This is a genomic window from Acinetobacter sp. YH12241 (assembly GCF_013417535.1).
Classification (GTDB): domain Bacteria; phylum Pseudomonadota; class Gammaproteobacteria; order Pseudomonadales; family Moraxellaceae; genus Acinetobacter.
On sequence record NZ_VPDQ01000017.1, the window covers coordinates 1 to 55,875 of the forward strand.

A 55,875-nucleotide genomic window follows, 5' to 3' on the forward strand; every position below is an offset into this window, starting at 1 on the left:
TAGCTCATGAAATACGGTATTCTGATGTGACAAAACCTGAATCCTGGTCGTTAAAGTGTTTGTTTGCACTCATATTTTAACTGTTAGGACTCAGGTTTTTTTATTTAAAGCAAACTATGGGACAGCAATGGGGAACTTCCTCCTTTTTCAAAGGAGGGTTGGGGGAAGATTTAATAAAAATTAAGCCACATTCCCTTCCAAGAAATCCTGCGCAAAGCGCTGTAATACCCCACCCGCTTCATACACAGAAACCTCTTCTTCAGTATCCAGACGGCAAGTCACCGGCACTTCAATGGTCTGTTTTTTGCCATCTTCAGTCACACGCTCAATCACCAGAGTCAAAGTCGAACGTGGCGCAATATTACCGATCACGCTATATAGCTCAGTACCATCCAGCTTCAAAGTTTTACGATCTGTACCCGGCTTAAACTCAAGTGGAAGTACACCCATACCGACCAGATTCGTACGGTGAATACGTTCAAAGCCTTCAGCCACAATCGCTTCTACACCTGCCAGACGCACACCTTTCGCAGCCCAGTCACGGCTTGAACCTTGACCATAATCTTTACCTGCAACAATGATGAGCGGCTGCTTACGGTTCATGTAGGTTTCAATCGCTTCCCACATACGCATCACTTCACCTTCCGGCTCGACACGTGCTTTAGAACCTTGCTTAATGGTACCGTCGGAACGCACCACCATTTCGTTATACAGCTTCGGATTCGCCAAGGTTGCACGCTGTGCAGTCAGGTGATCACCACGGTGCGTTGCGTAAGAGTTAAAGTCTTCCTCAGGCAAGCCCATTTTCGCCAGATATTGACCTGCTGCCGAATCCAACACAATCGCATTCGATGGAGATAAATGATCGGTAGTAATGTTATCGCCAAGGATGGCTAACGGACGCATATTTGCCAGAGTACGCGGTGCAGCCAATGCCCCTTCCCAGTATGGCGGACGGCGGATATAAGTACTTTGCGGACGCCAGTCATACAGCGGACTTGCTGCCTGCTCACGCTCACCCAGATCGAACATCGGAATATACACTTTCTTGAACTGTTCCGGCTTCACGGACTCTTTCACCAAAGCATCAATTTCTTCATCCGATGGCCAGATGTCTTTCAGGTAAATCGGATTGCCATCTTTGTCTGTGCCTAGTGCATCTTTCTCAATGTCAAAACGAATGGTACCGGCAATCGCATAAGCCACGACAAGCGGTGGAGATGCCAGGAAAGCCTGTTTTGCATAAGGATGAATACGGCCATCAAAGTTACGGTTACCCGACAAGACTGCTGTCGCATACAGATCACGGTCGATAATTTCCTGCTGAATCTTCGGATCAAGCGCACCAGACATGCCGTTACAGGTGGTACATGCATAGGCCACGATACCAAAGCCCAGTTTCTCCAGATCTTTTAGTACGCCTGCTTCTTCCAAATACAACGCCGCTGCTTTAGAACCCGGAGCAAAAGATGATTTCACCCACGGTTTACGCACTAAACCAAGTTCATTAGCCTTACGTGCCAACAAGCCTGCTGCCACGGTATTACGTGGGTTAGACGTATTGGTACACGAAGTAATTGCCGCGATGATGATTGCACCATCTGGCATTAAACCATCCGTACGGTTTTCTACCACACCCGCAATGCCTTTTTCTTTCAGGTCAGATGTTGATACACGCGCATGTGGATTGGATGGACCAGCGATGTTACGGGTGACAGTCGATAGGTCAAAACGCAATACACGTGGATATTCTGCCTGAGTCATTTCTGATGACCACAGACCAATCTCTTTCGCATAGGTTTCAACCAGTTTGACCTGTTCAGATTCACGACCAGTCAGCGTCAGATAATCAATGGTGTTCTGATCAATATAGAACATGGCTGCAGTTGCACCATATTCCGGGGTCATATTGGAAATCGTGGCACGATCACCGACTGACATGCTGTCTGCGCCTTCACCGAAGAATTCCAGATAAGCACCAACCACACGTTCTTTACGCAGGAATTCGGTTAGAGCTAAAACAATATCCGTTGCGGTAATGCCCGGCTGACGCTGTCCTACCAGTTCGACACCGATAATGTCTGGCAAACGCATCCATGATGCACGGCCCAGCATCACGTTCTCAGCTTCTAATCCACCAACACCGACTGAAATCACGCCTAGCGCATCCGTATGTGGAGTATGCGAGTCAGTCCCCACACAGGTATCCGGGAATGCCACGCCATCACGGTTCTGAATGACTGGTGACATTTTTTCCAGATTGATCTGGTGCATGATGCCGTTACCCGCAGGAATTACATCGACATTTTCAAACGCAGTTTTAGTCCATTCAATAAAATGGAAACGGTCTTCATTGCGGCGGTCTTCTACCGCACGGTTTTTCTCAAATGCATCTGGGTCAAAGCCGCCATATTCGACTGCCAGCGAGTGATCGACAATCAGCTGGGTCGGCACCACTGGATTGACTTTAGACGGATCACCGCCTTGATCGGCAATCGCATCACGCAGACCGGCAAGATCGACCAGTGCTGTTTGCCCTAAGATGTCATGACACACTACACGCGCCGGATACCAAGGAAAATCGTGTTCCTGTTTACGCTCAATCAACTGGCGTAAAGACTGTTCTAAAATCGCAGGGTCACAACGGCGTACCAGCTGCTCGGCCAGCACTTTAGATGTATAAGGAAGTTTGGCATATGCGCCTGGCTGAATATCTTCTACGGCTTGACGCACGTCATAATATTCCAGCTGGGTACCTTGCAACGGTTTCCGGTAGTTATTGTTCATAGCTTGCCTGCCCTCTTTCATTACTCTTTTTATTCATCAAAATATCTTGATGACTTGTTTTTTAATAAAGGCATTGTACGCTGTCGAAAGTCCATTTCCCAAATCTTATAATTTTCAAAAGCTTAAATACTAAAAATGGTATTTTTACCAAAATTACTGACCCATACTTTAGAATTTTGACTCTAAATTGCATTTTTTCTGAAAAATAGGCCTAAATCTGTCTCATTCTTTAGTATGAGATGTTGATAACAGCATAAAAAATAATCAATTTCTTGGAATGAGTTTAAGGATAAATTTCATATGAAATCAAAGCTTAGAATTTTTTAATTTTAGAAATAGCTCATTTAATAAAAAACTGAATCTATATTTTTTTATTTCAGTGTTAAGCATAACTCTTAACCGAAAATGGTAAATTTCATTGCAGATATGGCTCGATGAGTGTAGGCGAAAAAATCATTTTTCAGGTTAGACATACCCCGAAATAAGTTACATTCTCAATTCCATATATTTTTTAAGACTTTCTTACAATTTTAGAAATACGTTAAATATTTATAGGACAATGATTCATAAACATGAGCTTATAAAACGCATCCCTATCTAAAATACTTTACACACGTCATTTTAGCTTACCGTCTGTCGCCCTCCTCCTAATTTGGTGATAACAGTCTGTATCTCAACTTTGTAAATCTACCCTCGAATTACTTCACAACAACAACACTCATCACAAAAGCACATAAGGGTGATTACAATGATACAACTCGCCATTCTTGGTATCGTTGCTGCAGTGATCGCTGTACTGGCAGCAAGCTGGAATGGAGGTAAAAATCCCTCCAATCCTAAACCGCCAACTCCCAACAACCCTAACCCACCTACCACTCCCAATAATCCCAACAATCCACAACCTTCTCCAACAGCACCCGATACTTTGATTAGCAATCCGCCCCTATTGCAAAAAAATTCCAAGGGCACCCATGAACTGATCGTCGCTTATAAAACCGGCAAGATTTACAATCCGAGAAATAGTACCTGGGATCAACTGTTCGTCAGAGGTTATCTCACTAATGCCAGCTTGTTTAACAAGAAAAAAGCTGGAGAGTCTGTTGAAGACCTTTTAATTGGTCCGCAGATCCGGGTCAAACAAGGTGAAACCCTGAAAATTAACCTCAATAACCAGCTTCCACCTGAACAGAAATCCACCTGCCCAGACAAAGTGGATAATGTGAATGATCCACATTGCTTTAATACCACCAACCTGCATACTCATGGCTTCTGGGTAAGCCCTCAAGGCAATAGTGATAACGTTTTCCTTAAATTTAAACCTCAGGAAAAATTTGACTATCAGTACAAAATGGAGCCGAATCATCCGGCAGGAACCTACTGGTATCACGCTCATCTGCATGGCTCAACGGCTATTCAGGTATCGAGTGGTATGGCAGGCCCATTAATTGTAGAAGGCTCAAGAACACCAAAAGTAAAAAATGGCAAAGTCACTGAAACAGGCGATATAGACATTTTATGGAAAGAAAAAAATAGCTATCCAAATGAAAACATCCTATTGTTCCAGCAAATTCAATATCGATGCTCTAACCCTGACCCGGATGTAAAATTCGATATTCCCAACAATTGCGAAGGTAAAGGCTTAGGATTACTTGAAGATTATACAGATATCGCTAATCCTGGCTCTTGGGCCGGCCAGAACTTTTATACGTCTATCAATGGTAAAGTTTTAGGGGAGATCAAAGTTAAACAGAATGCTTTTAATCGCTGGCGCATGATTCATGGTGGTGTACGCGACACCATTGGTTTGATTATTAAAGAACTGCCAAACTCCAGTAAATTTAGCGCCGCAGACACCCTTAAAGCCTGTCTGGCATATCAGGAAGCAGATCCAAAAGAGTTTAATGAGAGTTTAAAAAGCTTACCTGTTTATACGATTGCTCAAGATGGTTTGACCATGACTCAGGTACAGCGCAGAACACTGTCTGTGTTCCAGCCTGGTTATCGTCATGATGCAATGGTTACCTTCCCAACCACCAATAAATACTGTATTTATGACTCCAAATTAAATATTGAGGATGAAGTGAATGCACCGATCCCAACGGGTCAAATTACTCCTCAACTAGCTCCAAACCACCCTTTCAATGCCCAACTACTGGGATGGGTCAATGTACAGGCAAGCAAAACAAAAGCGCAGACTCCTGCCCAGTTCCTGCAAGAGCGCGCGAAAAAAATTGGTTTAAGCAAAGAGATTCAGACTCAGTTATCCAAACTTGATCTTACTGCCTTTACCGATCATCCATCCCTAATGACTCCTGCAATTGACAAGCTGGTCGCTTCCAGACCAAAACAGTACAGTAAATTTGAACTGGCTTTCGCAAATGGTCTTAAATTTGGCTTCCGCCATAAAGAAAATGGTGACTTACTCAGTTTTGGAGATGCATTTGATGGCGAAGGATCAGTCGGTCGGACACATGCCAAAGATCCGGATCGTGAATATGTACGTCAGTTACAAATTGGACAAACGGATGAATGGGAACTGACAACCGAAGCTTTTGGTGGCCACCCTTTCCATATTCATGTTAATCCATTCCAGATTGTTAAAATCTTAAAAACTGTCACTGGTCCTAATGGCGAATCTAAAGAAGTTGATGTGAGTGAATTAGCGCCTGATGATAATGATACAGATGATGTGCAATATCGTGGTATGAAAGGACAATTCAAGGATACCCTGTTTATCAAGGCGAACTATAAATTTATTCTTCGAAGTCATTACAAGAAATTTGAAGGTGATTTTGTACAGCACTGTCATATCCTCGATCATGAAGATCAGGGCATGATGGAAACAGTAAGGGTCTGTGGGGGCAAATTCCCTTGTGATTCACCTCTGCCAACCTCGTCTCATCATCACTAATTAGACACTCCTGAAAAGGCCAACGATCCCGATTGTTGGCTTTTTTGTTTGCCTCTATTAAATGCTTGCTGCACAATAGCTTGATTGATTTTTAGTATTCAAACTGAGGCTGATCATGGCAACATCTCCTGCTTTTACCTTATTTACGCTGAATGGAGTAGATGCGCAAAAATTCCTTCAGGGTCAAGTTACTTTAAATGTCGAAACTCTGGCTGAAAACCTGACTCGCTATACAGCGATCTGTAGCTTGAAAGGACGTATCCAGTTCGGCATCTGGCTGAAAAAAATTAATCCGGAAAGCTTTGAAATTGTCAGCCCTGAAAATCAGGCAGCAGAACTGGCCAGCCACATTAAAAAGTTTGGTGCATTTTCAAAAATGAAACTGGAACAGGTTGGCCCGGTTTATCCAGTTATTAATGATATCCAGACTGATTTTGTTGAAACTGAAACGGATATTACCCTTTGGCAACAGCAAGCCATTGCTTCAGGTCAGGCTTGGATTCAAGCGGCTACTGCGACCCTGTTCCAGCCACAGGAATTGCGTCTGCATCAACGTGAAGGCATTCACTATGACAAAGGCTGTTATCTGGGTCAGGAAGTGATTGCACGCTTATGGTTTAAAGCCAAGCCAAAACACTGGCTGCATTTGATTCAAGGTACAGGCGAAGCACCTGCTGTTGCGACCAAGCTGCACAATGACGTCGAAGTGGTCAATAGCATTGGTACAGATGAGGGTTATCAGGCTTTGGTAGTTGCCAAACCTGAAGCATTGGCTGAGCTGGATGTACAAGTTCTGGAATTGCCTGAAGCTTTAAGTGGTGATGTGGCACGTCCACAATAATAACCTGTTATCTTGATGCAAAAGCCAGAATTCAATTCTGGCTTTTTTATTTTTATTAGGCTAAACAATTAAATAGACAAAGATTGACTGAATAAAACACACCTTAAACCGAGCACGCTTTTATTGATTCATCTCCTATATGATTCTCAAATAATTTGTAATTAGTCACATATTCAGTATTTACAAAGCCTGAAATCGTCTTATGATGTAGATGAAAACGACAAAAATCGCACCATGGAATTAGGTGTTAGAAAAATTAAGGTTATCGGAACAATGAAAAAATTAGTACTTGCTGCAATTCTTGCAGTGTCCAGCCAATTTGCCCTAGCAAACACTTCAAATGCCCCAGTTGACCCTCAATTTGCCAAAATTGAAGAGATGGTGAATGCCAAGAATTTCAAGGGTGCCTACGATGCTTTAAGCAAACTGGCCAGCCAGGGAAATGCACAGGCTATCTATAACTTAGGCTATTTAACGCAAACTGGCCAAGGCACTGCCAAGGACGAAAAAAAGGCTATTCAGCTATATGAACAGGCCGCCAGCAAAGGTTATCCAGTGGCCAACTATGTACTGGGCAAGAATTATACCGGTGGTACTTTAGGCCTTAAGCAGGATTTGGGCAAAGCCAAGCAATACCTTGAACGCGCATCGGCAGCCAATTTCGATGAAGCAACCGTAGATCTAGCTATACTTTTATTTGCTGAAGGTACAACAGCTTCTGACCAGCAGGCCTTGAAAAAATTACAGCCTCTGATTAGTAAGGGTAATATGCCGGCCATTCATGCCAAAGCCTTATATGACATCAGCAACGGCTTTAAAACCAAGAATGAAAAGCCGATCCAGCAAGGCTTGAGCAGTATTCAGGATCTGGCGAAAAAAGGCTATATCCCCGCCCTGATGGCGATTGGCAATATGTTTGCCAACGGTAGTATTGTTGCGCAAAACCTGCCTGAAGCGAAAAAGATCTTTGCGGCCCTGGCACAGGAAAATATTCCTAAGGCCAGAGAATCTCTAGCAGCAGTGGATAAAATGATTGCTGAACAGAAAAAAGCACCTGCCAAAAAAAGTTGATCAGACTTAATCAAAATAAAAAAGCTCCTATTGGAGCTTTTTTATGGGCTATAGATTTATAAGCCAGCTTGTTTAACTCCACCACAAAGTAATAAGTCCACTCGCAACCACGAAACCTGCGATAGTACTCATCAATAAAGGGGTTAAGGTTCGCTCATTAAGGCCGTATGCTTGTCCTAACATACCGAAAATCGTTGGCATAGGCAGTGCTGCAATCAAAGTCCCAGCATAGATCATTTCCTGACTCAGCTGAGTCAGTCGACTAAGACCTAGATACATCAGGATCGGCATCAGGATATTGCTGGAAAATACCAAATAGAAACTTTGCAGATTCACATATTTCAGGCTCATGCCCACGATTCCGCCACCAATCGCAAACAGCGCCAAAGGTGAGGCAGTCTGTCCAATCATGGCAAAGACCTGGTCCAGATAAATTGGCAGGCGAATTTCAAAAATCGCACAGGCCATACCCAGCATCACCCCCATAAATAAAGGGTTCTTGAACAGCATGAGAATGGTACTTTTCACAAGACTACCCAGATTGGCTTGATGTTGGGTACCGAGTGCAGCCAGGATCAAGACCATCGGTATCAGAATCATGCTTTCAATAATGACCACCAATGAGGTATAGGTCATTGCATGCTGTCCCACCAATAAAGTGAGTACTGCTGTACCGATCAATCCGGTATTGGACATTGCTGCCCCTAAGGACAGAACAGCACTATGCGAGGAGGTATTCCGGAACTGACGGTGCATCAGCCAGAAGCTGAAACCATAAAGTAATAAAGTGACAGAGGTATAGACCGCAAAGTATTCAAAATACCAGATTTCATGCAGATCTTTAGAGGCTAAAAACTGGAAGAACAGTAACGGTAAGGCCACTTTGATGACAAAGGCCCCTACCATTTCGACCTGTTCTTTTTTTAGAATTTGACATTTCACACTCAGGTAACCTAGTGCCAATAATAAAAATATGGGCACAATTACCGCAATAATCATATGAAATGTCCTGTTGTTTGAGATGCGTTATTATAAGCCTTTCTAAGAAAAAATGGCCTTAAAACGATTCAAACAACTGATTTAAGCCATGCGGTGCAGAACGTAAATATTGTGGAGAAATGGCTATTTTCTCATCCAGCGTTACTGCGGCATGCCAAGGCCAGCGTGGATCATAAAGCAAGGCACGTGCAATCGCGATCGCATCAGCCTGTTTATACTCCAGTATGCCTTCTGCCTGCTGTGCATCGGTAATCAAACCCACAGCAATGACTGGAATATTCACGTCCTTTTTAATCGCTTCAGCAAAAGGGACCTGATAATTCGGATGTACATCAATTTTCTGATCTACATGTAAACCTGCACTCGAAACATGAATATAGACTGCACCTAGCTTCTCTAGTGCTTTGGATAGTTCGACTGAAGATTCTACATCCCAACTTTCTACACTATCCATCCAGTCCGTTGCTGAGATACGAACACCAATTGGAAAACCTTCTGGTACGGCGGCTTTTATTGCTTCAAATACTTCAAGCGTCAGACGAATACGGTTTTCAAATGAACCGCCATATTGATCCTGACGATGATTCGATAACGGTGACATGAACTGATGCAATAGATAACCATGTGCTGCATGTAGTTCAATCAATTCAAAGCCTGCTTCAACCGCTCGCTTGGCACTGGCTGCAAAATCCTGAATCACTTGCTGGATTTCATCAACACTTAAAGACTTGGATGGATGTTCATGAGCCTGGAAAGGAATATCACTGGCAGAGACAGTTTGCCAGCCGAGTGAATGATCTGGGGCGAACTGCCCTTTGCCACCCCAAGGTTTATCTGTAGAGGCTTTACGGCCTGCATGTGCAAGCTGTATTGCAAAAGGCATAGGAGAAATTGACTTGACCTTTTGCAGTAAGGTTTTGATCTGGCTGGCCTGCTGGTCATTCCAAAGCCCTAAATCGGCATAACTGATGCGACCTTCAGGTTGTACAGCGGTGGCTTCCACAATGCAAAGACCTGCACTGGATAAGGCATAATTGGCCCATTGTTGTTCATGCCAGTAAGTGATTTCACCTTGCTCGGTTGCAGAGTACTGACACATCGGGGCAATCACAATTTTATTTTTAAGTTGCAATGATCCAAACTGAACCGGCTGAAATAGTAGTGACACGCGGTATTCCCTCTTTTTGTGAAGTGGCTTTTCAGAACTTTTTACCAAAAAATAAAAAACAGGCTCTGATGAGCCTGTTTATTTATAACGTGATTAAATTCTTTTTAGAAGATCACTCGTGTAGTCAAACCTAACACCAATGCATTATCCACTTGATTGCTAGACCCCGGATTTATAACGTATTGCAGGTTTGGACGTAGCATCAGCCATTTTGTTGCGTTATAGCTGTAGTTGAGTTCGATATTGTATTCGGCACTCGCATCATAAATTGGACGTGAATCTGCAAAGCGGTCATTTACATGTACACGATTAACCGCTAAACCCAATATATCATTCGGCTGGCTATCCACCAGACCAATATATTTCAGACCCAACTGTTGTGAATTATCTACTTTATTGGTATCACGATCATGCCAGGTAAAGTTAGCGAATGAGTGTAAACCCTGACGGTCATTACCCGTTGAAGTCAATTGCTGCTCTACAGCTAACCAGCCCGCAAAGGTGCGGTTTTTTCCTTCACCTGTCGCAACATCTTTCTGGTTGGCAACATCATCAGCAGTGTTATACATACCGCCTACACGATAGCTGCCAGGCAAACCATTTACCAATGATTTTGGTGTCCAGATTACTTCTGCAGGAATGGTCACACCATCAGCATTGTCGGTATCCAGACTCCAGCCCTGACCTTCGGCTTTGGCATTACCATTATCTGGATTAAATTCATAAACACCGACTTGTACAGCAACTTCAGGATTTAACTGCTGTTTTACACGTGCACCCCATTGTGCGACTGGGGTATTCATCCAGATATTGCCCTGCCATTTACCCATCTGCGCAGCACAAAATGCTGTACTGGCAAAATCACAGGCCATCACATTAAAGTCCATACCGAGACCCAGACGACCAGCTTTAATGCTCAGTCCTTGATCCTTATAGTTCTTTTCAATTGAAAGTTCGGTTAAACGGCTGTCCTGGTTACCACGGCCAAATGTCCCTTGAACATTGGCCCATTGAGCTGCATCACCTTGTAAATCACGTACCGATGTACTTTGACCCTGACGCGCAGTCGCCACTGCACGAACAGTTACGCCATCCCAGCCAGCCAGTTTTTCCATGTCTAACTGTGTACCCAACCATAACTGTGCAGAAGTTAGAGGATCAGCCCCTTCATTACGTCCGCCATCAGCCAGATACGCTGTATCTGTCAGTAAGTTTGCTTCAAACTTGACACCTTGTTGAGCAAGTTCAGTACGTTTTCCATTCCAGTCACCTAATAGGTACTGTCCTTGAGGATCAAATGCAGATTCAGCCTGAGCAGAGGTCATGGCTGCCATCAATGGCAATAAAGCTAGACTTAACTTTTTCATATAAAACCTAAACATATGGAGAGAGTAAAGGCAGCCTGATGCATGCCCTGTATGACTTGATACAGAACGTTACATAACTTTTCACTTAAAAACGCAGCATTTTTTTTATTATTGGTAAAACTTTAAGTTATAAGAAAAGATGTTTTATATAACAATAAATTCTATAGAATTTATATTTTTCAGTAAGTTAAATACTAAAAATCAAACAATATACTTCCTATTTTTATTATTTGGATCTGAAACCATCTCAATATTAAAGTTTATTTTTTAACCAATTGTTAAAATATTTTTGAATGTCCTGCTTATAACTTCTATTCAAACAGGACTTGCATTCAGACTTAAAACGCCCAATATTAGCCTCATGATATTAGCTGCTAAGTGTTATGCCTGAATTACCCGAAGTTGAAACCACCAAAACCAGCCTCCTTCCCCTTCTTAATCAGCAAGTGCTAAAAGTTGAAGTGCGTCAGCCTAGTTTACGTTGGCCGATTCCTGATGATCTCGCGCGTCTGCAAGGACAGCGCCTGATTCAGCTTACGCGTCGTTCCAAATATATTCTGGCGCAATTTGAACAGGATACGATGCTCTGGCATCTGGGTATGTCAGGCAGCTTTCGCTTGTGTGAAGCCAATGAAAAATTGCGCAAGCATGATCATCTGATTATCCAGTTTGAAGAGATCCAGCTGCGTTACCATGATCCGCGCCGTTTCGGCTGTATTCTCTGGTTAGACGCTCAATCACAAAGCAAACTGATTGATACGCTTGGGCCGGAGCCATTAAGCGATGCTTTTAATGCCGAATATCTATTTGAAAAACTAAAAAATAAAAACGTTGGCACCAAAGTTGCAATTATGGATAACCATTTCGTGGTCGGCGTAGGCAATATCTATGCAACTGAAAGCCTGTTCAATATGGGTATTCATCCAGCCCAGCCAGTCTCAAGTTTGAGTTTCGAACAGATTGAAAAACTGGTGGTTGAGATCAAGCGTATTTTAAAACAGGCGATTGACTTAGGTGGTTCTACCTTACGCGACTACACCAATGCTATGGGAGAAAATGGTTATTTCCAACAGACGCTGTTGGCTTATGGCCGTGCAGGAGAAATGTGCGTGAACTGCGAAACGACACTGGAAAATATCAAGCTCGGCCAGCGCGCATCCGTCTATTGTCCTGAATGCCAGCCGCTAAAAAAGGTAAAGCTTTCACCTAAGCGTGTGGCTGCTGTACGAGGTAAGAAATCATGAAGACTGCGATTGTCCGTCATATTCTGGTGAAGGATAAAGATACGGCTGAACAGCTTAAGAAGAAGATTCTGGCAGGTGCAGATTTTTCTAAGATTGCCAAACAATATTCGACCTGTAACTCTGCCAAACGTGGTGGTGAACTCGGTGAAGTGAAAAAAGGCCAACTTGTTCCAGTGATTGATAAACTGGTCTTTACTGCTGCAGAACATGTTCTACATGGCCCAATCAAAAGTCAGTTCGGTTTTCATTTGGTCGAAATTAAGTTTCGGATGGATTTTTAATTTTATAAATCCCTCCCAACCTCCCTTTAAGAAAGGGAGGAGTCCCCCTTTGAAAAAGGGGGATTTAGGGGGATTAAAAAAACGGCACACTCAGCGCCGTTTTTTATTTATCCCTAAAGCTTAAGCTTCCGGACGTTTTTTTAGCTCATCACGAATTTCACGTAACAATGCAATATCTTCCGGAGTCGCTTCAGGTTCAGGCGCTGCTTCTTCTGCTTTATCACGGCGCAGTTTGTTCATCAGTTTCACCAACCAGAATACAACCCATGCCAATAACAGGAAGTTAATGAGAATGGTCAAGAAATTACCATAAGCAAAGACATTCAGACCGGCTGCCTGTGCTTCAGCCAGATTGGTCACATTATTTGGATTATCGCCTAACACGACAAACCAGTTAGAGTAATCAACATCACCACCCAAGATCCAGCTCACGACAGGCATGATAATGTCTTTCACCATAGAATCGATAATTTTACCGAAAGCACCGCCAATGATCACACCCACTGCGAGATCCATGACATTGCCTTTTACCGCAAATTCTTTAAATTCTTGAATAATGCTCATAAAGTCACCAGTATTTTTATACAATTTTGTGATGGATTATACATTAGTTAGGGATTTCTATTTAAAACTAATTTATTAAGTGTATGTAATTTCTACCCAATAAAAAAGCCGCTGAACTGATTCAGCGGCTTTTTTCGTATCAGTGACCGGTCTTATTTAGAACGGTTACGTTTACGTTCGTTTTCAGTCAGGTAACGTTTACGGATACGGATTGACTTAGGTGTTACTTCAACTAGCTCGTCATCTTCAATGAATTCAAGCGCTTGTTCTAGCGTGTATTCAAGGTTTGGAACAAGAGTCAATGCTTCATCAGTACCAGACGCACGTACGTTAGTTAACTGTTTCGCTTTAGTTGGGTTAACCACCATGTCGTCAGAACGTGAGTTGATACCTACGATCATACCTTCATAAACTTCTAACTGTGGTTTAGCAAACAGACGACCACGGTCTTGAAGTGTGAACAGTGCATAGCCCAGGCAAGTACCTTGAACCATAGAAATCAGTACACCGTTTTGACGTTTCGCAACAGTACCTTGTTTAGCAGGACCGTAGTGCGAGAAGCTTGAAGTCATGATACCAGTACCAGAAGTCATGGTCATGAATTCAGAACGGAAACCGATCAAGCCACGTGAAGGAACAGTTGCTTCAATACGGATACGGCCTTTACCGTCAACTTCCATATTGGTCATTTCGCCTTTACGGTGACCCATTTGTTCCATTACAGAACCTTGGTGCTGTTCTTCAACGTCAAACGTTACGTTTTCGTACGGTTCTTGCATTTGACCGTCGATTTCTTTCATGATCACTTGCGGACGTGATACACCAAGCTCGAAGCCTTCACGACGCATGTTTTCGATCAGTACAGAAAGGTGAAGCTCACCACGACCAGATACTTTGAAACGGTCAGGACTGTCAGTATCTTCAACACGAAGTGCTACGTTGTGGATCAATTCGCGGTCAAGACGCTCACGGATATTACGTGAAGTTACGAATTTACCTTCTTTACCAGCGAACGGAGAGTTGTTCACCTGGAAAGTCATAGACACTGTAGGTTCATCTACAGAAAGTGCTGGAAGCGCTTCAACATTTTTAGGATCACAGATTGTATCTGAAATGTTCAGTGCATCGATACCAGTTACACAAACGATATCACCTGCAGAAGCTTCTTCAATGTCAACACGTTCTAGACCATGGTAACCCATGATTTTCAGGATACGGCCGTTACGGGTTTTGCCTTCTTTGTCGATCACAGTCACAGGAGTGTTTAATTTCACTGAACCGCGCTGGATACGACCAACACCGATTACACCTACGAAGCTGTTATAGTCCAAAGATGAAATTTGCATCTGGAATGGACCATCAACGTCAACTGCTGGTGGCTCAACGATGTCTACGATTGTTTGGAACAATGGAGTCATGTCGTCAGCAAGTTCTTCTGGAGAAGGACCAGCAACACCACGAAGACCAGAAGCATAAACTACTGGGAAGTCTAACTGTTCGTCAGTACCGCCAAGGTTGTCGAACAGGTCGAATACTTGGTCGATTACCCAGTCTGGACGCGCACTTGGTTTATCAACTTTATTGATAATTACGATTGGTTTCAAACCACGCGCGAACGCTTTTTGCGTTACGAAACGGGTTTGTGGCATAGGACCTTCTTGTGAATCTACAAGAAGCAGTACGCAGTCAACCATCGACATTACACGTTCAACTTCACCACCAAAGTCGGCGTGTCCCGGGGTGTCCACGATGTTAATACGGTATTCTGTATCTGTACGTTTATCTAACCACTTGATTGCAGTGTTTTTTGCAAGAATGGTAATACCACGTTCAGATTCTAACGCGTTCGAATCCATGACACGCTCGATCTCACCCGCGCGATCACCGAGAGCACCTGATTGTTGCAAAAGTTTGTCTACAAGAGTGGTTTTACCATGGTCGACGTGCGCGATAATGGCAATGTTACGGAGAGTTTTAATATCTGACATGTAAATTCGATACGTTTTAAATTTGAGGGCAAATTATACAGAAAAATACAAACTTTTGACAGTGACTGTTTGTAGAGAGCGTCAATTTTTTTTCCAATTACTTTTGTAATGACGTGTAACTCGATTAGAATAGCGCCACCCAGCCTTAATTTGCATTGACACATGTCTGATTTTAATCAATCTCCTCTTTCTAAAGATCAACTTGACCTTGTCTACGGCCTTGAAGATCGTCCTAAACCGTTTATCGCATTTTTAGCCGCATTCCAGCATTTATTGGCCATTATTGTCCCAATTGTAACGCCAGGTTTACTGATCTGTCTCGCATTGGGTGTGTCTAAAGAAGACACCAACATGATCTTGTCCATGTCTTTGGTGATCTCTGGTATCGCAACTTTCTTACAATCCAAGAAAGTGGGTCCCTTTGGCGCAGGCTTGCTGATTGTTCAGGGTACAAGTTTTAACTTTATTGGCCCAATCATCGGGATCGGTTCAGCGATGGTCGCTGCAGGCACACCGGTAGAAGCGGTGATGGCTTCGATCTTTGGTGTAGTGATTGCAGGTTCATTTATTGAAATGGGCGTGTCACGCATTTTGCCATGGGTGAAGAAACTCATTACTCCACTAGTAACGGGTATTGTAGTTCTATTGATTGGTTTAACCTTGATTAAAGAAGGTCTGATCAGCATGGGTGGTGGTTATCAAGCCATGGGTGACAAAACTTTCGCCAATGCAGATAACCTGATCATGTCATGTACCGTTCTGGCATTAATTATTTTACTGAACCGTGTGCGTATTACCTGGGTAAAAAGCTCAGCAATTCTGATTGCACTGGTTGTGGGTTATATCCTTGCCGGCTTTATGGGTCATCTCAACTTTGATGGTTTAAAAGATGCACCTCTGGTTCAGATTCCTACCCCAATGCATTTTGGTTTAAGCTTCTCATGGAGCTTATTCATTCCAATGGCATTCATTTACCTGGTGACTTCACTAGAAGCCATTGGTGATATTACCGCAACATCAAAATTATCGAATCAGCCAGTGGATGGTCAAACCTGGATGAATCGCATTAAAGGTGGTGTGTTAGTGAATGGTGCTAACTCTCTGCTTGCAGGCTTATTTAATACCTTCCCAAGTTCAGTTTTCGCACAAAATAATGGTGTGATTCAATTGACTGGTGTAGCTAGCCGTTATGTTGGGATATGGATCGCAGCACTCCTTGTGATTCTAGGTCTACTGCCTGCTGTTGCAGGTGTGATCCAAGCCGTTCCTCAAGCTGTGCTTGGTGGCGCAGTGATGGTGATGTTCGGTGCAGTCGCTGCATCTGGGATTAATATCCTGTCTGGTATTCACTTAGACCGTCGTGCCCTGCTGATCATTGCAATTTCGCTTGCACTTGGCTTAGGCGTTGCACAGGTACCTCAGATTCTGGAACATCTTCCTGAATTATTCCGTAACATCTTTAGTTCCGGTGTTGCGACAGGCGGTATTGCAGCCCTCATATTGAATATTGTACTTCCTGAAGTAAAGAAGTAATTTCATGTCCAAAAAACACTGTCTGAGTTGGACTCGGACAGTGTTTTTTCTATTGGAGAGAGATCTATGGATCCTAAAAGCGAAGTTTTATTAAGACAATATGATTATTTGTCTGGTCGCGTATTGCTGGTAAATGCCCCGACCGATGAGCTTCTTGCTGAATGTGGTGAATCTATCCAGCCCTTTGTTTGGACATGGAATTATAATGATTTTCAATATTTCCAGTCACAGCAGGCCCAGATTCATTTCGGCGCAGAATTTCCTGATCAGGAATTTGATCAGGCAGTTATTTTCGTACCTAAATCAAAAGAATTATTGAATTATCTGATTCACAATATTGCAGCCCGATTAAAACAAGGCAGCAGTGTCTTTCTGGTCGGTGAAAAGAAAGGTGGCGTAGAGCGTGCGGCAAAGCAGCTACAGGCTTATGGTAAACTCATCAAGCTCGATAGCGCACGACATTGCCAATTGTGGCAATTGACTCTAGACTGCACGGTCGAAGCAAAAGCGTTGGCAGATTGGGCACAGACCTATACAGTTGCGACACCAAAAGGTGATTTGCAGATTTGTGCACTTCCAGGTGTATTCAGTCAGGATCATCTGGATGTAGGAACAGCGGTGTTCTTACCCTATTTATCTCAGGTGACCTCAGGCAAGATTGCCGACTTTGGCTGTGGCGCAGGTGTGATCAGTGCTTATTTAGCCAAACTGAATCCTGAGAACCGTATTTTTGCTCTGGACGTAGATGCCTTTGCCTTGGCTTCTACCCAAATGACATTTGAGAAAAATCAGCTCAGTCCTCAGCAGCTGGAAATTAAAGCTGTATCAGGTATTGAAGATGCACCGCTTTTTTTACATGCCATTGTCAGCAATCCCCCTTTCCATCAGGGAATCCAGACCGACTATGCGGCTAGCGAAACTTTATGCAAGACTTCGCGTCGTCATCTCAAGTCTGGCGGTGAATTATGGATTGTGGCAAACCGTTTCTTAAATTATCCAATTTTAATTGAACAAAGTTTTGGCCAATGTACAGTCAAAACTGATCAACAAGGTTTTAAAGTGCTCTTCGCCAGCACTCAAAAAAATGCTAAGGAATCATGATGAGCGAAACTCAGAACAGCGTGCAGCTGCAGCGTAAGCTTGGTGCTCGTCATCTCAATATGATCGCGATTGGCGGGTCTATCGGTACAGGTTTATTCCTGGCCTCAGGTGCGACTATTGCCAGCGCAGGCCCGGGTGGTGCACTTCTCGCCTATGCCCTGATTGGCGTAATGATTTATTTCTTGATGACCAGTCTGGGAGAACTTGCGACTCATAATCCGACCTCGGGCGCATTCTTTACCTACGGTACCAAATATGTCGAAGGTGGTTTCGGTTTCGCTTTAGGCTGGAACTACTGGTACAACTGGGCGATTACCGTTGCCTTTGAACTGGTTGCCGTACAGTTCATTATGAAATTCTGGTTCCCTGATATTCCGGGCTTTTACTGGAGTGCGATCTTCCTCGCTGTGATCTTTGGGATTAACGCTCTCACAGTAAAAGGTTTTGGTGAATCAGAATTCTTCTTCTCATTAGTGAAAGTTCTGGCAATTATTGCCTTTATCATCATCGGGATCTGGATGATTGTCAAGATCATGCTCACACCGGGTGTTTCGGCATTTGCAAACTGGAGCGTAGGTGAAGCGCCTTTTGTAGGCGGTTTCCAGGCCTTGATTGGTGTTGCCATGATTGCCGGATTCTCGTTCCAGGGTACCGAGATGGTTGGTGTAGCGGCTGGTGAATCTAAAGATCCGCAAAAAACCATTCCAGTCGCGATCAAGCAAATCTTCTGGCGAATCCTGCTGTTCTATATCGTATGTATTTTCATTATCGGTACATTGGTTGCTTATAATGATCCGCGTCTCTTACAGGCAGCTGCAACTGAAGATATTGCCCTTTCTCCATTTACTCTATTATATGAGAAAGCAGGTTTTGCTTTTGCAGCGAGCATGATGAATGCGGTAATTCTGACTGCGATTCTGTCTGCAGGTAACTCAGGCATGTATTCTTCGACCCGTATGCTGTTTGATATGGCGCGTAAAGGCAGTGCGCCTAAGCTGTTTGCCCATCTGGATCCACGCGGTGTACCGATGAATGCCCTGTATGCGACCACGGCGATTGCGGCACTATGCTTCTTGACTACATTCTTTGGCGAGCAGGAAGTCTTTAACTGGTTGCTGAATATGTCAGGTATGTGTGGCTTCATTGTCTGGCTCGGAATTGCGATCTCACATTACCGCTTCCGTAAAGGTTATCTGGCTCAAGGCTATCAACTTGAAGGTCTAGCCTATAGAGCTAAATTCTTCCCGTTCGCGCCTTGGTTTGCCTTCGTCCTTTGTTCAATTGTTGTTCTAGGTCAAAATTATCAAGCTGTCCTAGATGGTGAGTGGTTGGCTGTCCTTTCTACTTATATCGGTATTTTATTATTCCTGGTGATCTGGCTAGGTTATAAGTGGAAATATAAAACCAAACTGGTTTCCTATCAGGAGATGGATGTTCGACCGATGAATATTGAAAAACACTAAGTTCTCACCTTTATTAAAAAAGCAGCTCAAGTAGCTGCTTTTTTATATTCTGAAATCAGCTATGACGCATGACAAAATTACGGTCATCAATCACGATGACTTGCTGACAAATACCTTTTACTCGACGCTGCTGTTCGAAAACTTCTTTAGACATAGCATTAAAACTATCAAAGAAACTGATTTCTTTTTCATTGATTTCATAAATTAATGAATGGTTCCCTACCCCTTCCAGCGTATCGTAGAACACGATTACAAAACGGCCTTTATCTACTGATTTTTGAATATCTGTATAAGAAAGTGGATATTCATGAACAGACACTTTGAGTTCTTGTGCTTTTTGATAAAACTGGATTTCAAGCGGCTGTTTATCGGGATCAGTTTCTGTAAAAAATTCAACATCAAGCCCTAGTGTTTTAAGTGCAACAGCGAGTGCAATACTTGAAGCTCCCATCTCATCATTATACTGTGTCAATTGCACCAGATCAGGAATATGCAGATCTATTCCATAATGATGAAAAACCATCCAGATCGCATAAATACCACTATTAGCTTCCAGACTTTGTAAGTCTTGAGGAAGTTCTATGCTCATGCTTTAACTCAAAATCAGTTTCGAGCAGCAAGTGTATGCAAAAAACAGCCATAAAAAAAGCGACTCTTTGAGTCGCTTTTTTTAATCACTGTTCAATAACGAATTATTGAGCAGCTGGTTGTTCAGCTAGAACAGTACGGCTACCAGTGATTGTCGCGAATACACGACGGTTCATAGCACGACCTTCTTTAGTGTTGTTGTCAGCAATCGGTTGATCCCAAGCGAAACCTTGAGTAGACAAACGAGATGCATCTACGTTGTATTCGTTAACAAGTGCAGATTTAACAGAGTTAGCACGAGCTAGAGATAAACGTTCGTTCAATGCACGTGGACCAGTGCTGTCTGTGTGACCTTCGATACGAGCAGTTGCGTTTGGATATTCAACTAGCTTCTCAGCAACTTTCGCGATTTCTGGTTTGTATTGGTCTTTGATGTTTGATTTATTCGTATCAAAGAACACGCGAAGTTCCATGTTCAGGTCTTCAGTCAACTCTTGTGGAGCTGGAGCTACTGGAGCTACTGGCTCAACTGGAGCAACTTCTACAACGTCAGCAGCTGGTTTCAAACGGCCACCTAGAACTACGTTAAGACCAGCAAGTGCTGTATAGTTCCAGAATTTTTCGTCAAAGTGGTAAGTACCACGAGCTTCAGTACGTAGCGCTAAAGCATCGTTGATGTGCCAGAATGCACCGATACCAGCATTACCTAGTGTACCTTCTTCTTCATCACCACGAGTACCGCGATCTACACCATCAAATTCATATTTGTAGTGACCAGCACCTAACAATGCATATGGCTTGATTTTGCTGTCATAGTTGCCAGTGAACACATCAGAAGTTGCATAGAAGTTACCTGCGATGTTCTGGCCTTTGTATTCTGCACCAGGAGCTGCATAATCTACATCGCCTTTAACCTGGCTATATTCAGCTTCGAAACCTAACCATGGAGTTAATTCAACACCAATCGCAGCACCAACGAATAAATCGTCTTGCATTTCACCTTGAGATGGAATTAATAACTCACCGTCATTACCGCCATTGTTGTGTTGGGTGTCTTGCCAAGTATAACCTAACATTAATGGAGTAACAGTTACGCCTGCGTTTGCAGCAGCAAAAGGAGCAGCTACAAGCATTGCTAAAGCAATACGACTCATTTTCATGGATTTATCCTCCAGAGATAACAATTGTTGTTCAAGCTCAAGCCTTCTAATAGGCCATTCTGAGATAGGCTTTTTTTACCCCAGTGTTATTTTTAAGCTATTCACTGCGCATCATACAAACACTTTATTATTTTTCCAAGTGCTTGATTAATCTAATCAAGTAAATTATTGACAAAATTACTTACAATTTCCGTTGTAATTCAGTAATTTTTTACTCAATTTTTTGTTGTGAATCGCCTATTGTCATTGCCAATTTATTTTTAAGCGCCTTTTTGAATTTTGAGTAAGGCATTTCTTACTCGCTCAATTAAGCATAAAAAACGCACAATTAATAGCATGTTTCAAATAAAAATAATATATAAATCAGGTAACTCTATGTATAAAAAGATAACAAGAGCGTTCACTATTGTTGAGTTAATTATCTGTATTGCCCTTATCGCAATTGTGGTCACAATTGCCTTGCCTTACTTTCATGATTATTTATCCAAGCAGGAAGCCAAAAATATTCCGATGAAACTTACAGCAACCAATCGTTATGCACGCAGCCAGGCAGCTGTGTTTCACCAGAATATTGTGATTTGTCCCAGTCAAGATTCATTAACCTGCCAAGCAAACCAATGGAATAAAAATTTGCTGGTATTTATTGATAAAAACCGTAATCGTCAAGTCGACAATGACGAACAAATTTTACACATTGAACAACTTAATCTTAAATACGGTAACTTGAGTTGGCGAGGTGCTTTAAGTATGCCGAACGTAACTTATCAAGCCCAGACGGCTTTACCAATTGGATCGAATGGCAGCTTTTATTATTGTTCTACTCACCTTGCATCTCAGCAACGTATTGTCTTGAATAAAATGGGACATATCCGAATCGAACATCTGGCCTCCTGTTAATAAAACCCTAGAGTCTATGATTTATCCAGATTAGGACTTTAATCCTGTACTTTTTTCAATATACTGCTTAGGTTCGAGAAAAAATGATCAAAACTTATAGGGAGATATAACAATGACTGACATCGTAATTGTCAATGGCGCACGTACAGCAATGGGCGGCTTTCAAGGCAGCTTGGCTAGCGTTACTGCACCTGAACTAGGTGCTGTCACCATCAAAGAAGCGATTGCTCGTTCAGGCTTGCAGCCAACCGATATTGAAGAAGTCATTATGGGTTGTGTACTCCCGGCAGGTTTAAAACAAGGTCCTGCTCGTCAAGCGATGCGTAAAGCGGGTCTGCCTGATTCTACAGGTGCCGTCACCATCAACAAATTATGTGGTTCAGGCATGAAAGCAGTTATGCAAGCGGCAGATATGATTAAGGCAGGTTCTGCAACTTATGTGGTTGCAGGTGGGATGGAATCCATGACCAATGCGCCATATGTATTGCCAAAAGCGCGTGGCGGTTTCCGTATGGGTCATGGTGAAATCAAGGACCATATGTTCCTGGATGGCCTGGAAGATGCCGAAACTGGTCGCCTGATGGGCTCATTTGCTCAAGATATGGCGAATACAAAAGGCTATACCCGTGAACAGATGGATGAGTTTGCGATCCGTTCACTGAAACGTGCTCAAACTGCAGTCAATGAAGGTTACTTCGCTGATGAAATCGTGCCAGTCACTGTTTCCACCCGTAAAGGTGATGTCGTAGTTGATAAGGACGAACAACCTTTCAATGCCAATATTGATAAGATTCCAACTCTTCGTCCTGCTTTTGCAAAAGACGGGACAATTACGGCAGCAAATGCCAGCTCAATTTCAGATGGTGCCTCTGCCCTTGTGCTGACTTCAAGCGACAATGCAGCAGCTAAAGGTTTAGCGCCTTTGGCTAAAATCATTGCTTATGCTTCAAACTCCCAGCATCCATCTGAATTCACGATTGCGCCAGTGGGTGCGATTCAGAAAGTTCTGGATAAAACTGGCTGGAAAGCTGAGGAAGTTGACCTTTGGGAAATCAATGAAGCGTTTGCTATGGTCACCATGTGCCCAATGGATGAGTTCAAGCTTGATCCTGAAAAAGTCAACATCAATGGTGGTGCATGTGCGCTCGGTCACCCGGTTGGTTCTACAGGTTCACGTATTATCCTGACCTTGATTCATGCATTGAAACGTACAGGCGGTAAACGTGGTATCGCTGCGCTATGTATTGGCGGTGGTGAAGCAACTGCGGTCGCAATCGAACTGATCTAATTCTTTTATAATCAATTCGTAGAGAGGGCTTTTATAGCCCTCTTTTTATTTTATAAATATTTCATTTTTTTATTATCTATCCATAAAGTAAATTCTTTTAATTACATTTTCATAAAGCTTCTTTATCAATCAGATTCAATTCAGGGCGTAAATTAAAGGGATTCAGAATAAGAAAAGGAATCCTGCATGCGACTTAATCACTATCTCAATTTCCAGGGTGAAACCGAAGCTGCCTTTACCTTTTATCGTTCGGTATTTGGTGGCGAATTTTCCAGTCTAACCCGTTATGGAGATACGCCTGGACAGCAAGGAATTGATTTATCAGATGAAGAAAAAAATCTGATTTTGCATATCTCACTTCCAATTAATGAATACACAGAGCTCATGGGCTCTGATATCAATGACAAACTCTGTACTGAAAATACACCAGCATTTAGTAAGGGTACTAATCACTATATTGCGATTATTTTAAGTGCCAATGAACAGGATGAAGCCAAACGACTCTATGAAGCTTTATCGGTGAATGGTCAAATCGAAATGCCTTTAGAAAAAACCTTTTGGGGTGCGCTTTATAGTGCCTTTACGGATCAATTCGGAGTGCAATGGATGATTAACTGCCTACTTGAAGAACGTGCACCCTAAGATTTAAATACAAAAAAGCCTCCAGATGGAGGCTTTTTTAGTTGAAGGTGAATTAAGCCCCAGTTTGATAATTCGGCGTCGGTACTGCTGTAGAAGCTTGGTAAGGATTGGTAAAATCACCCAAACCTGCAGCTGCTTCCTGAATATCTTTACCTTCTTTAATGACAAAAGTATCGAAACCAGAACGCTTCATGTAGTTCAAGACATCTTTGAACACATCACCAGTCGCACGCAGCTCACCCTGGAAACCTTGACGGCGAAGCAATGCAGCAAATGAATAACCACGGCCATCATTAAAACCTGCAAACTCAATAAAAATCGCATCAAGTTGCTCAAGCGGAAATTCATTGGTTTCAGGTGAAGCATCAACCGTTAAGTACAATGCTTTTTTACCAGAAATATTGGCAATCTGGTCTAACTGCTCTACAGTCAGAACTACATCACCCTGTGGCAATATACCATCTTCACCAATTAGCTGGTAAGTGTTATCTGCAATTGTGCCATCTTTAGAGAGCACTTGTAGTGCGGTATTAAGCATATGCGCGCTCCTTGAATGGTTGAATGCCGACACGACGATAAGTATCGATAAACTCTTCACCATCCTGACGCAAGTCAAGATAAGTATTCAGAATTTCTTCTACGATATCCGGCACCACTTCTGCAGCAAATGATGGCCCAAGAATGTCACCAATAGAGGCATCATGATCCGCATTACCACCTAAAGTGATCTGATAGAATTCAGCGCCTTTTTTATCTACACCCAGTATTCCGATGTTACCTACATGGTGATGACCACAGGCATTCATACAACCTGAAATGTTCAGGTCCAGTTTACCCAAGTTGTAAATGGTATCCAGATCATCAAAACGGCGTGAAATCGCTTCAGAAATTGGAATGGATTTCGCATTCGCTAGTGAGCAGAAGTCACCACCTGGGCAGCAGATAATGTCAGTCAAGAAACCGATATGCGCACGTGCCAGGTTATGCTGATCCAGCGTCTGCCACAATTCGAACAGGTCTTTTTGTGGTACATCTACCAGCGCAATATTTTGCTCATGAGTCGTACGCAGTTCACCGAAGGTGTACTTGTCTGCAAGATCTGCAATCAGGTTCATTTCCTCAGTGGTCACATCACCCGGTGCAATGCCTGCACGTTTCAGTGAAATCGTGACAATACGATAACCTTTCACTTTATGTGCATTGGTATTGATGTTGAACCATTGCTTAAACTTCGGATACTGAGCAAACAGCTCTGTGAAGTCTTCATCTGCATAATCTTGGTAATCAAATGGAGTAAAGTTTTCATCCATTCTCGCCAGCGTTTCAGCATCAATCTTCAACGTTTTAACAGTATGTGCAAATTCGGCTTCAACTTTCTCAGCAAAGACTTCAGGCGTCAGAGCTTTTACCAAGATTTTGATACGCGCCTTATATTTGTTGTCGCGACGGCCGTGCAGGTTATAGACACGTAGTACTGCTTCAAGATAAGCAATCAGGTCTTCACGTGGTAGGAAGTCACGAATAAAACTACCAATTACTGGCGTACGGCCCAAGCCACCACCGACTTTAATTTTATAACCGATTTCTCCAGCTTCATTTTTTACGATATAGACACCGATATCGTGGAATGAAGTTGCTGCACGGTCAATCTCTTCCAGCGCAGATACCGCAATCTTGAACTTACGTGGCAGGAAAGCAAATTCCGGGTGGAAAGTTGACCATTGACGGATCAATTCACAGGTCGGACGTGGATCTGCAATTTCACCTGCCACCACACCTGCATACTGGTCAGTGGTAGTATTACGGATACAGTTCCCTGAAGTCTGGATCGCATGCATTTGCACGGTTGCCAGTTCAGCCAGCATATCAGGCACGTTTTCTAGTGCAGGCCAGTTAAACTGGATATTCTGACGGGTTGAAACGTGTGCATAGCCACGATCATACTCTTTCGCCAGATCAGCCACTTTACGAAGTTGTTTAGAATTCATCAGGCCATAAGGTACCGCAATACGCAACATAGGCGCATAACGTTGTACATAAAGACCATTTTGAAGGCGGAGCGGACGGTATTCATCTTCCGTCAATTTGCCCGCTAAATAACGTTCCGTCTGGTCACGGAACTGTGCAACACGTTCATTAATCAGTTGCTGATCGAAATCAGTATATAAATACATGGCGTACAGCTAGTAGTTTCTATTATATCGTCGGCAAGGATAACGACATTGAATCTATCAATAAAATGCTTTTTATACATATTTCATAGCGATTTTATTGATAAGCCTAGCAAACTTTCAATGATATAAAGCTTTAGATCAGCTTCTTCTGATTTTTAACGTGAATGATTTATTTTTTAAATCTTTAGCAGTTTTTTTCATAAACCAAAATGAGAAAGTCGCTCAATTACCACTCTTTGGTTTCGCCTAAAGCCTGACCAATAAATTGATATCGCATAGTTGATCTTGAAAACTTGATCGGGCAAGCCAGTTGAGCTTCGGTTTGCTCCCGCTGATCAGCTTTAACTGGCACCTGCACCACCCATTCGCGTTGCTGCGCCAGCTCAGAATGCAGGGCTTCATCAAGCTTCAATACAGGTTCGACACAGAAATCTGCCTGAGAAAATAAGGCTTGCCAGTGAGATAGAGGTTGGACAATGATTTTATCGCGAATCGCCTGTTTCACTAAAGCATGATCTTCAGGTGCAAAAGAAGCACCTTTTTCCAGAAGAATCGGCAAATCCAGCAATTGTGCCAGACCTTGCATGAATTGAGGCTCCAGACTGCCTATTGATAGATAGCGATTATCCTGAGTTTGATAATAGTCATAAAAGGTACCACCATTTAAGTAACCTGATTCTATCTGCTGATGCTGATTACCCGCCAGACTAGCAGAAGCTGCCATATTATTTAATGTCGCCGCGCAATCGGTCATGGAAATATCAATATATTGTCCCTGACCACTGCTCTGCCGCTCAATCACCGCTGCCAGAATGGCAACCAGTGCATGCATAGAACCGCCCGCGACATCAGCAATCTGGATTCCCATTGCCGGTGGGCCGCTTTCAATCCGGCCACTATGTCCAGCAATCCCAGATAAAGCCAAATAGTTAATGTCATGCCCTGCCCGATCTTTATATAGACCCGTTTGGCCATAACCGGTAATCGAGCAATAAATTAAGCGTGGGTTGAGCGCACTGAGCGTTGGATAATCCAGACCAAGCCGTTGCATCACACCTGGACGAAATTGTTCTACAATAATGTCATAATCTGCAATTCGGGATTTAATCTGTTCAATATGTTCGGGATTCTTTAAATCCAGTGCGACAGAATGTTTGTTTCGGTTCAGATAATTATGCATTGTGGCCTGTCCATGTGCAAAAGGTGGCATTAAACGCACCAGATCAGGACGTGTGGGTGATTCAATATGCACAACTTCTGCACCCATGTCTGCAAGATATAATGTGGCAAATGGACCGGGCAATAATGTAGAAAAATCTAATATTTTCAAACCTTTTAATGCATATGACATTGGAGTTATTACTCTATTTATATCGCTTTTTGTCTCATCATAAGAACATAAATGCCCAAAAACAATGTCATGTTCAGCCATTTACCTTGATAGTTTCGGCAATTTAACATGTAAGAAAATGGTAATTGGATTCTTGTAAATTGCCATTGATTTTTTATTTTTTGTCATTTAGGTCAAATATTAGTGAACATTAAAGAGACTGAAGGATTAAACATGAGTCGTGATACGATCAGTATCCATTTCGTCAATGCAGCCTTATACGGCGTTAAGCGCCTGGGCATGGATGTCGATACTTTATTGTCTCACGTTGGGATTGAAGCCGAGCTTCTGCATCAGCCCAAGGCCCGTATTTCGCCTGAACAATATACCCGTTTTATCAAGATGCTCTGGATGGTGACCCAGGACGAACATGTCGGTTTTGACAAACAGCCGCGTCGTCTGGGCACTTTCGCGATTATGTGCCAGTTGATCATCCATGCCAAAACACTGGGCGATGCACTCGAGCTTTCTTCTCAATTCTACAAACTCTTTGGTGATGATTGGTCTGTAACCCTGGAACGTGACAAGCATGAAGCGCGCCTCGTTCCCCTGATCCCAAATTCGATGGATCCGGAACACTTTATTACTGAAAGTATGTTGATGATCTGGCATGGTCTGGCATCGTGGTTAATTGAACGTCGTCTGCCGCTGGAACGTGTACATTTCAGCTACCCTCGCCCTGCGCATGCAGATGAATACGATGCGCTGTTCTTTGCACCTGTGATGCAGTTCGATATGCCGCGTACTGAAATTACCTTTGCAGCAGATTATCTGGATTTGCCAATTCGCCAGAATGAAGAAACTCTGGAAGAATTCCTGAAAGCAGCACCTGCTCAACTTCTAGTTAAATTTAAAAATACCAACTCGCTGACTTCGCGGATCCGGGATGTATTGAAGAGCCAGATCGGTGAAGAAATGCCGACCTTAAACGATGTTGCATCGATGCTCTATCTATCCCCACAAACCCTGCGTCGCCGTCTTGCTGCCGAAGGCAAGAGCTATCAGGGCGTGAAAGATGCGCTACGTCGCGATGCTGCGATTCACCTGTTATTGAATCCGGATTTAACGTTGGAAGACGTGGCACAACAGGTGGGCTTTAGTGAAACCAGCACTTTCCACCGTGCTTTCAAAAAATGGACAGGGGTAACACCAGGCCTATACCGTCAGTTACACGGTTACCATTAAAAACCTTGCTCTAAAAATGTATACTTGAAAAGTATCGTTTATTAAGCGCTACAAGCCCCTAGCCCAAGCTCCAGACTTGGGCTTTTTTATGCCCGCTTTTTAATCCATCAAGACTGACCAAATTGTTCAAATGATCTGGTCCGTTCTCGTCATTGCACTTCAAGATTTAATCATTACACTCGAAGCATTAGAACAATTTCAGTAAAGCAAGAAAAGGATATTGTATGAGCGAGGCCTATATTATTGATGCCATTCGCACGCCACGCGGAAAGGGAAAAAAAGACGGATCATTACATGAAGTTAAACCAATTAGTTTACTGACTACGCTCTTAAATGAACTGAAAGAACGCCATAACCTGGATACATCTCAGGTGGATGATATTGTGCTGGGCTGTGTGACTCCAATCGGTGATCAGGGTGCAGACATTGCCAAAACTGCTGCAATTGCCGCAGGCTGGGACAATGATGTGGCTGGCGTTCAGATCAACCGTTTCTGTGCTTCGGGTCTGGAAGCTGTAAATCTGGCAGCACAAAAAGTTCGTTCAGGCTGGGAAGATCTGGTCGTTGCGGGTGGTGTTGAATCCATGTCTCGCGTTCCGATGGGTTCTGATGGCGGCCCGTGGGCATTAGATCCTGAAACCAATATGGCTTGCGATTTTATTCCACAAGGCATAGGGGCTGACCTGATCGCGACCATTGATGGTTATAGTCGTGCAGATGTAGATCAATTCGCCGAGCAATCACAAAAGAAAGCGGCAGCAGCCCAAGCGAATGGTTATTTTGATAAATCTATTATTCCAGTGAAAGATAAAGCTGGCGTCGTGATTCTAGACAAAGATGAATTCATTAAACCGACAACAACTGCAGAAGGCTTAAGTGCATTAAAGCCAAGTTTTGCAACGATGGGCCAGATAGGCTTTGATGCCATCGCTCTACAGAAATATCCGGAAGTAGGCTCTGTAAACCATGTACACCATGCGGGTAATTCTTCAGGCATTGTGGATGGTGCAGCAGTCGTATTACTTGCCTCCGAACAGGCAGTGCAACAGCAAAATCTCAAGCCACGCGCCAAAGTACTGGCAACGGCACTGGTTGGTGCCGATCCAACCATTATGCTGACCGGCCCTGCCCCGGCTGCACGTAAGGCTTTAGCCAAAGCTGGACTCACCATTGATGACATCGATCTGTTTGAAGTCAATGAAGCTTTCGCTGCTGTGATGATGCGCTTTATCAATGAAATGAAAGTTGATCCTGCCAAAGTCAATGTTAATGGTGGTGCCATTGCCATGGGACATCCACTCGGTGCGACCGGCGCCATGATTCTAGGCACTTTACTGGATGAACTGGAACGTCAAGGTAAGAAACGTGGACTGGCTACCCTGTGTGTGGGTGGTGGTATGGGCATCGCAACCATTATTGAGTTGGTATAAGGAGATCAGCATGAGCGCAATTCAATATCAAAAAACTGAAGATCACATTGTCATTCTGACCTTTGATTCTCCGAACCAGTCCGCCAATACCATGAATGCCGACTTTCGCGCGACTCTGGAAGAAGTCGTTGCCCAGTTACAAGCAGATGAACAGATCGCCGGGATTATTTTCCGATCAGCAAAAAAAACATTCTTTGCTGGCGGTGATCTAGATGAGTTAATTCAGGCGACGCCTGAACATGCCACCGAATTCTTCAATATGATTGAAGACATGAAAGCCAAACTGCGTTATATCGAAACGCGTGGTATTCCAGTAGTGGCAGCTTTAAATGGTACAGCCTTAGGCGGTGGTTGGGAAATTGCTTTATGTGCCCATCATCGTATTGCGCTGAATGATGCCAAAACCAAGTTTGGTTTACCTGAAGTCACTTTAGGCTTGCTGCCAGGCGGTGGCGGTATTGTCCGCATGGTTCGTCTGCTAGGCCTGCAAAATGCCTTACCTTTGCTGATGGAAGGCAAACAGTTCGGTGTAGAGAAAGCCAAGTCTTTGGGACTGGTGCATGACACAGCCGACTCACTGGATGAGTTACTAGATAAATCTATAGCCTGGATTAAACAACATCCGCAATCTCAACAGCCTTTCGATGTAAAAGGCTACAAAATTCCGGGAGGCTCTCCTTCTTCGCCTGCCGTTGCACAGATGCTGGCCATTGCTCCTGCGATGTTGCGTGATAAAACCAAGGGTTGTTATCCAGCACCAGAATCTATTCTCTCCGCTGCGGTTGAAGGTGCTCAGGTTGATGTCGATACTGCGCTAAGAATTGAGTCGCGTTATTTCACCTATCTCGCTACCGGCCAGATTTCCAAGAACATGATCGGTACATTCTGGCATGGCATGAATGCCATCAAGTCGGGTGCCAGCCGTCCTAAAGACTTTACGCCATGGAAAGCCACTAAAGTAGGTATTTTGGGTGCAGGCATGATGGGTGCTGGTATTGCCTATGTCACTGCCAGTAAAGGCATTCAGGTGGTGCTGAAGGATATTTCGTTCGAAGCTGCGGAAAAAGGCAAAGCGTATAGCCAGAAATTACTGGATAAAAAAGTGGCTCAAGGCCGCTTAACAGCCGAAAAACGTGACCAGATTTTAGCTCTGATCCATGCTACTGCGAGCATGGCAGATTTAGCAGGTTGTGACCTGATTATTGAAGCAGTATTTGAAAATCAGGAACTCAAAGCCAAAGTTACTCAGGAAGCAGAGCAATATTTATCAGCCAACGGTGTAATGGCATCCAATACCTCAACTCTACCCATCAGTGACCTAGCTCAAGCCTCTCAGAATCAGGCAAATTTTATCGGTCTGCATTTCTTTAGCCCAGTCGACAAAATGCAACTGGTCGAGATCATTAAGGGGAAAAATACTTCAGCAGAAACACTGGCCAAGGCATTTGACTATGTGCAGCAGATTGGCAAGCTACCGATTGTAGTGAATGACAGCCGTGGCTTCTTTACTAGCCGTGTCTTTGGCACCTTTGTACAGGAAGGATTACGTTTGCTTGCCGAAGGTGTGCATCCAGCTCGTATTGAAATGGCTGCGCTGAAAGCCGGTATGCCAGTCGGACCACTTGCTATTCGGGATGAAGTCTCTCTGACGCTTTCTGAGCATGTAGCTGCAGAAAGCCGTAAGGCTCTGGCTACACAAGGCAAAGAACGTCCAAGCACCGATGCGGATGCCGTGATTCAAACCATGATTCATGAGTTTAACCGTAAAGGCAAAGCTGCTGGTGCAGGTTTTTATGACTATCCTGAAGGGGGCAAAAAGCAGCTATGGTCTGGCTTGGAGCATTGGTATAAAGAAGTGGATATTTCTGAACAGGAAATGATAGACCGCTTCCTGTTTGTTCAAGCCCTCGATACTGTGCGCTGTCTGGAAGAAGGTGTGCTGGAGTCAGTGGTCGATGCGAATATCGGGTCAATCTTTGGAATTGGTTTTGCCGCCTGGACGGGAGGTGCTGTGCAGTTCTTGAACCAGTATGGTTTAACCAAGGCCTTGAATCGTACTGAAATCTTGGAACGTAAATATGGCGAACGTTTCAAAGCGCCACAGTTACTCAAACAGAAAGTTGCTGAAGGCCAGCGTTTTTAAAACCTGAGTCTAAAAAGAGGAGCTTAGCTCCTCTTTTTTTATTTCAACGCTATAGAATTTCTAAGTTTGATATTCTCTCTAAATGACACATTTTGATCTGCTTTCCAGGCAATTTATGTTATAAAGTTACATGAGTTAGACATCCACGATGGGTACATGCATATGACTGATCACAGTTCACCTGAAAAATCACCTTGGGGTTGGAAAGCACTGATTATCTTCTGTATTTTAGGTGGATTATTCATGTTGTTTTTCTGGCTTGCGGTCAGTAATGAACCAGACTACATGCCAAGCCAGCAAAAGAAAGAAAATACCCAGCAGCATGCATTTAAGAATGCACCTGCGATGTCTCCAGAAGCTTTAGCCAAAGCACAGGCTGACCGTGAAGCTCGTCAGGCGACCTCTTCATCTCATCAGACTCATGAGACGAGCGTGGAAGAGCACAATATGTCTGCTGAAGAACATGCACAGATGGACAATGCTAGCCATGACGAAAATACCACTCATGGCCACTAAGCAGTTCCAAGATCAAATTTAAAAAAGCGAGGTTTTCCTCGCTTTTTTATTTTTTAGTCTTTTAAGCTGAGATACATATCTATATGTGGAATGCCACAATCCAGATATTCTTCACCCTGCACGTCAAAACCCAAGTTCTGATAAAAGCCAATCGCATGTACCTGTGAAGAAAGCTTTAGGAATTCACGTTGCTCTGTCTTGGCCTGATCAATCACAGCCTGCATGATATTTTGGCCGATACCCGTACCACGTGCCGACTGCAACACAGCTACACGACCAATACTGTGATTTTTTAATAAGCGTGCAGTTGCAACGGGTTGATCCTGTAAATAAGCCACAAAATGCGTAGAGATTGCATCCTCAGCATCCCATTCATCTTCGGGAGCAATTTGCTGTTCCTGAATAAAAACGGCTTCACGTATCACTCTGGCATCTTGGGCTAACTCATCCCAGCTACCTGACATGATTTTAAGATTTTTATTGTTTAGCATTTAGAACCAATTCCCTGCTGATCCCACTGGTTATTCAATAACAATTCCAGTGAATGTTTTTGAATTCCATACATCTCTTTTAATGCCTGAATCTGGGCGAGAACAGCCTGATCGGGCTGTCCATAATCCTTCCGTTTGGTCGCCAGAATCATTTTATTTTTACTGGTGTGTTCTAGGGCCACAAATTCAAAGACCTTGGTTTCATATCCATACGCCTTAAGCAATAAGGCACGAATGGTATCCGTCAGCATTTCGGCTTGCTGCCCAGCATGGATGCCAAACTGCAACATTGGTGACAGCACTTTCGGACTCTGTAATTGCGGTCTTAACTCTTTATGACAGCATGGAGCACACATGATGATTTGTGCATTCAGGCGAATACCGCTATGGATTGCAAAATCGGTCGCCACATCACAGGCATGCAGAGCGATCATCACATCGAGACGTTCCGGTTCATAGGTACGCACATCGCCCTGGAAGAAATCCAGCTGGCTAAAACCAGATTGCTGCGCGACATTCTGACAGAACTCGACCATTTTCGGATTCAGCTCTACGCCGGTGACATACGGCGTCTGACCATGTTTTTGCATATAATCATATAGCGCACAGGTTAAATATCCCTTACCTGAACCAAAATCAACGATACGTAATCCTTGTTCCTGTGGCTGGATTTGTGCCAGTGCGCCTGAGAAAATCTCGACAAATTTATTAGGGTGTGTTGACACTTTTAGCTTAAAAAAATAGCGAAGTAGTAAAATCAAATCGCCAAACCCAATTTTACTATTCGCTATGACTCGTACCATGCTGACAGATCAACACTGGCAAAAGTTGAAAGTTATTCTGCGTAATTTATCCATTCACCACAACTCAAATTTACGCAATTTTATTGAAGCTATTCTCTATAGAATTAGGACAGGTTGTCCGTGGCGAGATATTCCTTCTTGTTTTGGTCATTCAAACTCTATTTTCAAACGTTTTAATCGTTGGTCAAGCAGCGGTAAGTTACTTAGATTATTCAAATTACTAGCCTCATGCCCCGATATGGAGTGGATTTTTATTGATGGCTCTCATGTACGTGCTCATCAACATTCTGCCGGCATAGCGAATCAATCTATTTCTAAAAGTGCAGGAGGAAACTCCTCAAAAATACATTTGATTGTTGATGCACATGGCAATCCTATTGATTTCATGATTACCGATGGAACCACACATGATGTTAAAGTTGCACCTGATTTAATATCAACATTAGATTTAAAAGAGACAAAAGTGGTATGTGCAGATAAAGGCTATGATTCAGAACCACTGCGTGAACAGATCAGGAAAACAGGGACTAAAGCGAATATACCAAAGAAAACGAATAGCCAATCGAACAATGACCATATGGACTGGTATTTATATAAAATCAGGCATTTAGTTGAAAATATGTTTTGTAGATTAAAGCAATTTAGAGGAATAGCTACTCGATATGACAAGCTCAAAAGAAATTATCAAAGTTCTGTTGCCTTAGCCTGTATATTTTTATGGCTACCGTTATAGGGTTAATTATGAACAGTAAGTGTCAACAGACCCTAATCTGTTTCCACTTACGCGCCATGCTCGGAATGATCTGGCCTTGCTGATCGGTGATTCCTAAATGCTGTAGGAATACACTGTCCTGATCGACATAACGCTGTTTAACCCGGTCATGGCCCTGCTCGGCTTTTGTCTTTGTAGAGGCAGGTTTAGCTTTACTTCGTGTCAGCATGGCCTTTTTCTTGTTTTTCTTCAGCTGCAATTCTTCCTGATCGGTAAACAGGTTAGCTTGCTTGCAACAGGCCAATAATTCCGTTACTTGAGTCAAGGCTTCATTCAAAGGATAGTTTTTGGTGACATCCTGAGTCTTGTATCGATAGACACAGCTCAAAACCTTCTGTTCATTGAGCGAAATGACTCTAAAGGTCATTTTCTCCAATTGTTCAAGTTCACCTTTATACTGACTTAAGATCAGACGATCAAAATGATCAGTTTCAAAGGCTTGCTGAAAAGCCTCCAAGAACTGTTGTTCCTGAACCGAGAGAGAAGTCGATGTCGACATAAGAAAAACCTGATATGAATTGCTGCTCAAGTTTAATTGTTCTTAACTTAAAAGCAAAATTGAATTATTATACAAGTGTATATTTAAAAAGAATGACAACCATGCAGAATGCTCCCCTAGTTCCAGATTATGATCATAATGAGGAACGGATTAATTATATTAGTCACGGCTTCGGTGCTGCACTGGCTTTAATTGCCGGTATTTTATTGATTATTAAAGGCTCTTATTTGAGTACCGGACAATGGATTGGCCTTTGGGTCTATGCTTTCAGCATGATTCTGCTGTTTTCCGCTTCGATGCTCTACCATATGTCTACTGCTGCTGACCGACGCTATTTTTACAAAAAAGTTGATCATACGGCAATTTACTACCTGATTGCAGGTACCTATACCCCGTTTCTATCGATTGCGATTCCAACAGCCAAAGCCCAGTATTTACTGATTGCCTTATGGGTGATTGCTGTACTGGGAACACTATTCAAGTTCATTTTCATCAACCGTTTCCAGAAACTTTCTTTGGTCGCTTATCTGGTCATGGGATGGTTGGCACTACTGGTTATGGACGATATGCAGCAGTACTTAAGTGCTCAATCTTTAACCTTTCTGATCATTGGTGGCTTAGCATACACTGTAGGTGCATTGTTTTACGCTTTGAAAAGAGTAAGATATACCCACGCTATCTGGCACATTTTTGTATTGATAGGCGCAGGATCACATTTTCTGTCTATCTATCTTTACGTGATTTAATCATCTCATTTCTTCATTTCAGTGACCCTGAGCGAGTTGAAACGAGAAGATTGCAGTTGTTTTTTTAAAAAATTACGCCTTTTTTAAAAAGATTACGCTTTTAAAACTAAGTTTTTTATTTTTAGTAAGTGTAAGGTTATTCATGGCGTCTTCAGATTCTATCGCTGTAACAGAAACTACAGCAACCAATTCAAAATTTCGTGTTTTAACAGCAAGTTTAGTGGGCACTACAATCGAGTTCTTCGATTTCTATATTTATGCCACAGCTGCCGTTATTATTTTCCCTTATCTGTTCTTCCCTACAAGTACAGATCCTATGACTGCGACTATTCAGTCGCTGGCAACCTTTGCGATTGCCTTTATTGCCCGTCCAATCGGCGCTGCACTTTTTGGTCATCTGGGAGACCGGATCGGACGTAAAGCGACACTGGTCGCGGCCTTGTTGACCATGGGTCTTTCTACCGTTGCCATTGGTTTATTGCCAACTTATGCACAAATCGGTATTGCTGCGCCACTATTGCTGGCTCTTTGCCGTTTAGGCCAAGGCCTTGGTTTGGGTGGTGAATGGTCAGGTGCGGTTCTTTTAGCAACTGAAAATGCGCCAGAAGGCAAACGTGCCTGGTATGGTATGTTCCCGCAACTTGGTGCACCAATTGGCTTCATTCTGGCAACAGGCTCATTCTTGACCCTTGGCGCATTCATGTCTGAAGCAGAGTTCATGCAATGGGGCTGGCGTATTCCATTTATCTCTAGTGCGCTACTGGTGATTATGGGTTTATGGATTCGCTTGAAACTGCATGAAACTCCTGCATTCCAAAATGTGTTGAAAAAGCAGAAAGAAGTGAATGTACCCTTCTTCGAAGTATTCAAAAAGCATTCTAAAATGCTGGTATTGGGTACCATCGCTGCGATTTGTACATTCGTGGTGTTCTACCTAACGACTGTATTCGCATTGCAATGGGGTACTAAACAGCTCGGCTATACACGTGAAGAATTCCTTCAATTGCAATTAGTTGCAACTTTGTGCTTTGCTGCATTTATTCCACTTTCAGCAGTTCTTGCAGAAAAATTCGGTCGTAAGACAACTTCAATCGCGGTATGTGTGGTCTCTGCTATTTTCGGTATCTTCTTTGCCGATATGCTTGAATCAGGCAGTACGCTGGTTGTGTTCTTCTTTTTATGTATTGGCCTAGCGATCATGGGTCTGACTTATGGTCCGATTGGTACCGTATTGTCTGAAATCTTCCCGACTTCAGTACGTTATACCGGTTCTGCCCTGACCTTTAACCTGGCAGGTATTTTTGGTGCATCTTTTGCGCCACTGATTGCAACCAAACTGGCAACAACGTATGGCTTGTCTGCAGTAGGTTATTACCTCACAGCAGCCTCTATCCTGTCATTACTTGCATTCTTGCTGATCCGTGAAACTAAAAATGATGATGTAAACAATCAGATCTAAGGATCTTGACAGATTAAATCATCTCAATCAAAGCCAGCAGTTCATGCTGGCTTTTTTTATGATTTCACAACAAAAACTTGCTACTTCTTTGCGGATATTTCGGGAACAATCAAATAAATAAAGCCAGAGAATAATGAGGCAGAGTGATGCAGGATCTTATTGAGCAACTTACTCAAGAACAGCTGGTAGATATTGTGATTCTGCTAGAGGATGATAAAAAACTGGACGCCATTCGCTATATCCGGACGCATACAGCTTTAGATGAATCACAGGCGATACAGGTCATTGATGAAATTGTCCGCGAGCATGATCTGGCGCTGAATCGGAACAATAAAGGCAACATTGGCCCACGCTTTACTGATGATGCTGATGAAAATATTCCGGTGGTAACTACATCTTTGGAAGTTCCAGATCATCCCAACCTTAGCATCGCTAAAGATACTGAGGTGGCTGCACAGCAAGTCGGCAAACGTGTGCCCGGCCGTGAGATTGAAAAGAAAATCTGGATCACCGCAGCCGTTATTTTACTGATTATTATTGTGCTCTGGCTACTGCTTTAACAGCAGCGAATGAATCAGTTTTTTTTAGACCAATTCGATAATATCAATGGTTGGTGGTACGCGAAAACGAAATGGTACCCCTACCATGCCCGTTCCCACGGTCACAAATACATCTGCATGCTCATGCCGGTACAAGCCTTTTTTATGGCCCAGAATGGAAACCTTTTTCATCACATAATCCGTCAGCCAGGGTAACTCGACCTGCCCACCATGCGTATGTCCAGAAAGCATCAATGGTCGTGTTGGCAATTTCGGCACCATATCCACGGTATCTGGATTATGCGACAGAATCACCCAAGGCTTGTCTTGAGGCAGATCCGGCATTGCGCGCATATCGGTTTTTCCAGCCCAAAGATCCCCTACCCCGAGCAGACGAAATTCATCAAACTCGACAATCTGCCCTTCAATGTCCATAACCTGATTCACTTCCAGCGCATAACGAAGCAATTCCTGAATCGGAGGGCCAGGATACTGTTCATCATGATTCCCTGTCACCGAATATACCGGCGCATGAATTTCTTTTAAGACCGCCAGCTCCTGTGCCAGTTTATTTTCCGGTTCATAGGTCCAGTCCCCTGCAACCACCACCAAGTCCGGTTTCAGATGGTTCAGCTTATGTACAATCTGTCTTAACTGGCGTTCATGTCCGGAAAACAGACCAATATGTAAATCTGCAATCAGGGCAATCCGTACCGGTTTTTTAAGTTTCTGTTGAGGATTGATTTGATAAGGCGTGGTTTCGACCCGAATCAAATGCGGCTCGATAAAACGTGCATAACTGAGTACGGCACTAATCACGAAAATAAAAATAGACTCATGAATCGAATAGTAGCCCATCCATCCTGCATAAATACTGAAGAACACCAGCGGAATCAGCAAATAGGCCAGATAGAAAGCCAGCAGGTGACAAAATGCTTTAAAGGGATGAATGGTTTCTGTACGAGACTGACTCGACCAGGCCTGATACACTGCCCAAACGGCAAGAATGGCCATGCCTAGATAAAAATAAAAAAGTACGGAACTGGTATCCCACATAGATTTGCCTTGTCGAGTCGAGGAGCTGATTAGTGGCTTTATATTTATCTTTTCATAGCTGGCAATTATACTCAATCCAAATTTTTCAGTCTTTGATGTTTATGGTAAATGCTCCCCACGCTTCCGCTCATTCAAAACCCTCTGGCTTATCAAAAGCTTACCGCTATAAAGCTGGCATTTTACTGAGCTGCAGCCTGGTACTCGGCATTCCTGCTTGCAGTACGCTGCCTCCGCAAACTGAACAGCCTAGCCGGATGGCATTTGAAACGGATACCTCGCAAACCAGTCTGGCCCAGATTGTTGAACCTTTACGTCGGCAGAATATTGGCCTGACCGGTTATCACGTGTTACCAGATCCGCTCGAAGCACTCGCTGCACGTATCCAGCTGATTAATAAAGCGGAACGCAGTCTGGATCTGCAATATTACATCTGGGATAACGACCGTATTGGTGCACTGGCTCTGCATGCCCTCATTCAGGCAGCAGACCGTGGCGTCAAAGTCCGTTTGTTGATGGATGATAACAATGCCAAGAAAATGGAAGGTATTTATCTGGCACTAGATCAGCACCAGAATATTGAGGTCAAACTGTATAACCCCTACCGCTTCCGTAAATACCGTGCCATGGATATGCTGCTGGATCTAAAACGGATCAACCGCCGCATGCACAACAAAAGCTTTATTGCCGATAACCAGATTGCCCTGATTGGTGGCCGTAATATGAGTAACCAGTATTATAACGTCAGTGACAGTTATCAGTTCTCTGATGTAGATGTGATGTTGGTCGGTGCCGCTTCTGATGAAATCATTCATTCTTTTGATGAATACTGGAATGATGATTATGCCTATCCAGTTCGGCAGATTGTTAATCCTCGCCATCACACGCTACGCTTCCCGAGCCTGAAACAGCAGCTGGAAGAATATAGTCATGATACTGCAATCCAGAACTACCTGAATCTGGCCAATCGTTCACAGGCTTTCGATAAATGGCTGGAACACAACATTCAACTTGATTGGGTAGAAGCTGAAGTCGTCAAAGATCCACCAAGTAAAATCAAGTCAAAGGCTAAGACTGAAGATCACTTGAACTTCCAGTTATTACAGCATCTGGAAAAACCGGAAGAAAGTGTGGATATCGTGTCGGCCTATTTTGTACCGGAAAAACAGGGTGCAGAACGTCTCAAGAAATTGGCTTCAGAAGATGTCAAAGTTCGAGTACTGACCAATTCCTATAAGGCCAATGACGTGCCGCTGGTCCATGCCTTTTATGCTAAATATCGTCAGGAATTGCTAGAAAATGATGTAAAACTTTACGAGTTTTTGGCCGCGCCAGATGCCGACAATCTGAATGCCAATACTGAAGAGCTGGCACAAAAAGCGAAGGTCAGCTTAAAAGGCCTGAGCCGTTCCAGCCTGCATGCCAAACTGATGGCCATTGACCAGAAACAGGTATTTATTGGTTCTTTTAATTTCGATCCGCGTTCAGCTTATTTGAATACTGAAATTGGCGTATTGCTAAATAGTCCTAATCTGGCCCGTGCGGTACACGAAACCATGGACAAGAATTTAAGCAAGTATGCCTATAAGTTGGTTCTGGATGCCAACCAGAACATTAACTGGAAAATCCGCAATGCCAAAGATGAAACAAAGACCTTTAAAAAAGAGCCAGGAATGAAGTGGTATCAAAAAGCCTCAATAAAATTCCTGTCGATACTCCCGATCGAAGGTTTTATGTAATGAATATCTCTGAGTATTTCTAATAAAAAAGCCTCTTAATGAGGCTTTTTTAATACTTTGGTTTGTAACCTTTGCAAACCTTCTAGCATATTTTCATGTACTAATGCAGTCAGGCTTTCTACTGTATGCCCTTCAGTCGAAATTGCTGGTAAGGCCATCAGATGAGCTGTCACTTTAGGCATTTCCAGAACATTCTGTACATGTTTGGCAAAACTGATGTTCCCAATAAAAGGCGCCACCATATCCAGTTCACCCTGCTGATTCACATAACAGATCAGACAGATTTGTACCGGACGTTGCGCTTCAATCGCTGCACCCAGAATACGTCCATAAATTTTTTTAATTGAGCGTCCATCAGATGTGGTCGCCTCAGGAAAAAATAGAACTGGAATATTCTGTTTCAGGAAGCCGGTAATCTGTTCACGGATTCTGACCGAATCTCCTGAACCACGCTTGATAAATAAGGTGCCACCACCTTTAGCCAGCTTGCCTAGAATTGGCCAATTTTCAATTTCAGCTTTGGCCAGAAAAAACACTCGCGCGCCTGAACCTAAAACGGCGATATCCAGCCAGGACACATGATTGCTCACCCATAATGCCGGCTCACGTGGAATCACGCCATGGACCTGAACCTCAATATTAAATACCTTGCACAACTGGCGACAGAAATACTGCACATATCGGGTATTGTTCGGATTATTCGGATCTTTATACAAACCATGACGGTAAACCAGATAAAACCCCTGGCTGATGGCTGCTAATGCAGAAGTCGTTTTTCTTGTATAAAGAAAGAATTTTGCAAAACCTTGTATCTCAGGTGATTGATTTTGTACAGTCGAGTTCATAAAAAGGTCACTAAATCCTAAACAAGATACAGGGAATATCCACGAATTAAACTCATTTTATACTGTTCATGTCCAACTTGCATTGATAATAAAAAACGACCAAGTACATCTATATTTTCAATTTAAATTCATTAAATGAATTAAATAAAATAAATCAATCGAAATATTAGATTAAAAAGGATGCTCATCATGCAAGATGAAACAGTGAAATCAGCTGAGATGATTCGGCCCTTAAAAGTATTGAGCTATATCTTGGGTGGTACCCTGTTATATACGGCGCTGCTCGTAACACTTGCACAACTGTTTGTCACGGCACTCTAAAACAAAGCCCGCTATTTCAGTATCTGTAAAGTTCATTTTCAACTAAAATGAAGTTTTCAACTGGAGATTGGCCTGAGTGGAATATTTTGAGCAACATCAGGGAAAAGAACGCGTCATACTGGTCAGTGTGAGCGTACAAATGCTGGATGACCTTGATGCTGAAGAGTTTCATCTGTTAGCTCAATCTGCAAATGCCGAAATTCTGGAACATCTCTTTGTTCAACGCTTAAAACCGGATGCCAAATTTTTTGTGGGTTCAGGAAAAGCAGAAGAAATTGCTGAACGGGTCAAAGAATTGGATGCCAATCTGGTCATTTTCGATCATGCGCTGACACCTGCCCAAGCACGTAACCTTGAAAATGTGGTGCATTGCCGGGTGGTTGATCGTACCGAACTCATCCTCGATATTTTTGCACAGCGTGCCCGTACCTATGAAGGGAAACTGCAAGTTGAACTGGCACAATTACAGCATCTGTCTTCACGACTGGTTCGTAGCCGTACCAATCTGGATAGCCAGAAAGGCGGGATCGGTCTGCGTGGTCCGGGTGAAACCCTGCTAGAAACAGATCGCCGTTTATTGCGTATCCGCATGGGGCAGCTTAAAGCTAAAATAGAAAAAGTTCGCCAAACCCGTATTCAGGGCCGTGTTGCACGCCAAAAAGCGGCTGTTCCAACCGTGTCTTTAGTAGGTTATACCAATGCGGGAAAATCTACCTTATTCAATATTCTGGCCGATAGCGATGTTTATGCAGCAGACCAACTATTTGCGACTCTGGATCCAACTTTAAGACGCCTGCAATGGGACGGCGTCGGTAATCTGGTACTGGCAGATACGGTAGGCTTTGTGCGTAATCTTTCGCATTCACTGGTCGAATCTTTTAAAGCAACTCTGGAAGAAACCGTTGAAGCCACCCTGCTTTTGCATGTGATTGATTCCAGCAGTCCGGAAATGCTTGAACAAATTGAAGCCGTTGAAAAGGTGCTCAAGGAAATTGGTGCCGACGTCCCGGTGTTACGAGTTTATAATAAAATCGACTGTAGCGGTGAAGATGCCAAAATCATTTATCGCCAGCCCGGTCAGCCTGAACGGGTCTATGTTTCAGCACATAGTGGTGAAGGTCTGGATCTGTTACGCAAAGCCGTGCATGAAGCATTAATGGGTCAGATTCAGCACTTTGAACTGGTATTGAAACCTGCCTATGGCAAACTGCGCAATCAACTTTATGCGCTGAACGTGATTCAGTCTGAACATTATGATGATGAAGGTCAGTTACATATCGATGTACGGATTGCACCTCCGAAGCTGGAACAGTTGATCAAACAGGCTCATTTACCGATAGAAGAAATTCTGGGATCTCAAGCACTTCAATTCCAGCGTCCACTTGAAGAGTTTGAAATCCAGCGTAAGATCGAGTAAAACTTGATAAGTAAACTTTTAAATGACATCACCAATGAACTGGATAAAACATATTGACTGGCCAGCATGGATCAGCACTCTCCTCTTAATTATTGTATTTCGTGAAGCTTCAGTCTGGCTAATGACCCAGCTAGATCATCCTGAATTGGGCAACCTGGTCGGACTCATCAGCCTGCTAGTCACCTTATTTGCCTGGCGCTATTTTGGCAAAATTCCAGCGCGTCTGGTGGATACTAATAACAAGCTGATGAAAGAAAGTGCCTTCGCTTTTTTACCGATTAGTGCAGGCGCGCTAATTATGTTGATGCATATGGGACAAAAAATTCCGGCCTTTATGCTGGTGTTATGCCTGAGTACTCTGCTCCCTCTTTGGATCTACGCCAAAATGGCAAAACGCTGGTTATAGGAGTCGCACATGTTTTCTGTTCTTTATGGCTTTGCGATTACCTTAATTGCTTATCTGCTTGCCAAACCCTGCAATCGTGTTATTCCGCAAATTCCTGTGATTGTGTTTAGCATGTTCCTGGTGCTGGTGATTTTATTGGTGCTGGGTATTCCTTATGAGCATTATATGGATGAGGTCAATCCACTGTTTAACCATTTGCTTGGTTATGTCACAGTTGCACTGGCGATTCCGCTAGCCGCCATGCGTTATGATGACCTGCCACTGAAAGCTATTGTCGGAATTCTGGTTTTTGCCAGTATCAGTGCGGTCGCCTTACCGATGGGTCTCGCCTATTTACTACATATGTCTTCTGGCGACATCATGGCCTTTGCCACCCGTGCAGTCACGACACCAATTGCAATTAATATTGCGACCTTACTGGAGGCACCTGTTAGTCTGGCCATTCTGATCGTCATTTTGTCTGGCGTAATTGGTGCAGCATTTTCACCATTTATTTTACGACATATCAATGATGAGCGTGCTTCAGGTCTGGCTCTAGGTCTAGCAGCACATGCGATTGGTACAGCTCAAGCCTGGCAGCGTGGCAGTGTTGCCGGACGTTATGCTACGTTTGGCATGGCAGTGAATGCCGTTTTTACTGCGATCTGGTTGCCAACTTTTATACTTTATCTGCAAAAAATGTGACTCATCAATCAATATTTAACGTTTGTTTCTGAATGAAACTATTCTTACTATAGGGAAATAAAGAATTTTTCACTCAGGAACAGACCTATGAAAAAGGTTCAATTATTATCCTTTTTAGCCCTGACCTTTTTCAGTCATCTGGCTTTCGCTTCCGATATTTCAGGCACCTGGAGAAGTATTGACGATAAAACAGGATCAGCTAAAGCGATTCTGGAAATTCGTGAAACTTCAAATGGTGTTTATACTGCCAAAATTACCAAGATTACGCCTCGTCCTGGCTATACACCGCGCGAAACCTGTGTTTCCTGCCCTGCACCTTATACCAATAAACCGATTCTTGGTCTGGATGTACTCACCGGCTTAAAGGATGCAGGCAATAATAATTTCTCTCAAGGTAAACTGATTGACCCTTTATCCGGCAATATTTACAACACCAAAGCTAAATTAAGTGCCAATGGCAAACGTCTAATCCTACGTGGTTATGTAGGTGTTTCAGCCTTGGGACGCAGCCAGACTTGGATTAAACAAGATTAATTCATGACTTAGTGCACAGAAGCTTGCATTTTCATGCATTAAGTTGTATCAATATTAGACAGATGCTTTTTTTATACAATATAAAACATGCATATAAATATTAGATTCATTTGCTTTAACAGGCTTAGCATCAAACGGATTTTGATGCGCAATATAAGGAGATAGAATGCAAGACATTACCATGTTAAAGATCTTACTGAATTTCTCTGCTTTTACTGAAAATTCAGTAACAAAGCAATTAACATCGACAGGTTTCTGTCATGGGGAATCAACAGGCTTAAAGCAGATTGACCGAGCGATCTGCAACGCTCATTACTCTAAAATCAACCAAAATTAAAAAACCACACGCTTGTGTTTGGGATAGTTTGTTTCATCTATGAAAAAAGGATAAATATAAATGAATAAATCTAAATTAGGATTAATGCTCATTGCTACATTCATGACTGGGACCATTTATGCACAAGACTTGACCGGGACATGGCAACAAATCGATGATAAGACTGGTTCACCCAAAGCACTGATTGAAATCCGTCAGGACAGCAATGGTACTTATGCCGGCAAAATTGTCAAAGTAACGCCTCGTCCAGGTTATACCCCACAAAAAACCTGTAATAAATGTCCTGCTCCTTATACCAATCAGCCGATCTTGGGGATGGACGTACTGACAGGTTTAAAACAGGTCGGTGATAGCGTGAATTATGAAAAAGGTCGTGTGATTGATCCATTGGCAGGTAAAATTTACGATGCCAAGGTTCGTCTAAGCAGCAACGGCAAACGTTTAACCCTACGTGGTTATGTGGGTGTTTCTGCTTTAGGCCGTAGCCAGACCTGGATCCGTCAGGAATAAGTTCACACTTTTTCTCAAAGCTGCCAAACAGGCAGCTTTTTTTATAAATTTAATTCCATGATTTTTAATTATTTATTGACTATTTGTGCAATCTTCCTAACATGTGCGGGCAATAATGAAAAGTTCTTTGGAATGATGGATATGTTAAAGAAGATACTCCTTGCCACATTGACTACAGGATTCATGATGAACCTGTGGGCTCAAGATATTAGCGGAACCTGGCAGCAGATTGATGATAAAACTGGAGCAGCAAAAGCCATCATTGTCATCGAAAAAGAAGCAAATAATACTTACTCAGGCAAGATTGCGAAAATCACGCCACGTCCAGGTTATACACCACGCGAAAAATGTAATAAATGCCCAGCCCCTTATACCGATCAACCGATTTTAGGCATGACTATTCTAAAAGGCCTGAAACACGTTGAAGGCACCAAAAATTATGAAAAAGGTCGTGTCATTGATCCATTGGCAGGTAAAATTTATGATGCCAAGGTTCGTCTAAACAATACCGGCAAGCGTTTAACGCTACGTGCCAGTGTGGGTGTTTCAGTTCTGGGCCGCAACCAGACCTGGATTCGCGCAGACTAATCATCAGCACAATAAAAAAGCCACGTTCAACGTGGCTTTTTTGAGCTTTAAATATTTTAAAATACCGGATTATCGACGGCAAACATTTGCTGGTCTTCCAGTCGATAAGCCATCAACTGATTACCCCAGACACAGCCACCATCGACATTCTGAATTCGCCCAGAAATGGTTTTACCCTGTAAAGCGGCCCAGTGTCCAAATACAATTTGATGGGTTGCTGCAGTTTTCGATTCAAATTCAAACCAGGGCTTAAAACCTTCTGGCATCGGATCATCCAGTGAATCTTTAAAACTGTATTCCAGACGCCCTTCTGCATCAGTTAAACGCATCCGGGTCAGGTAATTCACGATACAGCGTGTACGCTCATGACCTTCTAATTCATCTGACCAGAGTGTAGGCTCTTTCCCAAACATTTCCTTTAAAAAAGCATCCACCACTTCAAAATCATCATGTGCAATGATCGCTTCTACTTCTTTTGCCAGCTGTGCAGTCTTTTCTGCATCCCAGATATTGGGAATACCGGCATGGGTCAGTACCGTCTGTTCATTCGGAAACAGACACATCGGCTGTTTACGGATCCAGTCAATTAGCTCATCACTGTCGATCGCATCAATCACATCACGGACATTGTCCTTGTCTTTAATGGGCTTGATGCCGCGTGCATAAGCCAGCAAAGTCAGGTCATGATTACCGAGTACTGTTGCCGCCACGCCATTATCCGCCAGCTTTTTAATGAAGCGTAATGCACCCAGCGAGTTTTCCCCTCGAGCCACCAGATCACCAGCAAACCAGATAAAGTCCTGATCAGGATCAAAACGGATTTCTTTCAGTAGTGCCTTCAAGGCTTCGAAACAGCCTTGTACATCACCAATCACATAATTGTATCGAACAGTGCGGGTCATTATTTTTAAGCTACCATTTGATCAGATAAAGCCACAAATTGGGCAAGTGTCAGTGTCTCTGGACGTGCCATTGGATCTACACCTGCCTTTTCAAAACCATCTTCAACCAGCATCCCTTTCAAGCTATTACGCAAAGTCTTACGGCGCTGGGTAAATACATGCGATACCAGACGAGCCAAAGCTTTTTCATTTTTTGCCACGATCGGTTTTACATCGTACGGCTCCAAACGGAACACGGCAGACGTCACTTTTGGTGGCGGATTGAAAGAGCCTGGCGGCACTTCAAACAGGAAAGTCGGTTTGCAGTAATACTGGATCATGACCGACAAACGACCATATTCTTTGGTATTTGGTGAAGCTGTAATACGATCGACCACTTCTTTTTGCAGCATGAAGTGCATGTCTTTGACTTTGTCACCAAATTCCAGGAGATGGAACAACAGCGGTGTCGAAATGTTATAAGGCAGGTTTCCGACTACACGTAACGGACGACCTTCTTCAAACAAATTGGTGAAATCGTATTTCAGCGCATCTGTTTCAATAATAGTTAAACGTTCAGGATGCGGCACACGACCCGGCAAACCAGCGGCCAAGTCACGGTCTAGCTCAAGTACGGTTAAGGCATCACATTCACCAATTAAAGGCGATGTTAAAGCAGCCAGACCCGGGCCAATTTCAACAATATTTTCGCCTGCACGCGGATTTACGGAACGCACAATTTTGGCAATGACACGTTGGTCATGTAAGAAGTTTTGACCAAAACGCTTACGCGTGTGATGCCCTTCATCTTTTGGGTTTAAGGCATTAATCTGATACATAGACATTTCCAACGTGTAATAAAGACGAGATCATTGACGCGCTAAATCCAGCGCCAAATCCACAGCCACATGTAAGCTTGAGCTTTTCGCAAGGCCTGTACCTGCGAGGGAGAGTGCTGTGCCATGATCGACAGAAGTTCGGATAAACGGTAAGCCCAAAGTAATATTGATGGCTTCACCAAAGCCCTGAGATTTTAACACAGGTAAGCCCTGATCGTGATACATCGCCAGAACAGCATCGGCATCTTTCAAGTTTTCAGGAGTAAATAAAGTATCTGCAGGCAGGCTCAGGCTCATATTGATACCCTGAGCACGATAGCTTTCAAGCACAGGATTGATCACTTCAATTTCTTCCATGCCCAGATAACCGCCTTCACCTGCATGTGGGTTTAAGCCACAAACCAGAATATGTGGATGATCAATTCTAAACTTGGTTTTCAGATCATGAATCAGAATATCAATGACTTGATGCAATCGTTCAGGCGTAATGGCATCAGGTACATCGCGTAAGGCCAAATGGGTAGTCGCTAGCGCTACACGTAAAGTCTTGGTGGCCAGCATCATCACTACACGCGGTACTCCAGCAAATTCCTGGTAATATTCGGTATGACCACTAAAGTGAATACCCGCTTCATTGATAATAGATTTCTGTACTGGTGCTGTAGCCACACCGACACTTTTACCTGACATGGCATAGTCTGCCGAACGACGTAATTGTTCTAATACATAAGCAGCATTGTCAGCATTTAACTGCCCTGCAACAACAGTGCTATTTAAAGGAATGGACTCAATATAAAGCTGTCCAATGGGTGCAGCTTCCGTTTGGTCAACATATTCAACCAATTCAACATTGAGCTTTAACTGTTGCGCACGCTGTTTTATCAAATCACCATCAATTAAAACCACTATTGGTCGTTCAAATTGACGATTGGCTAGACTTAAACAGATATCAGGACCAATTCCTGCTGGTTCACCGCTGGTGATATATAAAGGGAGCATGACATTCATTGATAAGGCCGATGAAAGGCTATTATACACTTGATCAATTCAACTTCTTCACGTGCTGTAATCATATCTGCCCTTGGTGTTCAAGTTACCTAAAAACCAGAGTGATATACTGGAACGCAACCATACAGAAAATTTTAATTGTTTACCCAAAGTAAAGCGTGCATTTTGTATGGGTTTGCATAAAGCTAAGTAAAATACTGAATAAGATAAAGCCCAAAAATATGCCACCATTGATCAACCAATACTTTTTTAATTTTTGTGCAAAATTCGCCAAGTCAGCTGGCGTGATCCAAGATGCGATGAGTATGAGCACAAATGGAACAACCAACGTGACGATGCTAAAAAATACTATGGCAAAAACATAGTCATAATTGCAGTATTTAAGCTCTGCAATAAATAAACTGAGAAACAATAAATTAATCAAGCTGATATATAAAATTAAAAACACCTGTAAAACTGCATTTGAGCGATTCATTTGCCCCCCCTTTTTTTATATTTTTTTATGAATTTCTCGTGCTGTAAATTATAGATTATTTTTTAAACTTTTCTCTAGGTTTTAGCGATATTCTCATGTAAAATATGCCACTTGAAATTTTATATTTTCATTTGTGATTCTTCACGTTTTCGTTTAGAATCGCGTCTCCTTTTGTTTGGACAGCTTCCATAGTCCAAACCAACTATAATAGGTAGTGGTTTAATGAAAACTCTCAGCGCTAAGCCAGCTGAAGTTCAACACGACTGGTACGTTGTTGATGCTTCTGGCAAAACTTTAGGTCGTCTCGCGACTGAAATCGCTCGTCGTTTACGCGGTAAGCATAAAACTTCTTATACTCCTCACGTTGACACTGGTGATTACATCGTTGTTATCAATGCTGAGCAAGTTCAAGTGACTGGTAACAAATCACTTGACAAGAAATACTATCGCCATACTGGTTTCCCTGGTGGTATTCGTGAAACTAATTTTGAAAAATTAGTTGCTCACAAACCAGAAGAAATTTTCCAACGCGCTGTAAAAGGCATGTTGCCAAAAGGTCCTCTTGGTTATGCAATGATCAAAAAAATGAAAGTGTACGCTGGTACTGAGCATCCACATACTGCTCAACAGCCACAAGTTTTGGACATCTAAGGGATACAGCACATGGCTACTAACTATGGTACAGGTCGCCGTAAGACCGCAACTGCACGTGTTTTCCTATCTGCTGGTACTGGTAAACTCGTAATCAACAACCGTTCTTTAGAACAATACTTCGGTCGTGAGACTGCTCGTATGGTTGTTCGTCAACCTCTAGAGCTTCTTGAAGCGACTGAGAAATATGACCTTTACATCACTGTTGCTGGTGGTGGTATCGGTGGTCAAGCAGGCGCTATCCGTCACGGTATTACTCGTGCACTGATCGCTTCTGACGAAACTCTTAAACCTGCTCTTCGTCAAGCTGGTTTCGTTACTCGTGATGCTCGTGAAGTTGAACGTAAGAAACTTGGTTTACGTAAAGCTCGTAAACGTCCTCAATTCTCTAAACGTTAATTCGTTTACCGAATCGGACAAAAAACCCTGGTTTATTCCAGGGTTTTTTTATGATTTGAAAATGACCACTTAATATTATTTTTATTGTCATTGTTCATGCACATCCTTACCCCACACCCCTTCATGGCACCAGAAGGACTTGGTCAGATAATAATTCGCAACACCGATGATAATAAACAGAATGATTAAGCCAAAATTCATGATCATGTTGTTCTGCTCCTTTCATTTTTTTCTCTACTCTACCCTGCCTTAGTCCAATTGGCTTTTTATGCTTCGTGCTTTTTAGGTTGATTTTTAGTATCCTAATCTATTCATTAGAACTTAATCAGGATTTATGTCAGTCGAAAGCGCGCCACTTCAAGGACTCACCTTATATAGCCATGCCGATGACTTTCGTTCCCATTGGATTCGCTATGTACTTGCTGAAAAGCAGATTAAATATAACCTGATTCTGGTCGATAGCGATGATGAAGATCTGGCCAGCCTCAATCCTTATAACCAGCTGCCCATGCTGATTGAAAATGATTTAAAATTATTTAACACCAGCATCATTTCCGAATATATAGACGATCGTTACCGCCAGAACAAGCTCTATGCAGATGCCCCCATGCCTCGTGCGGAACAGCGGCAATATATCTGGCGTTTTGAAAATGACTGGCTCAAACTGGCCGATATCATGCTATGTCATCCGGATACTCTGGATACTGCAGCCAAAGTGAAGGCTCAAAAACAGTTGCATGATATCCTGATTTCATTAACGCCCCTGTTCCAACATTTCCCTTATTTTATGTCGGAACATTTCAGCATCTTGGATTGCATGCTGGCTCCCATTTTCATTCGACTTAAAAGCATGGGAGTAGAATTACCTCGACAACAATGTCGTCCATTTTATTTATATTGCCAGCGAGTTTTTAGCCGTCCTGCATTTACAAAATCCATGACCTTGCAGGAAAAAAACCGCTACCAAGAGCAAATCAAACCTGTAGAGAAACATCATGTCTGAACAAGAATTCAACTTAAGTCCTACCCGTCCCTATATGGCACGTGCAATCTATGAGTGGATTTGCGATAACAATATGACGCCTTATCTGCTGGTCGATGCTACACGTCCAAACACCATGGTACCCGAGCAGTTTATTAAAGATGGCCAGATTGTCCTGAATATTGTGCCGCATGCAGTTCATGCGCTGAATATGGATAATGAAGCCATCACCTTCTCAGCACGTTTTGGTGGTGTATCACGTGATATCTATGTACCGATGGCAGCAGTCCTCGGGATCTATGCACGTGAAAATGGTCAAGGATTATTCTTTGATCCAAATGAATATGAGCATACACAAAGTGATGAAGATGCTTTAAAATCAAGCACTGAAGAACAGCCTGAACCCGCAAAGAAAAAACCAACCCTAAGGTTATTAGATTAAAAATAATGGAGTAAGTGAATGGCTTTTGATTTAGTACAATATTTTGTTGAACAGATAGAAACTCAAAAGCCTGAGCTTCTACAAGGCTATACAAAAGAAGAAAGACGTAAATATATTTCAGAAATCAATGCTCTCACTTTAGGCAAACTGATTAGCGAATGGCGTAACAATCCGCAAAAAATATATAATGAAATCAAGCATCCAGATGAACTTTATATTCTGGAAATCGCCCGTCACCTGACTACCCGAGTGGAAAACAAGTCAACTTTACCGAAACCCGAGCTGGAGCAGCTCACGTCTGAAATTTTCCATTTTCAGCTGACTGAATTGAAGCAGTTACATGATACTGGCAATCATAATCAGACCAGTATCCAAGAGCTGTTGAAAGGACAAATTGAACATTTGTCTGGGCAGGCAGATGATTGGGTTTGGACAACAAATAACCTAACAGAACTCAAAGGCTCTAAACCAATTCATGAAGAAGAGCTATCATTAGAAGCATCAATGAAGGAGTTTAGCCAAATGGTTCATCAAAATAGCCAGCATCATGATGTTGAAGAAGTTGCTGTTGTAGAAACACCAACCTGGGCAAAAATCGTTGAGCCAGTGGTTGCGCTTGCGATTCTTTGGGTACTGATTGAAGCAGTATTACGTGTATTTGCGTAACTACTTCAACCTCAAAAATTCAGTTTTACTAAAAGCCAATGAGATATTGGCTTTTTTTATTCTTTAAATTTATTAGAGAATGAAGTGAATCTATTTTTTCAACTGAAATTTTTACCTAATTAGTTCCATAATCCATTCAAAATATTTTATTACATCTTTTAGATTAAGATGAGATTATAGATTAAAAAATAATCACAGAATCATTTCACATATCCTTAAATAAAAAGATAAACGCATCACATAATTAAAAAGTACAAGTTAAAAATTAAAATCTAAAGTAAACCATTAAATTTTATATGGTTTTTATTTCAATTGTAATTTACTCCCCCGTTTTTATAATGAATTTGAATGAAAAAGATAATATTCGGACTTCATCAAATACAACTATCGCATCAACTATTTTTATAACAGGGAAATAATTATGGCTAAGGTAACCTTAGATAACACTTACAGACATTGATGGTTTCGTTGCTGCAGCATTAGCTGATGGTGAAAGCGGCTTGGCTCTGGGGCAACTCAAGGTGGTGGCAATATCGATCTTGAACTTGCAGCAGCCGGCAATACAGAAGTGGTTCGTGCAAAACAAAACGCCGTGTAGCGAATTCATTAAACCTGAATGACTCGATTGAAGATATTCTGATTACGCTGGGCAAGCAATATCACCTCATTCGCCCACTCGAAAAGAATAACAATGTATTCCTGTATCTTGTACTGGACCGCTCTAAAGCAAACCTGGCTATGGCTCGTCATGAGCTCAAATCTTTTGAACAAGGTTTAGACTTCAGCTAATACACAGTTTTCCCCTTTATTTCATGCGATAAAGGGGATCCTTATACGCTTCACCCAATAAAATATAAATCTTTAATCGAGACTTAAAATGCATAGGCATTATATTCATATTGGAATAGCAAGTTTAAGTATTCACGATGCAGATGAACTAAAAAAAACTTTACAACACATCACTCCTGACCATTTTATCCTGCAATGGAACACTGCTTCCGATCCTCATCTCGATTGCCTGTTGGTGTATGAGTACTTTCTTGAAACAGAGGGGATTCAACGTGTTCTTAAAAACCAAAAATGCCCTTATTTATGCATCTCTAAAAATGCTCAATACTCAAATCAGATTATAAATAATACGCTCGCTTTACCCCTGCAAAACACACAAATTCTTAAGCACTGGTTTGAGCAAAATTTCCTTAATTCAGAAATTACCTCAGAAATAGAAGAACCTATATTTTCAACGCCAGTTCACTCCCAGCAATCTTCTGACCATCCCCGATAAACTTTTTTAAAGAGATGTTGTATCCTGAAAAAGGTAAATTACATCTCTATGATCAGCATGGCACCATTGCCATCATTGACTCAGCGAAAAATCTGGCCTGGTTAAACAAAGACCGGGCTGAAACAAGCACAGACTTTTCTTTTCAATATGACTTTGCATCTACTAGCGACCTCTTAAAAGTTACACGTAGAGAAACGCAGATTCTCCAAGACTGGTTATGGAATTTTTTCTGGAACTCGCCTAGTTTTGCTCAGATCGCACCTGAAGATGATCACTATAAAATTCACTACTGGCCAAAGCCGGCTCATTCGCTGCATAAAAAACGTATTTTTCAGATATCTGCCTGCTTTATTCAAGGCGCTAAAATTTCAAAAATTGCTGAGCAACATGCGATTTCCTTACTTACGCTTCGACAATTTATCGCAGCCAGTATGGCTTCGGGAAATATTGAAAAAATTAATGCTTGGGAAAGTCGCTATCGCACCACTGAGCCAGTTGAAAGAACAGAACAGCAAAATTTCATTAAAAGCTTTTTTGGAAAGCTTCGATTTAAATTTGGATTTTAATAAAGTAAATACTTATGATTTTACAACAATATAAAATCGTTTTTGCGGGCTCCATGGGCGCAGGTAAAACAGCCGCGATACGTTCATTATCTGATATACCAGTGTTACTCACTGAGGCACTGAATACTGACGACCGCAGCCATACAAAAAATGGAAACCACGGTAGGAATCGATTATGGTGAGATCACATTAGAAGATGGAACCAAAATTGGCCTATATGGGATGCCTGGACAAAGTCGCTTTGACTTTATCTGGCCTGTCATCTGTCAAGGCGCACTAGGTGCCATTATCCTTATTGATCATACAGTGAGTGATCCGATCCAAGAACTGGAAAGCTATATCGAAGTATTCCAGGAATATACCCATAATATTGCCATTGGGATTACGCACAGTGATCTTGAAAGCCCTCATTTTACCCAGATTTATAAGGACTGGCTGATCCAGCAGGATCTCTATACCCCCCTCTTTTTTGTAGATGCTCGTCAAAAAGACGACATCTTGCTCCTTTAGAAGCCCTCATTACTTCAATCGAAGTCAACCATAACCTCATGAGCTAAGGATTAAAGCATGCTTACTATACAAGAAAGACGTCAAGCCCCCGAAGCCCTCGTTCAGCATGCCAAACAGCAAATTCAGGAGATCATTAGCAATGTTCGTGGCGTATATTATGTAATGGTCTGCTCAACAGATGGGTTTGAATTGGCCACAATTCATAAGAAAGACAGCTATAACAATAGCAAGCTTGCTGCTGTGAGTAGCTCGATTTTAGCGATGGTTTCTGCATTTACTAAAGAGATCCATCTTACTGGCTGTCAGAGCATTACTTTGGATGCAGAAAATGGTAAAGCCATTTTGACAGCGGTTGCAGCACCGAAACACCCTCTTATTCTGGTCACTTTAGCCGAAAAAGATATTTTATTGGGTCAGACCCTGTATATGCTGAAGAATGCCACACAGTCCATTATCGCTGCAGATCAATAAATAGATAGATTCAAAAAGGCTTAAATTTATTTAAGCCTTTTTCTATTTCATCTTTATTTCACGCATAAAAAAAGCCCTCTGCTCACGCAGGGGGCTTTTGGAATAATGAGCTGGCGATGACTTACTCTCACATGGGAGACCCCACACTACCATCAGCGCTAAGAGGTTTCACTTCTGAGTTCGGGAAGGGATCAGGTGGTTCACTCTTGCTATGGTCGCCAGCACA

At 42.7% G+C, this 55,875-nt stretch carries 54 protein-coding genes, 1 rRNA gene and 4 pseudogenes; 38 read left to right on the plus strand and 21 right to left on the minus strand.

Features of this window, described 5'->3' with window-relative positions:
• Positions 1-180: 180 nt before the first annotated feature.
• Positions 181-2,787, minus strand: coding sequence for a Fe/S-dependent 2-methylisocitrate dehydratase AcnD (acnD, locus tag FTV18_RS10420; protein ID WP_180012161.1), 2,607 nt, complete (start codon positions 2,785-2,787; stop codon positions 181-183).
• 748 nt (positions 2,788-3,535) lie between these two features.
• On the opposite strand from acnD, the gene FTV18_RS10425 reads away from it, so the two are divergent.
• The 3 genes from FTV18_RS10425 (at position 3,536) to FTV18_RS10435 (ending at position 7,610) form a co-directional block, all read left to right on the plus strand.
• Positions 3,536-5,698 carry a multicopper oxidase family protein gene (locus FTV18_RS10425; protein WP_180018459.1) on the plus strand — a complete coding sequence of 721 codons (2,163 nt, stop codon included), beginning with the start codon at positions 3,536-3,538 and terminating at the stop codon, positions 5,696-5,698.
• Between the two features lie 115 nt (positions 5,699-5,813).
• Entirely contained in the window at positions 5,814-6,539 is a 726-nt protein-coding gene (locus tag FTV18_RS10430) for a folate-binding protein YgfZ (protein ID WP_180018457.1), read from the plus strand.
• Positions 6,540-6,812: 273 nt separating this feature from the next.
• Entirely contained in the window at positions 6,813-7,610 is a 798-nt protein-coding gene (locus tag FTV18_RS10435) for a tetratricopeptide repeat protein (RefSeq protein WP_159123689.1), read from the plus strand.
• A 72-nt stretch (positions 7,611-7,682) separates the two neighbouring features.
• On the opposite strand, the gene FTV18_RS10440 is transcribed toward FTV18_RS10435, so the two are convergent.
• The 3 genes from FTV18_RS10440 to FTV18_RS10450 form a co-directional block, all read right to left on the minus strand.
• Positions 7,683-8,609 (minus strand): AEC family transporter, encoded by a 927-nt coding sequence (locus FTV18_RS10440; RefSeq protein ID WP_179993187.1) that lies wholly within the window; start codon positions 8,607-8,609, stop codon positions 7,683-7,685.
• Between the two features lie 58 nt (positions 8,610-8,667).
• On the minus strand, positions 8,668-9,777 hold the full coding sequence (locus FTV18_RS10445; protein WP_180018455.1) for an NADH:flavin oxidoreductase/NADH oxidase: 1,110 nt from the start codon (positions 9,775-9,777) through the stop codon (positions 8,668-8,670).
• A gap of 104 nt (positions 9,778-9,881) precedes the next feature.
• A complete protein-coding gene (locus FTV18_RS10450; RefSeq protein WP_180013552.1) occupies positions 9,882-11,144 on the minus strand; it encodes a carbohydrate porin in 1,263 nt (420 codons plus the stop codon).
• 383 nt (positions 11,145-11,527) lie between these two features.
• Here FTV18_RS10450 and mutM point away from each other — a divergent pair, with 383 nt between their 5' ends.
• Complete coding sequence (gene mutM / locus FTV18_RS10455) at positions 11,528-12,388, plus strand: bifunctional DNA-formamidopyrimidine glycosylase/DNA-(apurinic or apyrimidinic site) lyase (protein ID WP_180018453.1); 861 nt, start codon at positions 11,528-11,530, stop codon at positions 12,386-12,388.
• A complete protein-coding gene (locus FTV18_RS10460) occupies positions 12,385-12,669 on the plus strand; it encodes a peptidylprolyl isomerase (RefSeq protein WP_004785172.1) in 285 nt (94 codons plus the stop codon). The genes mutM and FTV18_RS10460 overlap by 4 nt, the downstream gene beginning before the upstream one ends.
• A 120-nt stretch (positions 12,670-12,789) precedes the next feature.
• On the opposite strand, the gene mscL is transcribed toward FTV18_RS10460, so the two are convergent.
• Together mscL and typA are read right to left on the minus strand one after the other, a co-directional pair.
• Positions 12,790-13,233, minus strand: coding sequence for a large conductance mechanosensitive channel protein MscL (gene mscL / locus FTV18_RS10465; protein ID WP_159123684.1), 444 nt, complete (start codon positions 13,231-13,233; stop codon positions 12,790-12,792).
• 152 nt (positions 13,234-13,385) lie between these two features.
• Positions 13,386-15,221, minus strand: a complete 1,836-nt coding sequence (gene typA / locus FTV18_RS10470; RefSeq protein ID WP_004785176.1) for a translational GTPase TypA — start codon at positions 15,219-15,221, stop codon at positions 13,386-13,388.
• A gap of 162 nt (positions 15,222-15,383) precedes the next feature.
• Here typA and FTV18_RS10475 point away from each other — a divergent pair, with 162 nt between their 5' ends.
• The 3 genes from FTV18_RS10475 (at position 15,384) to FTV18_RS10485 (ending at position 19,318) form a co-directional block, all read left to right on the plus strand.
• The gene (locus FTV18_RS10475; protein WP_166139125.1) at positions 15,384-16,754 is read left to right on the plus strand and encodes a uracil-xanthine permease family protein; all 1,371 of its coding nucleotides are present in this window, start codon (positions 15,384-15,386) and stop codon (positions 16,752-16,754) included.
• A gap of 66 nt (positions 16,755-16,820) precedes the next feature.
• On the plus strand, positions 16,821-17,855 hold the full coding sequence (locus FTV18_RS10480) for a methyltransferase (protein WP_180018451.1): 1,035 nt from the start codon (positions 16,821-16,823) through the stop codon (positions 17,853-17,855).
• Entirely contained in the window at positions 17,855-19,318 is a 1,464-nt protein-coding gene (locus FTV18_RS10485; RefSeq protein ID WP_180018449.1) for an amino acid permease, read from the plus strand. Before FTV18_RS10480 ends, FTV18_RS10485 begins: the two co-directional genes overlap by 1 nt.
• Before the next feature lie 55 nt (positions 19,319-19,373).
• Here FTV18_RS10485 and FTV18_RS10490 read toward each other — a convergent pair whose 3' ends face one another.
• Entirely contained in the window at positions 19,374-19,907 is a 534-nt protein-coding gene (locus tag FTV18_RS10490) for a peptidase C39 (RefSeq protein WP_166139134.1), read from the minus strand.
• Positions 19,908-20,010: 103 nt separating this feature from the next.
• A complete protein-coding gene (gene omp38 / locus FTV18_RS10495) occupies positions 20,011-21,066 on the minus strand; it encodes an outer membrane protein Omp38 (RefSeq protein WP_180003860.1) in 1,056 nt (351 codons plus the stop codon).
• Between the two features lie 375 nt (positions 21,067-21,441).
• On the opposite strand from omp38, the gene FTV18_RS10500 reads away from it, so the two are divergent.
• The 3 genes from FTV18_RS10500 to FTV18_RS10510 all read left to right on the plus strand — a co-directional run bounded on the left by FTV18_RS10500 (position 21,442) and on the right by FTV18_RS10510 (position 23,893).
• Positions 21,442-21,963, plus strand: coding sequence for a GspH/FimT family pseudopilin (locus FTV18_RS10500; RefSeq protein ID WP_179993195.1), 522 nt, complete (start codon positions 21,442-21,444; stop codon positions 21,961-21,963).
• 112 nt (positions 21,964-22,075) lie between these two features.
• On the plus strand, positions 22,076-23,251 hold the full coding sequence (locus FTV18_RS10505; protein WP_180018447.1) for an acetyl-CoA C-acyltransferase: 1,176 nt from the start codon (positions 22,076-22,078) through the stop codon (positions 23,249-23,251).
• Positions 23,252-23,437: 186 nt separating this feature from the next.
• A complete protein-coding gene (locus FTV18_RS10510) occupies positions 23,438-23,893 on the plus strand; it encodes a VOC family protein (RefSeq protein ID WP_179993197.1) in 456 nt (151 codons plus the stop codon).
• Between the two features lie 52 nt (positions 23,894-23,945).
• Here the strand turns inward: FTV18_RS10510 and FTV18_RS10515 are convergent, their stop codons facing one another.
• From FTV18_RS10515 to FTV18_RS10525, 3 genes are all read right to left on the minus strand, one after another.
• A complete protein-coding gene (locus FTV18_RS10515) occupies positions 23,946-24,431 on the minus strand; it encodes a DUF934 domain-containing protein (RefSeq protein ID WP_179993198.1) in 486 nt (161 codons plus the stop codon).
• Positions 24,424-26,067 carry a nitrite/sulfite reductase gene (locus tag FTV18_RS10520; protein WP_159123674.1) on the minus strand — a complete coding sequence of 548 codons (1,644 nt, stop codon included), beginning with the start codon at positions 26,065-26,067 and terminating at the stop codon, positions 24,424-24,426. The genes FTV18_RS10515 and FTV18_RS10520 overlap by 8 nt, the downstream gene beginning before the upstream one ends.
• Positions 26,068-26,293: 226 nt before the next feature.
• On the minus strand, positions 26,294-27,418 hold the full coding sequence (locus tag FTV18_RS10525; RefSeq protein WP_180012183.1) for a CaiB/BaiF CoA-transferase family protein: 1,125 nt from the start codon (positions 27,416-27,418) through the stop codon (positions 26,294-26,296).
• 213 nt (positions 27,419-27,631) lie between these two features.
• On the opposite strand from FTV18_RS10525, the gene FTV18_RS10530 reads away from it, so the two are divergent.
• The 4 genes from FTV18_RS10530 to FTV18_RS10545 all read left to right on the plus strand — a co-directional run bounded on the left by FTV18_RS10530 (position 27,632) and on the right by FTV18_RS10545 (position 32,731).
• Complete coding sequence (locus FTV18_RS10530) at positions 27,632-28,642, plus strand: AraC family transcriptional regulator (RefSeq protein ID WP_004785199.1); 1,011 nt, start codon at positions 27,632-27,634, stop codon at positions 28,640-28,642.
• Between the two features lie 224 nt (positions 28,643-28,866).
• Entirely contained in the window at positions 28,867-30,072 is a 1,206-nt protein-coding gene (locus FTV18_RS10535) for an acetyl-CoA C-acetyltransferase (protein ID WP_180012187.1), read from the plus strand.
• A gap of 10 nt (positions 30,073-30,082) precedes the next feature.
• On the plus strand, positions 30,083-32,215 hold the full coding sequence (locus FTV18_RS10540) for a 3-hydroxyacyl-CoA dehydrogenase NAD-binding domain-containing protein (RefSeq protein WP_180018445.1): 2,133 nt from the start codon (positions 30,083-30,085) through the stop codon (positions 32,213-32,215).
• A 162-nt stretch (positions 32,216-32,377) separates the two neighbouring features.
• Positions 32,378-32,731: a hypothetical protein gene (locus tag FTV18_RS10545; protein ID WP_034705429.1), complete on the plus strand. Its 354-nt coding sequence runs from the start codon at positions 32,378-32,380 to the stop codon at positions 32,729-32,731.
• Positions 32,732-32,784: 53 nt separating this feature from the next.
• Here FTV18_RS10545 and FTV18_RS10550 read toward each other — a convergent pair whose 3' ends face one another.
• Together FTV18_RS10550 and FTV18_RS10555 are read right to left on the minus strand one after the other, a co-directional pair.
• Positions 32,785-33,222, minus strand: a complete 438-nt coding sequence (locus FTV18_RS10550; protein WP_034704137.1) for a GNAT family N-acetyltransferase — start codon at positions 33,220-33,222, stop codon at positions 32,785-32,787.
• Positions 33,216-33,932 (minus strand): annotated as a pseudogene (locus tag FTV18_RS10555) (SAM-dependent methyltransferase); the annotation flags it as partial. The pseudogene FTV18_RS10555 and the gene FTV18_RS10550, both read right to left, overlap by 7 nt.
• A gap of 79 nt (positions 33,933-34,011) precedes the next feature.
• On the opposite strand from FTV18_RS10555, the gene FTV18_RS10560 reads away from it, so the two are divergent.
• Positions 34,012-34,758: an IS5-like element ISAba31 family transposase gene (locus tag FTV18_RS10560; protein WP_180033306.1), complete on the plus strand. Its 747-nt coding sequence runs from the start codon at positions 34,012-34,014 to the stop codon at positions 34,756-34,758.
• A 34-nt stretch (positions 34,759-34,792) separates the two neighbouring features.
• Here FTV18_RS10560 and FTV18_RS10565 read toward each other — a convergent pair.
• Positions 34,793-35,296, minus strand: a pseudogene (locus FTV18_RS10565) (methyltransferase); the annotation flags it as partial.
• A gap of 101 nt (positions 35,297-35,397) precedes the next feature.
• Between FTV18_RS10565 and FTV18_RS10570 the strand changes: the two are divergent.
• The 3 genes from FTV18_RS10570 to FTV18_RS10580 all read left to right on the plus strand — a co-directional run bounded on the left by FTV18_RS10570 (position 35,398) and on the right by FTV18_RS10580 (position 38,061).
• A complete protein-coding gene (locus tag FTV18_RS10570) occupies positions 35,398-36,042 on the plus strand; it encodes a hemolysin III family protein (protein WP_180018598.1) in 645 nt (214 codons plus the stop codon).
• 142 nt (positions 36,043-36,184) lie between these two features.
• Positions 36,185-37,501, plus strand: a complete 1,317-nt coding sequence (locus FTV18_RS10575; protein ID WP_180003873.1) for an MFS transporter — start codon at positions 36,185-36,187, stop codon at positions 37,499-37,501.
• 146 nt (positions 37,502-37,647) lie between these two features.
• Entirely contained in the window at positions 37,648-38,061 is a 414-nt protein-coding gene (locus tag FTV18_RS10580) for a hypothetical protein (protein ID WP_180018596.1), read from the plus strand.
• A gap of 24 nt (positions 38,062-38,085) precedes the next feature.
• On the opposite strand, the gene FTV18_RS10585 is transcribed toward FTV18_RS10580, so the two are convergent.
• Positions 38,086-39,096 carry a metallophosphoesterase gene (locus FTV18_RS10585; protein WP_034704127.1) on the minus strand — a complete coding sequence of 337 codons (1,011 nt, stop codon included), beginning with the start codon at positions 39,094-39,096 and terminating at the stop codon, positions 38,086-38,088.
• A 101-nt stretch (positions 39,097-39,197) separates the two neighbouring features.
• Here FTV18_RS10585 and FTV18_RS10590 point away from each other — a divergent pair, with 101 nt between their 5' ends.
• Positions 39,198-40,832, plus strand: a complete 1,635-nt coding sequence (locus tag FTV18_RS10590; protein ID WP_180018594.1) for a phospholipase D family protein — start codon at positions 39,198-39,200, stop codon at positions 40,830-40,832.
• Positions 40,833-40,867: 35 nt separating this feature from the next.
• Here FTV18_RS10590 and FTV18_RS10595 read toward each other — a convergent pair whose 3' ends face one another.
• Positions 40,868-41,677, minus strand: a complete 810-nt coding sequence (locus FTV18_RS10595; RefSeq protein ID WP_180018591.1) for a 1-acyl-sn-glycerol-3-phosphate acyltransferase — start codon at positions 41,675-41,677, stop codon at positions 40,868-40,870.
• Between the two features lie 189 nt (positions 41,678-41,866).
• Between FTV18_RS10595 and FTV18_RS15730 the strand changes: the two genes are divergently transcribed.
• The 8 genes from FTV18_RS15730 (at position 41,867) to FTV18_RS10630 (ending at position 46,474) form a co-directional block, all read left to right on the plus strand.
• Positions 41,867-41,998: a hypothetical protein gene (locus FTV18_RS15730; protein ID WP_004785224.1), complete on the plus strand. Its 132-nt coding sequence runs from the start codon at positions 41,867-41,869 to the stop codon at positions 41,996-41,998.
• Positions 41,999-42,074: 76 nt separating this feature from the next.
• Complete coding sequence (gene hflX, locus FTV18_RS10600) at positions 42,075-43,415, plus strand: ribosome rescue GTPase HflX (RefSeq protein ID WP_166139222.1); 1,341 nt, start codon at positions 42,075-42,077, stop codon at positions 43,413-43,415.
• Positions 43,416-43,449: 34 nt separating this feature from the next.
• Positions 43,450-43,821 (plus strand): hypothetical protein, encoded by a 372-nt coding sequence (locus tag FTV18_RS10605; RefSeq protein WP_034704120.1) that lies wholly within the window; start codon positions 43,450-43,452, stop codon positions 43,819-43,821.
• A 9-nt stretch (positions 43,822-43,830) separates the two neighbouring features.
• Positions 43,831-44,505, plus strand: a complete 675-nt coding sequence (locus FTV18_RS10610; RefSeq protein ID WP_159123660.1) for an LrgB family protein — start codon at positions 43,831-43,833, stop codon at positions 44,503-44,505.
• A gap of 87 nt (positions 44,506-44,592) precedes the next feature.
• Complete coding sequence (locus FTV18_RS10615) at positions 44,593-45,039, plus strand: DUF2147 domain-containing protein (RefSeq protein WP_179993346.1); 447 nt, start codon at positions 44,593-44,595, stop codon at positions 45,037-45,039.
• A gap of 166 nt (positions 45,040-45,205) precedes the next feature.
• Positions 45,206-45,376, plus strand: coding sequence for a hypothetical protein (locus FTV18_RS10620; protein WP_159123658.1), 171 nt, complete (start codon positions 45,206-45,208; stop codon positions 45,374-45,376).
• Between the two features lie 60 nt (positions 45,377-45,436).
• Entirely contained in the window at positions 45,437-45,886 is a 450-nt protein-coding gene (locus tag FTV18_RS10625) for a DUF2147 domain-containing protein (RefSeq protein WP_004785238.1), read from the plus strand.
• Positions 45,887-46,027: 141 nt separating this feature from the next.
• Positions 46,028-46,474: a DUF2147 domain-containing protein gene (locus FTV18_RS10630; protein WP_034704141.1), complete on the plus strand. Its 447-nt coding sequence runs from the start codon at positions 46,028-46,030 to the stop codon at positions 46,472-46,474.
• 56 nt (positions 46,475-46,530) lie between these two features.
• On the opposite strand, the gene FTV18_RS10635 is transcribed toward FTV18_RS10630, so the two are convergent.
• The 4 genes from FTV18_RS10635 to FTV18_RS10650 all read right to left on the minus strand — a co-directional run bounded on the left by FTV18_RS10635 (position 46,531) and on the right by FTV18_RS10650 (position 49,677).
• A complete protein-coding gene (locus FTV18_RS10635; RefSeq protein ID WP_180003886.1) occupies positions 46,531-47,376 on the minus strand; it encodes a symmetrical bis(5'-nucleosyl)-tetraphosphatase in 846 nt (281 codons plus the stop codon).
• Between the two features lie 5 nt (positions 47,377-47,381).
• A complete protein-coding gene (gene rsmA / locus FTV18_RS10640) occupies positions 47,382-48,194 on the minus strand; it encodes a 16S rRNA (adenine(1518)-N(6)/adenine(1519)-N(6))-dimethyltransferase RsmA (RefSeq protein ID WP_159123656.1) in 813 nt (270 codons plus the stop codon).
• 30 nt (positions 48,195-48,224) lie between these two features.
• Positions 48,225-49,193 (minus strand): 4-hydroxythreonine-4-phosphate dehydrogenase PdxA, encoded by a 969-nt coding sequence (pdxA, locus tag FTV18_RS10645; protein WP_180018600.1) that lies wholly within the window; start codon positions 49,191-49,193, stop codon positions 48,225-48,227.
• 151 nt (positions 49,194-49,344) lie between these two features.
• Positions 49,345-49,677, minus strand: a complete 333-nt coding sequence (locus FTV18_RS10650; protein WP_159123655.1) for a hypothetical protein — start codon at positions 49,675-49,677, stop codon at positions 49,345-49,347.
• A gap of 222 nt (positions 49,678-49,899) precedes the next feature.
• Here FTV18_RS10650 and rplM point away from each other — a divergent pair, with 222 nt between their 5' ends.
• The 10 genes and pseudogenes from rplM to FTV18_RS10695 all read left to right on the plus strand — a co-directional run bounded on the left by rplM (position 49,900) and on the right by FTV18_RS10695 (position 55,649).
• The gene (gene rplM / locus FTV18_RS10655) at positions 49,900-50,328 is read left to right on the plus strand and encodes a 50S ribosomal protein L13 (RefSeq protein ID WP_004785249.1); all 429 of its coding nucleotides are present in this window, start codon (positions 49,900-49,902) and stop codon (positions 50,326-50,328) included.
• Positions 50,329-50,340: 12 nt separating this feature from the next.
• Positions 50,341-50,727, plus strand: coding sequence for a 30S ribosomal protein S9 (gene rpsI, locus FTV18_RS10660; protein WP_004785251.1), 387 nt, complete (start codon positions 50,341-50,343; stop codon positions 50,725-50,727).
• 334 nt (positions 50,728-51,061) lie between these two features.
• A complete protein-coding gene (locus FTV18_RS10665; RefSeq protein ID WP_159123654.1) occupies positions 51,062-51,730 on the plus strand; it encodes a glutathione S-transferase N-terminal domain-containing protein in 669 nt (222 codons plus the stop codon).
• Positions 51,723-52,151 (plus strand): ClpXP protease specificity-enhancing factor, encoded by a 429-nt coding sequence (locus FTV18_RS10670; protein WP_034704105.1) that lies wholly within the window; start codon positions 51,723-51,725, stop codon positions 52,149-52,151. Before FTV18_RS10665 ends, FTV18_RS10670 begins: the two co-directional genes overlap by 8 nt.
• Before the next feature lie 18 nt (positions 52,152-52,169).
• Positions 52,170-52,817, plus strand: coding sequence for a hypothetical protein (locus FTV18_RS10675; protein ID WP_180018589.1), 648 nt, complete (start codon positions 52,170-52,172; stop codon positions 52,815-52,817).
• Positions 52,818-53,238: 421 nt separating this feature from the next.
• Positions 53,239-53,606 (plus strand): annotated as a pseudogene (locus FTV18_RS10680) (roadblock/LC7 domain-containing protein).
• A gap of 88 nt (positions 53,607-53,694) precedes the next feature.
• The gene (locus FTV18_RS15735) at positions 53,695-54,102 is read left to right on the plus strand and encodes a hypothetical protein (RefSeq protein WP_257218587.1); all 408 of its coding nucleotides are present in this window, start codon (positions 53,695-53,697) and stop codon (positions 54,100-54,102) included.
• 17 nt (positions 54,103-54,119) lie between these two features.
• A complete protein-coding gene (locus tag FTV18_RS15740; RefSeq protein ID WP_257218588.1) occupies positions 54,120-54,668 on the plus strand; it encodes a hypothetical protein in 549 nt (182 codons plus the stop codon).
• A gap of 14 nt (positions 54,669-54,682) precedes the next feature.
• A pseudogene (locus FTV18_RS10690) lies at positions 54,683-55,225 on the plus strand (ATP/GTP-binding protein).
• Between the two features lie 10 nt (positions 55,226-55,235).
• Positions 55,236-55,649 carry a roadblock/LC7 domain-containing protein gene (locus FTV18_RS10695; protein WP_180018587.1) on the plus strand — a complete coding sequence of 138 codons (414 nt, stop codon included), beginning with the start codon at positions 55,236-55,238 and terminating at the stop codon, positions 55,647-55,649.
• Positions 55,650-55,757: 108 nt separating this feature from the next.
• On the opposite strand, the gene rrf is transcribed toward FTV18_RS10695, so the two are convergent.
• A 5S ribosomal RNA gene (gene rrf, locus FTV18_RS10700) occupies positions 55,758-55,872 on the minus strand.
• Positions 55,873-55,875 lie beyond the last annotated feature (3 nt).

What these genes read in the sequence shown, in the direction of transcription:
- FTV18_RS10430 (WP_180018457.1), top strand. Translation starts at nt 5,814, where the DNA reads ATGGCAACATCTCCTGCTTTTACCTTATTTACGCTGAATGGAGTAGAT.
- FTV18_RS10670 (WP_034704105.1), top strand. Translation starts at nt 51,723, where the DNA reads ATGTCTGAACAAGAATTCAACTTAAGTCCTACCCGTCCCTATATGGCA.
- FTV18_RS10480 (WP_180018451.1), top strand. Translation starts at nt 16,821, where the DNA reads ATGGATCCTAAAAGCGAAGTTTTATTAAGACAATATGATTATTTGTCT.
- FTV18_RS15735 (WP_257218587.1), top strand. Translation starts at nt 53,695, where the DNA reads ATGCATAGGCATTATATTCATATTGGAATAGCAAGTTTAAGTATTCAC.
- FTV18_RS10630 (WP_034704141.1), top strand. Translation starts at nt 46,028, where the DNA reads ATGTTAAAGAAGATACTCCTTGCCACATTGACTACAGGATTCATGATG.
- FTV18_RS10535 (WP_180012187.1), top strand. Translation starts at nt 28,867, where the DNA reads ATGAGCGAGGCCTATATTATTGATGCCATTCGCACGCCACGCGGAAAG.
- FTV18_RS10560 (WP_180033306.1), top strand. Translation starts at nt 34,012, where the DNA reads ATGACTCGTACCATGCTGACAGATCAACACTGGCAAAAGTTGAAAGTT.
- FTV18_RS10675 (WP_180018589.1), top strand. Translation starts at nt 52,170, where the DNA reads ATGGCTTTTGATTTAGTACAATATTTTGTTGAACAGATAGAAACTCAA.
- FTV18_RS10520 (WP_159123674.1), bottom strand. Translation starts at nt 26,067, where the DNA reads ATGTATTTATATACTGATTTCGATCAGCAACTGATTAATGAACGTGTT.
- typA (WP_004785176.1), bottom strand. Translation starts at nt 15,221, where the DNA reads ATGTCAGATATTAAAACTCTCCGTAACATTGCCATTATCGCGCACGTC.
- FTV18_RS10620 (WP_159123658.1), top strand. Translation starts at nt 45,206, where the DNA reads ATGCAAGACATTACCATGTTAAAGATCTTACTGAATTTCTCTGCTTTT.
- FTV18_RS10580 (WP_180018596.1), top strand. Translation starts at nt 37,648, where the DNA reads ATGCAGGATCTTATTGAGCAACTTACTCAAGAACAGCTGGTAGATATT.
- FTV18_RS10475 (WP_166139125.1), top strand. Translation starts at nt 15,384, where the DNA reads ATGTCTGATTTTAATCAATCTCCTCTTTCTAAAGATCAACTTGACCTT.
- FTV18_RS10510 (WP_179993197.1), top strand. Translation starts at nt 23,438, where the DNA reads ATGCGACTTAATCACTATCTCAATTTCCAGGGTGAAACCGAAGCTGCC.
- omp38 (WP_180003860.1), bottom strand. Translation starts at nt 21,066, where the DNA reads ATGAAAATGAGTCGTATTGCTTTAGCAATGCTTGTAGCTGCTCCTTTT.
- rpsI (WP_004785251.1), top strand. Translation starts at nt 50,341, where the DNA reads ATGGCTACTAACTATGGTACAGGTCGCCGTAAGACCGCAACTGCACGT.
- FTV18_RS15730 (WP_004785224.1), top strand. Translation starts at nt 41,867, where the DNA reads ATGCAAGATGAAACAGTGAAATCAGCTGAGATGATTCGGCCCTTAAAA.
- FTV18_RS10625 (WP_004785238.1), top strand. Translation starts at nt 45,437, where the DNA reads ATGAATAAATCTAAATTAGGATTAATGCTCATTGCTACATTCATGACT.
- FTV18_RS10460 (WP_004785172.1), top strand. Translation starts at nt 12,385, where the DNA reads ATGAAGACTGCGATTGTCCGTCATATTCTGGTGAAGGATAAAGATACG.
- FTV18_RS10585 (WP_034704127.1), bottom strand. Translation starts at nt 39,096, where the DNA reads ATGTGGGATACCAGTTCCGTACTTTTTTATTTTTATCTAGGCATGGCC.
- FTV18_RS10540 (WP_180018445.1), top strand. Translation starts at nt 30,083, where the DNA reads ATGAGCGCAATTCAATATCAAAAAACTGAAGATCACATTGTCATTCTG.
- mscL (WP_159123684.1), bottom strand. Translation starts at nt 13,233, where the DNA reads ATGAGCATTATTCAAGAATTTAAAGAATTTGCGGTAAAAGGCAATGTC.
- mutM (WP_180018453.1), top strand. Translation starts at nt 11,528, where the DNA reads ATGCCTGAATTACCCGAAGTTGAAACCACCAAAACCAGCCTCCTTCCC.
- FTV18_RS10650 (WP_159123655.1), bottom strand. Translation starts at nt 49,677, where the DNA reads ATGAATCGCTCAAATGCAGTTTTACAGGTGTTTTTAATTTTATATATC.
- FTV18_RS10515 (WP_179993198.1), bottom strand. Translation starts at nt 24,431, where the DNA reads ATGCTTAATACCGCACTACAAGTGCTCTCTAAAGATGGCACAATTGCA.
- FTV18_RS10550 (WP_034704137.1), bottom strand. Translation starts at nt 33,222, where the DNA reads ATGCTAAACAATAAAAATCTTAAAATCATGTCAGGTAGCTGGGATGAG.
- FTV18_RS10615 (WP_179993346.1), top strand. Translation starts at nt 44,593, where the DNA reads ATGAAAAAGGTTCAATTATTATCCTTTTTAGCCCTGACCTTTTTCAGT.
- FTV18_RS10450 (WP_180013552.1), bottom strand. Translation starts at nt 11,144, where the DNA reads ATGAAAAAGTTAAGTCTAGCTTTATTGCCATTGATGGCAGCCATGACC.
- FTV18_RS10485 (WP_180018449.1), top strand. Translation starts at nt 17,855, where the DNA reads ATGAGCGAAACTCAGAACAGCGTGCAGCTGCAGCGTAAGCTTGGTGCT.
- FTV18_RS10665 (WP_159123654.1), top strand. Translation starts at nt 51,062, where the DNA reads ATGTCAGTCGAAAGCGCGCCACTTCAAGGACTCACCTTATATAGCCAT.
- rsmA (WP_159123656.1), bottom strand. Translation starts at nt 48,194, where the DNA reads ATGTATCAGATTAATGCCTTAAACCCAAAAGATGAAGGGCATCACACG.
- rplM (WP_004785249.1), top strand. Translation starts at nt 49,900, where the DNA reads ATGAAAACTCTCAGCGCTAAGCCAGCTGAAGTTCAACACGACTGGTAC.
- FTV18_RS10575 (WP_180003873.1), top strand. Translation starts at nt 36,185, where the DNA reads ATGGCGTCTTCAGATTCTATCGCTGTAACAGAAACTACAGCAACCAAT.
- acnD (WP_180012161.1), bottom strand. Translation starts at nt 2,787, where the DNA reads ATGAACAATAACTACCGGAAACCGTTGCAAGGTACCCAGCTGGAATAT.
- FTV18_RS10490 (WP_166139134.1), bottom strand. Translation starts at nt 19,907, where the DNA reads ATGAGCATAGAACTTCCTCAAGACTTACAAAGTCTGGAAGCTAATAGT.
- pdxA (WP_180018600.1), bottom strand. Translation starts at nt 49,193, where the DNA reads ATGCTCCCTTTATATATCACCAGCGGTGAACCAGCAGGAATTGGTCCT.
- FTV18_RS10425 (WP_180018459.1), top strand. Translation starts at nt 3,536, where the DNA reads ATGATACAACTCGCCATTCTTGGTATCGTTGCTGCAGTGATCGCTGTA.
- FTV18_RS10570 (WP_180018598.1), top strand. Translation starts at nt 35,398, where the DNA reads ATGCAGAATGCTCCCCTAGTTCCAGATTATGATCATAATGAGGAACGG.
- FTV18_RS10505 (WP_180018447.1), top strand. Translation starts at nt 22,076, where the DNA reads ATGACTGACATCGTAATTGTCAATGGCGCACGTACAGCAATGGGCGGC.
- FTV18_RS10435 (WP_159123689.1), top strand. Translation starts at nt 6,813, where the DNA reads ATGAAAAAATTAGTACTTGCTGCAATTCTTGCAGTGTCCAGCCAATTT.
- FTV18_RS10635 (WP_180003886.1), bottom strand. Translation starts at nt 47,376, where the DNA reads ATGACCCGCACTGTTCGATACAATTATGTGATTGGTGATGTACAAGGC.
- FTV18_RS10440 (WP_179993187.1), bottom strand. Translation starts at nt 8,609, where the DNA reads ATGATTATTGCGGTAATTGTGCCCATATTTTTATTATTGGCACTAGGT.
- FTV18_RS10610 (WP_159123660.1), top strand. Translation starts at nt 43,831, where the DNA reads ATGTTTTCTGTTCTTTATGGCTTTGCGATTACCTTAATTGCTTATCTG.
- FTV18_RS10595 (WP_180018591.1), bottom strand. Translation starts at nt 41,677, where the DNA reads ATGAACTCGACTGTACAAAATCAATCACCTGAGATACAAGGTTTTGCA.
- FTV18_RS10590 (WP_180018594.1), top strand. Translation starts at nt 39,198, where the DNA reads ATGGTAAATGCTCCCCACGCTTCCGCTCATTCAAAACCCTCTGGCTTA.
- FTV18_RS10525 (WP_180012183.1), bottom strand. Translation starts at nt 27,418, where the DNA reads ATGTCATATGCATTAAAAGGTTTGAAAATATTAGATTTTTCTACATTA.
- FTV18_RS10500 (WP_179993195.1), top strand. Translation starts at nt 21,442, where the DNA reads ATGTATAAAAAGATAACAAGAGCGTTCACTATTGTTGAGTTAATTATC.
- FTV18_RS10545 (WP_034705429.1), top strand. Translation starts at nt 32,378, where the DNA reads ATGACTGATCACAGTTCACCTGAAAAATCACCTTGGGGTTGGAAAGCA.
- FTV18_RS10695 (WP_180018587.1), top strand. Translation starts at nt 55,236, where the DNA reads ATGCTTACTATACAAGAAAGACGTCAAGCCCCCGAAGCCCTCGTTCAG.
- FTV18_RS10530 (WP_004785199.1), top strand. Translation starts at nt 27,632, where the DNA reads ATGAGTCGTGATACGATCAGTATCCATTTCGTCAATGCAGCCTTATAC.
- FTV18_RS10605 (WP_034704120.1), top strand. Translation starts at nt 43,450, where the DNA reads ATGAACTGGATAAAACATATTGACTGGCCAGCATGGATCAGCACTCTC.